The following is a 57,671-nucleotide window of genomic DNA, read 5'->3' on the forward strand; positions in this document are numbered from 1 at the left end:
TCACATCGGCACACCGGCTGAGCGCTCCGTGCTCGATGACAGCCGTGTGATGCCTCTTGCAGGCCAGGCAGATCCTGTCTTTCCGCTTCGACCTGTCGATCACCTGCCAGAGATCGAACCGCCCATTTTCTGAATGACGCCGCCGACCTCGGCCGCTTGCGCGGTCGAGGCGTTGAATGACGTCTTCAGGAGATTCATAATATGTATCGTATCATCGCAGCCGTTGCGGCTGCGGCGTGCTGCGCTGTCGGCGCACATGCGAGCGATGGCCCGCCGCCGTTCACCCTGGCGCGCGCGCTATCGCTGGCGGGCGCAGGCTCGCCCGTCGCCGAAGCAGGAAGTGCGCAGGTTCGCGTGGCTGCAGCCGCCCGTACCGTCGCCGCCCTGCGTCCCAACCCCTCGCTGAGCCTCCAGACCGAGAACGTTGCCGGAAGCGGCACTTATCGCGGTTTCGATGGTGCGGAGACGACCGCGCAATTCACGCTCCCGCTGGAAATGGGCGGAAAGCGTTCTGCACGCATCGCCGTGGCCGATGCCGGGCAGGAACGGGCACGGGTCGAACGTGCGATTTCCATGGCCGATCTCAGGCTAGCAGTGACGCAAGGCTACATAGCCGCGCTCGCTGCCGAGCACCGTGCGCTGATTGCAGCGCGGCAAGTGGAAATCGCGGGTGAGGCGCTGCATGCTTCGCAAGTCCGCGTCCGTGCCGGGCGCGCGTCGCCGCTTGAGGAACAGCGCAGCCAGCTGATGTTGGCCAATGCCCGTCTAGCCAGCGAGCAGGCGGTGAGGCTGACCCAGGTGGCGCGTGGAAACCTCGCGCGGTTGATCGTGGCGCCCGTGGATGGAGCCCTGGACGCGGCGTGGTTCGATCATCTCGCGATCGCCGGGCCGGTCGAGCGGGCTGTGATCGACGATACGTTGGCCGTTCGCGCGGCCGCGTTGGACGTGGCTAGCGCCGATGCGCAGCTACGTCTGGCCGCTGCCCGGCGGGTGCCCGATCTTCAGCTCTTCGCCGGTCCGCGTCGGCTTGAGGCGACGCGCGACACGGCGATGACCTTCGGCGTCTCGATCCCGCTCCAGTTGTTCGATCGGGGCAGCGCCGCATTGGCGCAGGCGCATGCAGAACGGGACGAAAGGGATGCGCAGAGGCGCGTGGCGCAGATCCGCATCGGGCAGGCTATCGCGAGTGCCGATGCCGAGGTGGCCAATGCCGAGACGGCGGCCCGTGTGGCAGGCGGGCCGGCTTTGGCGGCTGCGCAAGAGGCCGCGCGCATCGCCCGCATAGGATATCGCGAGGGCAAGTTCGGGCAACTCGACCTGCTCGATGCCGAACGTGCTCTCGCGGAGACCAGACTGGCCGCCGTCGATGCGCTGGCCGCCTATCACGACGCTACGGCGCGCAGGGAGCGCCTGACCGCGCCCGCGCCCGCGCCGCTCCCGACCGAGGATTGAACCGATGAAGACGTTGATACACGCGGCGGCGCTGGCGCTTGCACTGATGCTGGGCGCCTGCAGTTCCGCACCACAGGACAGCGAAGTCCATGCTCGCGAGGAAGGGCGTGGAGAGGGGACCGGGCATGAAAGTGGCGGTCATGAGGAAGGCACCGTGTCGCTCAGCGCGGAGCAGTTGAAGACGGCAGGCGTGGAAGTCATGACGGTCGGTGCGGCCGGCGTTGGCGGGGCGGTGTCGCTGTCCGCCACGATTGAGGCCGATCCTCAGGGCATTCAGATCGTGACCGCGGCCATCGGCGGGCGACTGGTGACGCTGGGCCGCAACCTCGGTGATGCCGTGCAGGCCGGAGAGACGCTTGCCGTCGTCGAAAGCCGCGAAGCGGCGCAGATGCAGGGGGAGATCGAGGCCGCCTCGGCACGCCTGTCGCTCGCCAACAGCAATCTTGCCCGCGAGCGGCGCCTGTTCGCGGAGAAGGTTTCGGCTGAGCAGGATCTCGTTGCGGCGCGAACGGCAGCGGCCGAGGCAGCGATCGCGCTGCGCCTTGCCCGCCAGCAACTGGCGGTGACGGGGAGGGCAGCCGGCGGGTTCAACCGGGTGGCGCTGCCTTCGCCCTTGTCCGGCCAAGTGATCGCCCGTAGCGCTACGCTGGGTCAGGTGGTGGCGCCGGATACGGAACTGTACCGGGTCGCCAATCTCGGCAAGGTTACGATCGCGCTGTCGTTGTCCGCCGCCGATGCGGCCCGGATTCGGCCCGGTGCCCGGGTCACCGTCACCGCGCCGGGTCGTAGCGCCGAAGGAGCCATCCGGTTCCTTTCCCCAATCCTCGATCCGCAGACCCGCCTGGTTCCGGCGATCGCCGCGCTCGACAACCGCGCCGGCCAGTGGCGTGTGGGCGAGACGGTGAACGCCGAGGTGGCGCTTCCTCAAATGGGGCGCACGACAGCCGTTTCGGTGCCGCAGGTAGCCATCCAGACCGTCGAAGGGCGGCCCAGCGTCTTCGTATGGACGGCGAAGGGCTTTCGTGCAGTTCCGGTGGAAACCGGGCAGGCGAGTGGCGGCCAAGTCCTGGTCATGCGGGGGCTCAAGGGCGGCGAGCGGATCGCCGCCGCCGGGTCATTTATGCTCAAGGCCGAACTCGGCAAGGGCGAGGCGGAGCACGAGCACTGAGCCATGATTCATTCCATCGTTTCCTTCTCCGTCGCGCGGCGCTGGCTGGTGCTGCTGCTCACGGTTATCGCCTGCCTCATTGGCGGTTGGTCGCTGCAGCGCCTGCCGATCGATGCGGTTCCCGACATCACCAACAACCAGGTCCAGATCAACGTGCGCGCGCCCGCACTCTCGCCCGAACTGGTCGAAAGCCAAGTGGCATTTCCCATCGAGACGGCGCTTTCGGGCATCCAGGGGCTTGAATATACCCGTTCGCTCAGCCGCAACGGCTTTGCGCAGGTCACCGCCGTCTTCACCGATGCCACCGACATCTACTTCGCGCGCCAGCAGGTGAGCGAACGGCTGGCGACGGTTGACGGCAACCTTCCGGACGGCGTCACACCCGAAATGGGGCCGATCGCCACGGGCCTGGGCGAGGTGTACATGTGGACGGTGCGCCTCGATCACCGCGAGGACGACCGCCACGAGCCGGGGGAACCCGGCATTCAGCCAGATGGCAGCTACATCACGCCGCAGGGCGAGCGACTCGTCACGCAGGCGGATCAGGCGACGTACCTGCGCACCGCGCAGGATTGGATCGTGACACCGCTGCTCAAGAACACGCCGGGGCTGGCAGGCGTCGATGCGATCGGCGGCTATGTGAAGCAGTTCCAGGTCGTTCCCGACCTCCAGCGCCTTGCCGCGCTGAGGATCGGCATTGACGAGCTTGCGCGCGCTCTGGAGGAGAACAACAGCGCAGTGGGCGCCGGTGTCGTCGATCGCAACGGCGAAGGGTTGGCGGTCCGATCGGATGCGCGCCTGCGCGGCGTGGCCGATCTGGCCGATACGGTGATCGCCACGCGCGAGGGCGTGCCAATCCTGCTGCGCCAAGTCGCCACGGTGAAGACCGGACAGGCGCTGCGGATGGGTTCCGCATCCGAGAACGGGCGCGAGGTCGTGGTTGGTACTGCCGTCATGCGGGTGGCGGAGAACAGCCGCGCTGTCGCATCAGCGGTGGCAAGGCGGCTTGACGAGATCAACGCCTCGCTTCCGACCGATGTGATCGTCCAGCCGGTGCTGGATCGTACCGCACTGGTAAACTCGACGATCGGCACAGTGGCGAAGAACCTAGGCGAAGGCGCGCTGCTGGTGATCGTGGTACTCTTCGCGCTGCTCGGCAACTTTCGTGCGGCGCTGATCGCGGCGCTGGTCATTCCGGTGACGATGCTCCTGACCGGATTCGGCATGTTGCGGGGCGGCGTCTCTGCCAATCTCATGAGCTTGGGCGCGCTGGACTTTGGCCTGATCGTCGATGGCGCGGTTATCATCGTCGAAAATGCCTTGCGGCGCATGGCCGAAGGACAGCATCGCGAAGGCCGCGTAATGACGCTGGCCGAGCGCCTCGATACCATCGCAGGGGCAGCACGTGAAATGATCCGCCCTTCGGTCTACGGGCAGGCGATCATCATTCTCGTCTATGTCCCGCTGCTGACGCTCACCGGGATCGAGGGCAAGACGTTCGCGCCGATGGCGTTGACGGTGATCCTGGCGCTCCTCTTTGCGTTCGTGCTGTCGCTGACCTTTGTTCCGGCGATGTTGGCGATCCTGCTCTCGCGGCCCGTCGCTGAGAAGGAGGGGCGTATCATGCGCTGGCTCAAGCACCGCTACGAACCGGGCCTCGAAGGGGCAATGCGCCGTCCGCGCCGGACCTTCGGTGTGGCCTTGGCGGCCTTTGCGGCGGCGCTGGGCATGTTCGCGCTGCTGGGTCAGGAATTCCTGCCGCAACTCGACGAAGGCGACGCCACCGTGCAGGTGCTGCGCGTGCCGGGAACGTCGGTCGATCAGAGTCAGGCGATGCAGTTCCAGGTGGAAAAGGCCATCGCTGCGCTGCCGCAGGTGCGCTTTGTCTTTTCGAAGACGGGGACGGCGGAACTTGCGTCCGACCCGATGCCGCCCAACATCTCCGACACCTTCATCGTCATGAAACCGCGCAAGGCCTGGCCCGATCCGTCGCTGCCGAAGGCCGATCTAATTGCCCTGGTCGAGAAAAGGCTGGAGGCGCTGCCAGGGCAGAGCTTCGAGATCAGCCAGCCCATCCAGATGCGCTTCAACGAACTGATCGCCGGCGTGCGCGGCGACGTTTCCATCAAGGTCTTTGGGGACGATCCCGGCACCATGGGGCGTACTGCCGATAGCATCGCGGCGGTCCTGCGCCGTACCGAAGGCGCTACCGACGTGCGAGTGGAGCAGACCGAAGGCCTGCCGATGCTGGACATCCGGCCTCGCCGCGCGGCGCTGGCGCAACTTGGAGTTTCAGCGAAGGCGGTACTGGACGTGGTCGCGGCCGCGGTCGGCGGGCGCGATGCCGGGATGATCTTCGAAGGCGATCGCCGGTTCGCGGTGACAATCCGGATCGACGACGCCGAAAGATCGGACCCGGTCCGGCTGGCGCAGATTCCGGTGCCGACACCCGGCGGCGCCTATGTGCCGCTTTCCAGCGTAGCCGATATCGCCATTGTCAGCGGTCTCAACCAGATCAGCCGCGAGAACGGAAAGCGGCGTATCGTCGTGCAGGCCAATGTGCGGGGGCGCGATATCGCCAGTGTCGTTTCCGATGCTCAAGCCGCCATCGCGCGCAATGTGCGTTTGCCCGCCGGATCTCATCTGGAATGGGGCGGTCAGTTCGAGAACCTCGCGTCCGCCCGCGAGCGGCTGATGCTGGTTCTACCGGCCTGCTTCGCGTTGATCCTTTTGCTGCTTTACGGGGCACTGGGACGCGGGCGGGATGCAGCGATCGTGTTTACCGGAATACCGCTTGCGCTGGTCGGCGGCGTGTTCGCGTTGTTCGTGCGCGGTATGCCGTTCTCGGTGTCCGCAGCGGTAGGCTTCATCGCGCTGTCGGGGATTGCGGTGCTCAACGGTCTGGTCATGTTGACGTCGATCCGGGCGCTGGTGGACCAGGGGATTGCCCCTGCCCAAGCAGCCCGAGAGGGGGCGATGAGCCGCCTGCGTCCGGTGGTTATGACGGCGCTGGTGGCATCGCTGGGGTTTGTCCCGATGGCGGTGGCGACAGGTTCGGGGGCGGAAGTGCAGAAACCTCTGGCTACCGTGGTTATCGGTGGCCTCATGTCAGCAACGCTTTTGACGCTTTTTGTGCTACCTGCTCTATGCGCTCGGTTTTTGCTTCAAAAGAAGTAAGATTGGAAGTCGATCTGCACAAATATTTAAATACGAATATCTTCGTATCGCTCTTTTTGGCGCCGCCATTGCTGCATTGCACTTCGCCAACGAAGCGAAAGCATCAAAGGAAAGCGTAGGATTATGGGGCGGACATGGCAATCTGCCCCATTTTACGGAATCTGCGTGGAGTTGCCGAATTTCAGGTTTGGAACCAAGCCCGGTCGAGCGCCGATCGTCAGCCACCTGCTCTTGCAGCCGGGCGAAGGATATGAAGATGCGGTCGGTGTGAGTCCGCTGGCTTGGCGAGCAGTCCGCCGATCGCCGTCGCTGGCCTGTATAGATGGTCGGTCAGCAGGTGCCTGGAAACGGCGGTCTTTAAAGAGGCCCCATGCTGTTCCGGACTGGTCCGGAACAGCGCAATGGCGGAGACGCTGGCTTTAAAACCTTTCGATCTAAAATCTTGTTAAATAAAAAGAAAATAAATCTATAGGATATTTACAGCACGTCTTTTATCATAAGCGTCACGCATTTTCGCGAAGAAACTGAAATAAATCTACGATAAACATCCGATAATGTCCATAATTGTTCAGTGTAATTCTCATACTGTTGTTGAGGCAGCTTCATCGTAGGCCGGGCAGCGAGGCATATCTCGCTCGGCTCGCTAACATTTCGCGTCAAGGGCGACGATTGCAGGCTCTGCGCCCATCGCCGTCGGTAAGCGACCTCGTTCCGTTGCTCTGAAGCGGTCATTCGTTCAAGTTAGACCGAGCCGTCTGATAGGGAAAAGCTGCCGGTCGGTCACCGCCCCATTGTTGTCATTGCAGCCGCCAACTAAAGTAAGGGAATGAACAGGGTCTGGAAGACATATTGGATCACAGCGCTCTGCATTGCCGCGTGCGTATTCGTTTGGGCATCGCTCAACATATGGTTTGAGATTATCCCGCTATACAGTGATGGGCATGGTCCCGATCCCGGCTCGCGGGAGTATATGGCAGGGGCGGCCGAAACTCGCCGCTACTGGCACTTCTATGCGGCTCTTGCGGCGGCATACTGGCTAGTTTTCTCGGCGACAATTGCGGGCTGTGTCTGGGTGGTTCTGCGCGTGTTTCGCACGATCCGATTTTCCAATGGCGAATGACGGCTTTCCACCCCAATCAGACCTCCCCACCCCGCTCAGCCTGAGCATGTCGAAGGCCCGGAGGCGGGGCGCGAGGTTTGCCATGCTTCGACAAGCTCAGCATGAGCGGGGTGGGTGGGACAACGTCCATTTCCCACCCGTTTCGCCATTCCGGGCGGCGAGCGCTGCGCTCTATGGCCGCCCGTCCAATGCCCGTCGCTCTCGAAGAAATGCGGCCTGACCTGACACGTCCCATCGTCGCCGAACAGCGGCCGAGTTCCGGCACTCGAGCAGCACTCGTGTTGATCAAGGGTGGAGAGTAGCGTCTATGGTAGGCCTCGGAAGTGGTCGCGCATGGAGGGAACCGTGCCGTTACCTGGCGCAAAAGGGCTGACTGCGGGGTCCCAGCCACCGCCCAGCGCCCGGAATGACGTGATCGCGGATTGCGTTGCACCGACTTGCGCGCGCACAAGAGCATCGCGCGTTGCAAGCAGCCGCGCATCGGCATCCAGCACTTCGATGAGGCTGACCACGCCGCCCTTGTAGGCCGCGGTCGATGCCGTGCGAGCCCGCACCAGCGAGTCTTCGCCTCGTGACAGCACGGTCTGTTGCCGCTGCCGCGCTGCCAGCGCGGACAGGGCGTCTTCCACGTCCTGCGCGGCGCGCAGGACGGCGAGGCGATAGGCGGCCAGCTGCTCTGCGTTGGCTCCGCGAGCTTGCGCGACTTCAGCGTCGATCCTGCCGAAGTCAAACAGTCTCCAGCGCAGACCGGCAGCACCCTGGGCCTGGAGAGCATTGCCCGTGAACAGGCCGGACGTGCCCATCGTGGCCGTCCCCAGCAGTCCGGACAGAGTGAGCCTCGGATAATACTCGGCAAGAGCGGCGCCGATCCGTGCGTTGCTGGCCGCCAGCCGGCGCTCGGCCACGATCACGTCGGGACGGCGACGCAGCAGTTCGGCCGGTGTCACGGCATCGCCCAGCATAGGAGCCAGCGGGACGGGCCGTACCGCCTCCAGCAGCGGGCGGTTCGTGCCGGGCACATCGCCCAGCAGCACGTCCAGCGCATTCATCGCCTGTTCGAGATTAGCCTGAAGGTCGGGCAGGGTGGCTTCCACCTGCGCGAGCGCCCCTTCGGCTTGCCGCACCTGTAGTTCCGCCGCGACGCCCTTTGTGTATTGCAGGCGCACGGTATCCAGCAAGCGGCTCTGCGTCTCGACCTGATCGCGTGCGACCGCGAGCCGGGCCTGCAGACCACGAATGGTGACGTAAGTGTCCGCCGTCTGCGTTTCGACGATAAGGCGCGCTGCGTACGTTCCGGCGAGGGCGGCCTGATAATCAGCCAGTGCGGCCTCCCGTCGGCGGCGCAGGCCCCCGAACAGGTCGACCTCCCAGCTGGCGCCGAGATTTGCCTCGTACTGCTCGCCGTCGCGGTCGTATCCGGGCTGCGTGCTGGCGATGCGGCCGACCGGGGTTTCATTGGATTGGCGTGCCGCGGCCGCCTGTGCCGTCGCGGTGCCTGATGGCAGCAGCGCCGCGTTCGCGCTTCCCAATTGCGCGCGCGCCTGGCCGGCCCGCGCGACGGCCTGCGCAAGGTCGAGGTTTTGCGTGAGCGCGCGAGACACGAAGGTGCTGAGAAGCGGATCGTCGAACCCGTCCCACCAGCGGGTGAGATCGGCAATTCCCACATCCGTTCCAATGGGCTGCTTTGCGACGGGCGAGCCGATGAACTTGCCCGGCAGGGCGACCTGCGGACGATGATAATCGGGGCCGACAGCGCAGCCGGCAAGCGCCAGCGGCGCGCAGAAGGTGGGGCAAACGCGCAAGAACATGGGCGGTATCCAGGCTGGATGAGTGTTGTGACTCATATTCTATAATGGTCACTCGTTGTCAATCGGGGACCAATTCGCTATCTTCACGGTCATGACTGAAGAGACATTCGATACGCTCGCCGTCGGGCATCGCGGGCCCGGGGATCACGCCATTCGCGAGCAAATAGTGGAGGCCGCGGAAGCGCACTTTTCCCGGTACGGCTACAACAAGACGACAGTTTCCGACCTCGCCAAGGCGATCGGTTTCTCAAAGGCCTACGTCTACAAGTTCTTCGATTCGAAGCAGGCGATCGGGCAGGCGATCTGCGCCAAGACGCTGGAGCGCCTTCTGGCTCAGGCCCAGGCAGCGGTCGCGGATGCCGGCCCTGCGACCGAGAAAATGCGGCGATTCTTCAAGGCAATCGTGACCGCGAGCGCGGAGTTGTTCTTCGACGACCAGAAGCTCTACGAGATTGCGACTCACTCCGTGGTCGAGCAGTGGCCTTCGTGCCAAGCTTATTGCGCCGCGCTGGAGCAGATGGTCCGCGACATCGTGGCTGAAGGCCGAACCGCCGGTGAGTTCGAGCGCAAGACGCCGCTGGACGAAACCGCGCGTGCCATCATGAAAGCGATGGAATCGTTCCATAATCCCGTCATGCTTCAGTACAAGCTGGACAGCCTGCCCGATGGCCCCACCGAAGTGGTAAACCTGATCCTGCGCAGTCTCGCACCATAAAATGCGGCGTATGTGTTGTGACTAGTTGACAATATGGTCACTTGAATGAGAATTGCGGACCTGACTTCCTCAGGCAGGACTCGCCATGTCGACCGCTATCGCAATCTCCCTTCGTCATCCGGCCACCCGTGTTGCGGCGCTTGTTCTTCCTCTGATGCTCTCCGCGTGCGGTCATGCCGAAGCTGATCCCCGGACTGAGCCGCCACTCGTACGCACAGCTCTTGCAAGTATTGCCCACGGCAACGGGGAGAGTTTCACAGGAGTGGTCTCCTCGCGTGTTCAGAGCGATCTTGGCTTCCGCATTGCCGGAAAGGTCGTGGCGCGCCTGGTCGATACCGGGCAGGTAGTGCGTCGTGGTCAGCCGTTGATGCGGATTGATGCCACGGACTACTTACTGGCCGCGCGCCAGTCTCAGGGATCCGTGACCGCTGCGCGCGCCGCTGCGTTGCAGACGGCCGCCGATGAGCGGCGCTATCGTGATCTCGTCGGCGCAGGCGCGGTTTCGGCATCGGCCTACGACAAGGTCAAGGCCGACGCCGATGCAGCCAGGGCGCAGCTTGCCGCGATAGAAGCGCAGGCTTCGGTGTCACGAAACGAGGCCGGTTATGCCATCCTCGTCGCGGATGCCGATGGTACGGTGGTCGAGACGCTCGCAGAGCCGGGTCAGGTCGTCAGTGCCGGGCAGCCCGTGGTTCGCCTTGCCCATGCCGGTGCGCGCGAGGCCGTGGTCGCCTTGCCGGAGACGCAGCGCCCGTCCATCGGCTCCACCGCGCATGCCAGCCTGTTCGGCGGCGCGACGGCGACCGCACGGTTGCGGCAGTTATCCGACGCCGCCGATCCGCGCACCCGGACATACGAAGCGCGTTTCGTGCTCGATGGCGCTGCGGCTCGCGCCCCGCTCGGCTCTACGATCACGGTAAATCTTGGGCATGGCCGGACATCGTCCGGCGTCGAGGTGCCGATCGGCGCCCTCTACGATCGGGGGCGGGGACCGGGCATATGGACAATCGATAAGTCGAGCCGGGTCCGCTGGCGGGCCGTGCAGGTCGCCGCGATCGGTGGCGAGACGGTGCGCGTGAGCCGAGGCGTCCGGCCGGGCGAGCGCTTCGTCTCGCTGGGCGCGCACCTGCTTCACGATGGCGAGCAGGTCCGCGTCATGGGCGGGATGGCAGCGCGATGAGCGGCTTCAACCTTTCCGCTCTTGCCGTCCGTGAGCGGGCGATCACGCTGTTCCTCATCATCGCGCTGTCGATTGCCGGCTTGGTAGCCTTCCTCAGCCTGGGCCGCGCGGAGGATCCCGCCTTCACGGTCAAGGTCATGACCGTCGTCACCGCATGGCCGGGCGCCACTGCGCAGGAGATGCAGGATCAGGTCGCCGAGCCTCTGGAAAAGCGCCTGCAGGAACTCTCATGGTACGACCGTTCCGAGACCTTCACGCGGCCCGGCCTTGCCTTCACCACCCTGACACTCAAGGACATGACGCCACCGGCCGATGTCCCCGAAGAATTCTATCAGGCGCGCAAAAAGCTGGCCGATGAGGCATCGAAGCTGCCGCGCGGCGTCGTCGGGCCTATGGTCAACGACGAATATTCCGACGTCACTTTCGCGCTCTATGCCCTCAAGGCCAGGGGGGAGCCCTTGCACGTTCTGGCCCGAGAGGCCGAGGCCCTGCGCCAGCGCCTGCTTCATGTCCCCGGCGTGCGAAAGGTCAATATCGTCGGCGAGCGCCCCGAACGCATCTTTGTCGAGTTCTCGCAAGCACGTCTGGCGACATTGGGCGTCAATCCGCGCGACATACTCTCGGCCCTCGCCGCGCAGAATCTGGTGACACCCGCGGGTTCGATCGAGGCGAAGGGGCCGCAGGTCGTGGTGCGGCTCGACGGTGCGTTCGACGGGCTCGACGCGATCCGGGCTATCCCCATCGTCGCGCAGGGCCGGACGCTGCGCCTATCCGATATCGCCGAAGTGAAGCGCGGTTACGAAGATCCTGCCAGCTTCATCGTCCGTCACGAGGGCGAGCCGACACTGCTGCTCGGTATCGTCAAGCGCGATCGCTGGAACGGACTGGATCTCGGGAAGGCGCTCGATGCGGAAGTCTCCAAGATCGGCGCCGAACTGCCGCTGGGCCTTTCGCTGACCAAAGTCACCGACCAGGCTGTCAATATTCAGGAGGCAGTCGGCGAGTTCATGCTCAAGTTCTTCGTCGCGCTCGCCGTGGTCATGGCGGTGTGCCTGATCTCCATGGGTTGGCGTGTAGGCATCGTCGTGGCCGCGGCCGTGCCTCTGACGCTGGCGACGGTGTTCGTCATCATGATGGCGACCGGGCGCGAGTTCGACCGGATCACGCTGGGGGCACTGATCCTCGCGCTCGGCCTGCTCGTCGACGATGCGATCATCGCCATCGAGATGATGGTGGTGAAGATGGAGGAAGGCTTCGATCGCATAAAGGCCGCGACCTATGCCTGGAGCCATACCGCGGCGCCGATGCTGAGCGGTACGCTGGTGACCGTGATCGGCCTGATGCCGGTCGGCTTCGCCAAGTCCAGCGCAGGCGAGTATGCGGGCAACATCTTCTGGATCGTCGGCTTCGCGCTGATCACCTCGTGGATCGTCGCGGTCGCCTTCACGCCCTATCTCGGCGTCAAGCTGCTCCCCGAGATCGGGCAGGTAAAGGGCGGTCACGACGCGATCTACGATACCCCGCGCTACAATCGCCTGCGCCGCATCCTGTCGGGTGTAATCCGGCGCAAGTGGACGGTTGCGGGCGCCGTCGTCGGCGCCTTCGTGATCGCCGTGTTCGGGATGGGCGCGGTGAAGCAGCAGTTCTTCCCGACCTCGGATCGGCCCGAGGTGCTGGTCGAGGTGCAGATGCCCGAGGGCACCAGCATCGAGCGTACCAGCGCCGCCAGCGCCAAGGTCGAGGCATGGCTGCGCAAGCAGCCCGAGGCGCAGATCGTCACGGCTTACGTGGGGCAGGGCGCTCCGCGCTTCTTCCTGGCTATGGCCCCAGAACTGCCGGATCCCTCGTTCGCCAAGATCGTGATCCGTACGCCGGATGAAGCCTCGCGCGAGGCATTGAAGCTCCGCATCCGGCGCGCAGCGGCGGACGGGCTGGCCCCGGAAGCGCGGATTCGTGCGACGCAGCTGGTGTTCGGGCCGTACTCTCCGTTCCCGGTCGCATTCCGCGTGAACGGGCCGGAACTCGGCAAAGTGCGGGAGATTGCCGCCGAAGTCGAGCAGGTGATGCAGGCGAGCGGCGACATGCGGCAGGTCAATACCGACTGGGGCGAGCGGGTGCCGACGGTGCACTTCGTGCTCGATCAGGATCGCCTGCGGGCAATGGGGTTGACGTCGCAGGAGGCTGCAGAGCAACTGCAATTCTTCCTGACCGGCACCACCGTCAGTCAGGTGCGCGAGGATATTCGCACTGTCGATGTCGTGGCGCGCAGCAACGGTGCGGAGCGGCTCGATCCCGCACGAATCGGCGGGTTTACGCTCGTCGGCGCGGAGGGACAGCATGTGCCCGTGTCGCAGATCGGCCGTCTGGAAGTCCGCATGGAAGACCCCATCCTGCGGCGCCGGGACCGGGTGCCGACGATCACCGTGCGCGGCGACATCGCGGAGGGGCTGCAGCCGCCGGAAGTGTCGATGGCGATGGAGAAGGCGCTGGCGCCGGTGAAGGCAAAGCTCCCGTCCGGCTATCGCATCGACACGGCGGGCGCGATCGAGGAAGCGGGCAAGGCGAATGCGGCGCTGGCGGCGGTGTTTCCGATCATGATCGCGTTGATGCTGACCGTCATCATCTTTCAGGTCCGCAGTTTCTCGGCGATGGCGATGGTGGTGGCGACCGCGCCGCTGGGACTGGTGGGCGTGGTGCCGACGCTGCTGCTGTTCGGGCAGCCGTTCGGCTTCAATGCCATCCTCGGGCTGATCGGTCTGGCCGGTATCCTGATGCGCAACACGTTGATTTTGATCGGACAAATCCACAGCAACGAGGCTGACGGACTCGATCCCTACCATGCCGTGGTGGAGGCGACCGTGCAACGCGCGCGGCCGGTGATCCTGACCGCGCTCGCAGCGATCCTTGCGTTCATTCCGTTGACGACTTCGGTGTTCTGGGGCTCGCTTGCCTATACGCTGATTGGCGGAACTCTGGGCGGAACCGTGCTTACGCTGATCTTCCTGCCGGCCCTCTACGCTATCTGGTTCCGCATCCGGACTGACGCGCCGAAGAGCGGTACTGAGCGGCACCGAGAGGGCACGAAGGTACACCTGCCGGTATGAGAAAGGACCCGGCCGCTCATCGAGACGCGGCCGGGCCGGTCCATTCGAGCGACCATGTCGAAAAACAAGTTTCCACCCGTGACACCTTGCGTATGTGCAATTGCACATTACATCACGCTCATGCCCGATAGACCTTCCGCTTGCTACAATCTTGCCGCGCGTCGCCACGCGCGTGCGCTCACGCGGTTGTACGACCGGCACCTTGCGCCGGCGGGTCTGTCGAGTTCACAGTTCTCGATCCTCGCCGTGACCGCGCGGGGGGAGGCGATGACGATCGCGGAACTGGCACACGCGATGGTGATGGAGCGCACGACCTTGATGCGCGCCGTCTCGCGGTTGGAGGCGGAGGGGCTGATCGACCGGCGTCAGCTCGAAGGTACGCGCAGCATCGTACTGACGCTGACGGCAGCCGGGCGTGACAGGCTGACCGTAGCGGCGCCGTTGTGGCGGGCGGCGCAGGAGGCTTACGAAACGCAGGTCGGCGCGCAGGAAGCCGCCTACCTCCGCGACAATCTGCAACGACACGCTTTCGAGGACTGACGATGCGGCCCGCCAGCGAAGCCGCGTGTTGAAATGTGCAATTACACATATCCCTTCCCAAGTTCCGATTTTCAGGAGACTCCCATGCAGTACAGGACATTCGGACGCACCGGCGTGCAGGTGGCGCAGATCGCGCTTGGCACCGGCAATTTCGGCACCCGCTGGGGGCACGGCGCCGAGCCGCGTGAAAGCGAGGCGATCCTCAACGCCTATGCCGATGCGGGCGGCAACTTCATCGACACCGCCGACGTCTACCAGTTCGGTGAGGCGGAGGAGCTTCTCGGCGGTATGCTCAAGGGGAGGCGCGAGGATTTCCTGCTAGCCTCCAAGTTCACGATGGGCGCGGCGCCCGACGCGGGTCGTCTCGTCCTTGGCAACAGCCGCAAGGCGATGGCTGCGTCGGTGGAAGCCAGCTTGCAGCGCCTCGGCACCGACCGCATCGATCTCTACTGGGTCCACCAGCCCGACGGGATAACGCCGATGGAGGAGATCCTGCACGGGCTCGACGACCTCGCGCGGGCAGGCAAGATCCTCTACGCCGGGCTCTCCAACTTCCCCGCCTGGCGCGTTGCGCGGGCGGTGACGCTGGCGGAGGCCGCGCGCAGCCTGCCGCTGGCGGCCGTGCAGTTCGAGCACAGCCTCGTCCATCGCGCGCCGGAGGCGGACCTGTTCCCCGCCGTCGAGGCGCTCGGGCTGGGCGCGGTCACATGGTCGCCGCTTGGCGGAGGGATGCTGACCGGCAAGTACCGCAAGGGCGAGGCAGGCCGGGCCGAAGGGCTTGGCGGCCGGGTGTTCCAGCCGGAAAACAGCGCCAAGCGCTCTGCCGTGCTCGATGCCGTGCTGGCAGTGGCCGAGGAGGCGGGAATCACCGCAGACCGCGTCGCCATCGCGTGGGCAGGAACGCATGGCGCGGTGCCGCTGATCGGCCCGCGCACACTGGAGCAGCTGCGCAGCAATCTTGCCGCGGCCGACCTTGTCCTTTCGCCTGAACAGATCGCGCGCCTTGATGCGGTCAGCGCGCTTGATCCCGCATCGCCCCGGCGCAGCGAAGCTGCCGTCGCCTGACTGCAAGCAAACGGAGTGAATATCATGTCCCGTACCGAAATCGTGCTCGCACAGCCGGTGCGCACCGCTATCGGCGCCTTCAACGGAACGCTGAAGGACACCCCCGCCACCGTGCTTGGCGCGGCCGTCATCGCCGAGGCCGTGCGGCGGTCGGGCCTCGCGCCCGACCACGTGGGCTCGGTCGTCATGGGGAACGTCCTCCAGGCGGGCAACCGCATGAACCCGGCGCGGCAGGCTGCGATCGGCGGAGGGCTGCCCGTCTCGGTTCCGGCGCTGACCGTCAACCGCGTGTGCGGATCGGGCGCGCAGGCGATCCTGTCCGCCGCGCAGGAAATCGCAATGGGCGGCATCGAGGCGGCGGTTGCGGGCGGCATGGAGAACATGGACCGTGCGCCCTACCTGCTCGAAGGCGGTCGCTGGGGGCTGCGCATGGGGCCCGGCGCGGTGCTCGACAGCATGCTGACTGACGGGCTTCATGATGCCTTCTCGGGCGAACATTCGGGCTGGCACACCGAAACGCTGGTCGACATCACCGGGCTCGGGCGCGAGGAGCAGGACCGCTTCGCGCTGCGTTCACAGCAGCGCTTCGCCGCCGCGCGCGATGCCGGACTGTTCGATGCGGAGATTCTTGCGCTCGAAGTCGCGGGCGGCAGGGCGGGCAAGATCGCATTCGGCACCGACGAAGCACCCCGGCCAGACACGACGGCGGAAAAGCTCGCCCGTCTGAAGCCCGCGTTCCGGGCAGGCGGCACGATCACGGCGGGCAATGCGCCGGGCCTCAACAGCGGGGCCGCCGCCGTCGTCGTCGCGCAGCGCACCTTTGCCGAAGCTGCGGGAATCGAGCCTTACGCACGGCTGGCGGGTTACGGCGTTGCAGCGGTCGAGCCGGGTCTGTTCGGGCTGGGGCCTGTCCCCGCCGTGCGGCAGGCGCTGGACCGCGCAGGCTGGGCCCTCGGCGACGTCGAGCGGATCGAGATCAACGAGGCTTTCGCGGTGGTGCCGCTGGCGGTCATCAAGGAACTAGGCATTCCCGAGGACATCGTCAACGTCGAGGGCGGTGCCATCGCTCACGGTCATCCGATCGGCGCGACCGGCGCGGTGCTGACGACGCGGCTGCTGCATTCCATGCGGCGCGACGGCTTGCGCCGCGGCGTGGTGACGCTGTGCATCGGCGGCGGGCAGGGCATCGCCCTCGCATTGGAAGCGCTATGACAGTGCAGGCAGCCCTGCCGAAAGCCGCTATTCCGTCGCCCGTTCGGCAAATGGACGAGCGGACCCGCGCGATGATCGAAGGCCCCGTCGTGCCGATGATCCTTCGCCTCGCCCTGCCCAACGTCCTCATCATGCTGACGCAGGCGTCGACCGGCCTGATCGAGACATGGTGGGTGGCGAAGTTGGGTTCCGACGCGCTGGCGGGCATGGCGCTTGTATTCCCCGCGCTGATGCTGATGACGACCTTCTCGGCCGGAGCCCTTGGCGGCAGCATATCTTCGGCCGTGGCGCGCGCGCTTGGCGGTCGGCGGCAGGTGGAGGCGGACGCGCTTGTCCTCCATGCAGTGGTGGTCAACGTCGTGCTTGGCCTTACGTTTTCGGCGCTCTTCCTCGTGGGCGGGGAGCGCATCTACCGCCTGATGGGCGGGGAAGGCGCCAGCCTGCATGCCGCGCTCGTCTACTCGGACATCGTCTTCGCGGGCAATGTGTTCCTGTGGCTGATGAGCGGCCTTTCCAGCGTGATCCGGGGGACGGGAAACATGCGCTTTCCGGCGCTCGTCACGTGCATCGGCGCGCTGTTCCTGATTCCCGTCTCGCCGCTGCTGATCTTTGGCTTCGGCCCGGTCCCTGCGCTCGGCATCGCCGGGGGCGGCGCCGCGCTACTCGTCTATTACGCCGCTGGCACGCTGGCGATGGCCTGGCATATCCTGAGCGGTCGCAACCCCGTCCGCTTCGTGAGGGCGCCGCTGCGCCGCGACCTGATCGTCGGACTACTGCGCGTGGGCGGTCTTTCGGCGCTCAATTCGGTGCAGACGAACCTCGTCATCGCCGGGACCACGGCGCTCGTCGCCTCGGGCGCGGGGCTCGCCGCCGTGGCCGGGTACGGGACCGGGGTGCGCCTGGAGTACCTGCTGATCCCGCTCGTGTTCGGGATCGGCGCGCCGCTGATTGCGCTCGTCGCCACCAATCTGGGAGCGGGACAGGTCGCCCGCGCACGGCGTATCGCGCTGACGGGGGCGGCCTTGGCATTCATGGCGTCGGAGACGGTCGGTCTCGTCGCGGCAGCTTTTCCGGCGGCGTGGATGGGCCTGTTCACGCATGACCCGCAGATCGTGCGCCTCGGCAGTTCCTACCTGCGCCTGGTCGGGCCGTTCTACGGCTTCTTCGGCGTCGGCCTTGCCCTCTATTTCGCGTCGCAGGCTGCCGGGCGATTGCGCTGGCCGATTGCGGGCGCCACCGCCCGGCTCATCGTGGCGGTGGGGGGAGGGTTCCTCGTCCTGCGTTACACCGGATCGCTCACGGCCCTGTTCGTGTGCATGAGCGTGGCGCTGGCGGCATACGGTCTCCTGGTTCTCATCCCCGTGGGACTGCGTCCCTGGGCAGGGGAGGAAGGCACCGGCGCAGATGGCGAAGCGGTCAGGGCATGAGCCCTGAGGGGGCTCTCGAACACCGGGAACATCCCGCGGATGTCCTGTCTCTCGTCGAGAAGCGATGGCTGCTCCGCATTGTCGATGCGCTTTCGAATGGGCCTCTTCGTTTCAGCGACATCCGGCGACGGCTGCCGCGCATCAGCGCGAAAATGCTGACGCTGCGCTTGACCGAGATGCACGCGCTCGCGCTCATCGAAATGGTGGTGCATTCTCGTTTGGAGGTGCGGGCCTACGAACTGACGATGCGTGGTCAGATGCTGCACAAGGTCTTGAGAGTCGTGCGAGAGCTGGAGCAGGGCGGCCTCGTCGTCGACCGGAGTTGTCGTATTCAAAGGAAGGGTACCTGAATGAAAGGGCCGTCAATGTGTCTCGACGCGCGAATATAGCTCGAGAAGGCTAAGTCTTGGAGGCGAGAGGGCTCCTCCGGTCGAGACGGTTGTCCGCCAGCGAAGTGCTAAGCCGCCAAGGGACAATTTTTGCCAAAGGTCGCCGGGCGAGGATGGCACCAGCCCTTCGGCCACGCGCCCATTTCTGCCGCTCGGCCACTTCGAGGAATGTCCTAAAAGCCGCCGTTCAACTATGCTGCTCGTTCACGCCTCAGCACGCGCTCCGCCCAAGCTCCGAAGGCGATACCGATCGTGGCCCACATCAGAAGCTGTGTGGCGATAGAAGCGATACGGAAGTTCCATAGCAGTGTGGCTGGGAAATCGCCCGGGACCTCGTTGATCGGGGGCAATAGCAATTGGCCCAGAGCGACGATTGCGATGTATAGCCCTGTCGCGAACAGTGTTGCGTCGAACCCGCGGCGGCCGCGAGCAAAGGTTGCCCGAGCCTTGCCGGCCATCACGGCCGCGCCGAGCGACAGGGCGATCATGGCGAAGTATGCGGCGGTGCGCAGCCCGACCGTTTCGTGTTTGCCGACAGCAGGCGGCGTCTGCGGGTATTTGAGCGCGGGCACGATCACGATGAGAAGAAACGCGAGGCCGGCGAGGAGCAGCGACAGGCTGCGTGGTCCGATCATGCCGAACCGCCCGTAGCCATAGGCAAAAACCAGAGAGAAGACACCTCCGACTGCAGCGCCATACAGCGCCAAAGCTGTCAGCAGCCCGGCACTCTTCTGTATGTCGCGGGACACCAGTTCCTCTTCCTCGCTGTCTCCCGCAGGCTCGCTCATATGGTGCGCCGCGTGAGCGGCGTGCGATTCCTCGTAGCCAATCGCGAGATCGATTTGCGGTTCGGCGAAAGCGCGCGCGAACAGCGTGGAGAGGAGCGCCGCGAGAATGCCGGCCAGCATTCCGCGCCACAACAGGTCCTTGGTCATGTGCCTGCGATCAGTGGCAGGGGAAGCCGAGAAGGTGACGCCCATCGTGGACGAACTCGTGTACATACATGCCCTTGAAGAGCGCGTAGGCGCCCTGCTCGGTGCTCACGAAATAGAGGAAGATGAGCGCCAGAAGCATGCCGAGTACGGCCCAGGGAGCGATGTCTGCGAGCGGAATGGCGCTGCGGCCCTGCACCGGGATGAAAGCGTCGTCGAAAAGCGCGGCGTTCGATGCCATGTCATGCTCCTTCAAGGGTCTCGCGCCCTGAAAACGGATTATCCCGGTTGAAGGTCTGGCTCTCGACGCCCTGCGAAGGCTTCGATTACAGTGGCGCGACCGCGCCGGAATTGCACCGGCTTCTTCAACCAGAAGGTTCGCGCCACTTAAGACCCGGCGAACCGTTCCGTCAACGCTTCCGGAGGTCACCCTGGCAACTTCGCTAATGCTGCTTTGCGCGAGCGCCACGGCATTCAGTCGCAGCGGCGGATTTGCAGGACCGCAAGACGGGCTGGACGAGGCTGGGCGACGCGATGCCGGCCGAATCGTGCTTCCGAGGAGATTTGGAGAAATCGCCTATTGCAGTCCCGCCGTGTCGGCGCAGCAAACGGCACAGGCGATGGGCTGCACGACGCAGATTGAGCCGCTGCTTGCCGACCTCGACAACGGTGAGTGGTCGGGATTGTCATTCGCTGCAATCGAGGAAGCAGAACCCGGGGCGCTCATGGCATGGCTGCAAGCCCCCGAAGGCGGCGCGAAAGGCGGCGAATCGCTTGATGCTGCCTGCGCGCGCATCGCGCCCTGGCTCGACCGTCTCGCCGAACAGAATACGCCAGTCCTTGCCGTTACGCATCCGATGCTCGTGCGCGCCATTCTTGCACAGACGCTTGGCCTTCCGGTAGCGACAACGCTGTCGATCGATCTGGCGCCGCTTTGCCGTGTCATGCTGTCTTTCAATGGCGAATGGCGGCTGCAATCGCTGGGCGCAGGATCTGCTATTGCGAATTGAGATCAATGCGGATAACGCCCGCCGTGTTCGGTTGCTTCGGCAGCCGGTCTGATCGCATCGGTGCCTTGAGAAAGGCTTAAAAGGGAACGCGGTGAGGATGGGCCGATACCCTCGGCTCGCCCGAATCCGAGGCTGTCCCTGCAACTGTGAGCGGCGAGCGCGATGTACATGTGCGGACGGGCAAGGCTCGTGCCGCCAGCCACTGGGCCGGACGCTAACTCCTGCGAGGCCTGGGAAGGCCGTGCATCAAGCTGTGACCCGCAAGCCAGGAGACCTGCCGAAGCACCGGTCGCTCTTGCCTGATCCAGGGGATGGTCTCGGCACGGTTAGTTTTCTCCGTCTGAGCGACGAGAATGCGGCGGGGGGCCGCATCGGTGTCGTGCGTCGGCCGCCTTTTTGGGGTGTCCGGCTGCCGTGCGCGCCGACCGTTCGCGCGGAAGCCTCCTGCCCGGTGTTGCCTGGCGCCCCGGGGGGAATGACTTGAAACCGACGACCAAGGCCGGACTGCTTGCCGGCGCATTCGCGCTGATGCCGGTCCCGATGCTGGCTCATGCCGCCGAAACCGATAACGCCGACGATCCGATCGTCGTCACCGGCAAGGGCGGCGCCTACAACGCCACCCGCTCGAACAGCGCGACACGCACCGACACGCCGCTCCTCGAAGTGCCGCAGTCGGTGACGGTACTGACCCGGCAGGTCGTGGAGGACCTTCAGGCCAACCGCGTCGAGGACGTACTGGCCTATGCGGGCGGCATCACGCGCGGCAACAACTTCGGCGGCACCGGCCTGACCGACTACAACCTGCGTGGCTTCACCCCATCTGAGTATTTCCGCAACGGTTTCCCGATGAACCGCGGCTATCCGCCTGCGCCCGATTCGATCGCGGTGGAGCGCGTGGACGTGCTGCGCGGCCCGGCCGCCCTGCTTTACGGCCGCGGCGATCCGGGTGGCACCTTCAACATCGTCTCGCGCGTGCCTTCGGATCGGACGGCGCAGACTGTCAGCGGCCGGATCGACAGCTTCGGCGGATGGCGCGGCACCGTGGATGCCACCGGCCCTGTCGATAGCGGTCGGACCGTACGCTATCGCCTTGGCGCGGCGGTGGAAGGCGGTGACACCTTCCGCGACCATGTCCAGTCCGACCGCATCGTGGTTGCCCCTGTGGTCGCCTGGGATGCCTCCTCTGACCTGACCTTCACGCTTGGCGGCGAATTGGTGCAGGTTAAGACACCGCTCGATCGCGGCAATCCCGCCTTCCGCAACCAGCTTGCGATCGCCATCCCTTCCTCCCGGTTCTTCGGAGAGCCATCGGTTGGCCGCTGGCGCGTGCGTAACGGGCTCGGCAACATCGTCGCCGACTACAAGCTGGGCCGGGACTGGAAGCTGCGTGCGGGGATGCAATATTACAACGGCGAACTGGGCGGCCCCGGCATCCAGGCCTCCAGCGTGCGCGCCGATGGCCGCACCCTGGTGCGGACCTACAGCGAACGGACGCTGAGATGGCGTGATCTCGATGCGCAGGTCAACCTGACCGGCAAATTCGCCTCCGGCACGATCGAGCACGAAGTGCTGCTGGGCGCCGAATTCGAGGCGTTTCACTACACCGAGGTCATCCGCAATTCGAGCCCGACGCTCTCGCCCTTCACGATCGACATCTTCGCCCCGGTCTACGGATCGGCCATACCGCCGCTTAATGGCAGCTTCACCAGCATCCGCACGCAGACGCGGACCTTCGCCGGCTACGCTCAGGATCAGCTATCGTTGCTGCCCTGGCTGAAGGTGCTGGTCGGCGGACGGCTCGAAAGATTCGAGAGCGACAACCTCAACCTGCGTAATGGCGTGACTTCCGCCTTCAGACAGACGGTGTTCACCCCGCGCCTCGGCACTGTCTTTGTGCTCAGCCCGCAAGTCTCGCTCTACGGCAGCTATGCGCGCTCCAACAAGCCGAACACGGCCGCTGATGTGAACGGCAATGTGCTAGATCCCGAGCGGGGCACCAGCTACGAGGCGGGCGTGAAGCTCGAACTGCTGGACGGCACCCTGAGCGCGACGGCGGCGCTGTTCCACACGACCAAGCAGAACGTTGCAACCACCGACCCGGACAACCTCGATTACAGCATTGCCGCAGGTGAAGTGCGCAGCCGGGGCATCGACATCTCCATCACCGGCAACATCACGCGCGCCTGGCGCGTGGTGGGTGGTTATGCCTTCGCCGATTCCGAGGTGACGAAGGACAACCGTCTTCCGTTAGGGCAGCGTCTTCCCAACACGCCGCGCCATTCGGCCAGCCTGCTCAATGTCTACGAGTTTCAGGACGGTGCCCTCGCGGGCTTGGGTGCAGGCGCGGGCGTCACGTATCTGGGCGGACGCATAGCAGGCACGGCGGCCACCGCGCCCTATATCCGGCCTTACGCCACGGTGAACCTGCTCGCCTATTATCCGCTCGCAGAGAACGTGAAGCTGCAGGTCAACGTCAACAACCTGCTCGACAAGAAGTACGCCGAGCGCGGCTTCGGCAGCAATCTTTATCCGGGCGCCCCCTTGAGCGCCGTCGCCAGCATCACGGTTGGCCTGTGATGCTTGAGCCTGTGATGCGGGGCGCAACCCCTGTCTCCGGCCGAGACCTCCACCATGCCCTCGATCGAACCAAAGCAAGGATGTGCACGATGAAAACCGCGTTGAATGCCACGATCCTCACCTCGCTCCTCACGCTCTGCACCGTACCTGCCCAAGCCCATGGTATCTACCTGACCGAACGCTCGAAGCAGATCGTGCTCGTCTATGGCGAAGGCGCCGACGACATGGACATGGTAAAGCGCGAGCCGCTGATCGACACGGTCGCCGCCTTTGATGCCGAGGGCACGTCGATCAAGGTGTTGCACCGGGTCTCGGGCCTCGCCATGCTCGTCGAAACCGAAGTCAAACCCGCCTTCGTCACCGCCGTTCTGCAGAACGGCGTGTGGTCGCGCATGAAGGGCGGCGAGTACGAAAAGAAGGGCCTCGACGAGATGCCCGGCGCCGAAATCTCGACCAACAACATCAAGTATGCAGTGCGGATCCAGGGCAAACTGATGGGCAGCATACCGGCGTTGCCCGGCCAGACGCTTCAGATCGTGCCGGTAGGCCCGATCCCGAAGCTGCTGGGGCAGAAGCTGAAGTACAAGGTTCTCTTCCAGGGGCAGCCGGTGGCCGGGGCCCATCTCATCGCTGACTTCGTGAATGACCCGGACGCGAAGGAGGTCGTGACCGGCACCGACGGCACCGTAACGCTCGTCGTGCGTAACCAAGGCCTCAATGTCATTCATGCCGTCTATAACGGACCTAGCGACAACCCGACCAAGTACCGCAATGTCGAACTCACGGCGACGCTCAGCTTCACGCTGGAACACAAGCCGGAATGATACTTGCGTCCGGCCGCTCGACCGTCATGGTCGGGCGGTTGGATCTCGTTTGCGTGCTTACCGGCGACAACCAGTGAGCATGGAGAATGTGGCATTGCGAGACGCTGGCGTCAGTGGCCATCCTTGCCCAGACGCGCATCTTCTTCGCGCCAGTCGCAAATGACCTGAGGAGCGCCCAGCAGGCGCTCAACCTGCGATACCGAATAGGTCGGCACCGATACGATCTGCCCCTTACGGATACTCACGGATCCACTGGGGGTAAGACGACCGTCCTTGGTCCAGCGCACGCGTTCCTTGTTGGTGAGCGGCAGCACCGCAAGAAGTTCCTTAGGCGTAAGCGGTCGTTTGGCCAGTTCGACCAGACGGCCCATCAGATCAGCCAGATCGACTGAATCGGGTCCGCAGTCAGGCGCCAAGATGACGAACGCCTCGTTCAGCGCACGCCACTCGATCCGCGCACGCGGCCAGAACGCGGCACGTACGAAACGCTTCGCCTGCCCCCTTCGCAAACCCAAGGCAACATGATCCTCAAAACATCGCCCGAAGGACAGTCGCCATCCATCGCCGTCCACGCGCCAGCGCAGTTCTGCAGATATGCGGGCGAGACGAGAGTGTGCAGGCGCGTACCCACAGTAACCGCCATGGGGGGACAGTTGCATTGCGGCAGACATGGCAGTCGAACGAACCCTTGACGGAGAAGACCCGCACGTCGTTGAGCGGCGGCCTGATGCCCGGTCACCTGCACGGCGTCCCCGGTCACGTCTGCTCCATGGACTTGAGGATCACCGCTGTGACGGCGAACCTGCTTGAGCATTTCCAGATCTTGCCAATCAGCAATGCCGCAGCGGCGACCGCGATGTTCAGATCAAGAAACCATCATAGTTTTGCAGGTTCTCGAGGAGCTTTCCAGCCTTTCCTCACGTGTACCGCTCCTCGGCCAAGTACGAGCGCGGACTGCGTCGCTGACGGAATAGCCTCACATCGAAACCATCATATAAAGATATCTTTATATGATGGTTGACAGTTGGCTGGCGATGGTGTTGAGAGAGCGTGTCGAGGTTCCCCGCTTCAGGCATGACGGCGGGGCTAAGACGGGAAGCCGGTGGTGCCCTTCGGGGCAGAGTCCGGCGCTGCCCCCGCAACTGTAAGTGGCGAGTGGCGGTTCCATTTCGTGTCACTGAGCCTTGCACAAGGCTCGGGAAGGCCGGAACCGCCGCAATGACCCGCAAGCCAGGAGACCTGCCTTCGGCGCCATAACGTTCCTCGGACGGGGGTTCCTCCGGTGGATCGCGCTTGAAGCGTGGCCCGCAGTCTATCCGCCGTGTGGGCCGCTCCTACTTTGCGCGTTCTTCCTTCGATCCTTCCGCCCGGCCAAAGCAGGTGATCGGTCGATGTTTGCAATCCTGTCCCGCCCCTTCGCAAATCGACGAATGCGCCCGCGCGCCGTGTCATCGGGCTGAGCCCCGCCTGACGCGGCGCGCCGCAAATCCAGACCCATTCCCGAACCACAACGACGGACGGCGTTCGCGCCGGACCGCAGGACACCGTGCATGCCCGCAACACACGCCAACCCGACATTCCCACGCCCTCGCCTCACCCGTATCGCTTCCGGCGCGCCGCTGGCGCCCACGATCAGGCGATCTTCAGGACAACCGGCCATGACAGACGACGATCTCACATTCTCCATCAGCAGCATTCGCTTCGACGAGAATTATCGCCCCTCCGACAACACGCGGATCACGACGAACTTCGCCAATCTGGCCAGAGGCGAGCACCGCCAGGAAAACCTGCAGGCTGCCCTCAGGATGATCGACAACCGCTGCAACGATCTGGCGGATTGGGACAATCCCGAGGGTGACCGCTACCGGGTCGAGCTCGATATCGTCTCGGTCGAGATGCATGTTGCTGCGGGCGATGGCGGCGATGCCTTCCCGATGATCGAGATCCTGAAGCCGAGCATCATCGACCGAAAGACCGATACGTGCATCGCCGGGATCGCCGGGAACAATTTCTCGTCCTACGTGCGCGATTACGACTTCAGCGTGCTGCTGGCCGAGCATAACAAGGGACGGTCTACGTTCGCGACGCCGGAGGGCTTCGGCGATCTGCACGGCAACCTGTTCCGGCACTTCCTGGCCTCGCCTACATACCGGGACAATTTCGCGAAGCCTCCGGTCATCTGCCTGAGTGTCTCGAGCAGCCAGACCTACCATCGCACGGAAAACCGCCACCCGATCCTGGGGATCGAGTACCGGCAGAGCGCGTTCTCCTCCACCGACGAATACTTCGCGAAGATGGGCCTGCAGGCGCGCTACTTCATGCCTCGGGGCAGTGTCGCGCCGATGGCGTTCTATTTCACCGGCGATCTGGCAAGCGATTACACCAGCCTCGAACTGATCGGCACGATCAGCACGATGGAATCGTTCCAGAGGATCTACCGGCCCGAAATCTACAACGCCAATTCGGCTGCGGGGAAATGCTTCCGGCCCAGCCTGAACCATCAGGACTTCTCGTCCACCCGGATCGTCTACGACCGCGAAGAGCGCAGCCGCCTCGCCATCGAGCAGGGCCGGTTTGCGCAAGAGCACTTCATCCGGCCGTACCAGGCCGATCTGGACCGCTGGTCCGCCGGCTACGCCGCCAGCCACATCCTTTGACAAGACAGCACACAAGGTCATCCAACATGAAAACACTGTTGCCCACTTTGACCGCTGGCAGTCTGCCCAAGCCCTCTTGGCTGGCCGAGCCCGAGAAACTCTGGTCGCCCTGGAAGCTGGAAGGCGAGGAACTGGTCGCCGGCAAGCACGATGCGCTGCGCCTGGCCGTGGACGATCAGCGGCAGGCCGGGATCGACATCGTCGGCGATGGCGAACAGACCCGCCAGCACTTCGTTACGACATTCATCGAGCACCTGAGCGGCGTCGATTTCGAGAAGCGTGAGACGGTCAGGATCCGCAATCGCTACGATGCGAGCGTGCCTACGGTCGTCGGCGCGGTCGCCCGCCCGCAGCCGGTCTTCGTCGATGATGCCCGGTATCTGCGCACGCAGACCGATCAGCCCATCAAATGGACGCTGCCCGGCCCGATGACGATGATCGATACGCTCTACGATGCCCATTACCGCAGCCGGGAAAAGCTGGCCTGGGAATTCGCCACGATCCTCAACCAGGAGGCCAGGGAACTGGAGGCGGCAGGCATCGACATTATCCAGTTCGACGAGCCCGCGTTCAACGTCTTCTTCGAAGAGGCCAACGACTGGGGGATCGCCACGCTGGAGAGGGCTGCCGAAGGGCTGAAATGCGAAACGGCGGTCCACATCTGCTACGGGTACGGCATCAAGGCGAACACCGACTGGAAGAAGACCCTGGGGGCGGAATGGCGGCAGTACGAACAGACCTTCCCGAATCTCCAAAAGTCGAAGATCGATATCGTATCGCTAGAATGCCATCACTCGCGGGTTCCGTTGGACCTCATCGAACTGATCCGCGGGAAGAAGGTCATGGTCGGGGCCATCGATGTGGCCAGCGACACCATCGAAACGCCCGAAGAGGTGGCCGATACCCTGCGCAGGGCCCTGCAGTTCGTGGAAGCTGACAAGCTCTACCCGTCCACCAACTGCGGCATGGCCCCGCTGCCCCGCGCCGTGGCTCGAGGCAAACTGAACGCGCTTGGCGCTGGCGCGCGGATCGTCAGAGAGGAACTCGCCGGCTGAACGAGCCGCAGGGCTCGTCCGGGAACCGGACGGGCTCTGACAAGGCTCCTTGGCGTTGGACCCACTACGAATTCGCAACATTCGCGGGTTTGCACGGAAGGCCTTCGCAACCTTCCCGCTTTCAGGGGTTTGTCCCGCGCCCGGCGCGTGGTTGGCTGTCTTCGCAAAGGAGATACCACCATGCCCACTGCCCATGCCCTGCCCGCGGACACCCCATCGACCCGGCTGTGCGAAATGGTCTTTCCCGAACAGGCCAACCACTATGGCACGCTGTTCGGTGGCACTGCGCTCAGCCTGCTGGGCAAGGCTGCCTTCATCGCCGCAAGCCGCCATGCCCGCGCGGCGGTGGTGATGCGAACCTCGGAAAAGATCGAGTTCCGCCACCCGGTCCGAGTCGGACAACTCGTCGAACTGCACGCCTACGTCGTGCGCGAAGGGTGCTCGTCGCTGACGGTCGAAGTGGAGATGACCGCCGAGGGGCTCATCAGCGGCGAACGCTCGCTCGCGGTAAAAGGCCGTTTCGAGATGGTCTGCGTCGACGAGCACGGCAAGTCACGCCCCATCCGTCAGAACGCGGCCGCAGCCTGAATTCGCAAAGTTTGCAGATTTGCAGAAATCCGTCCGCAAGTCTTCGCCTTTTCAGCCATTTTCACAGGCGGCGGCGCTGCCGATAAGAGGCCCATGAACCACGCCTATCGCAAGCCCTTCCCTGGAACGTCAGCTGGAACCGCCGTCGATTATTTCGACACGCGCGCCGCCGTCGAGGGCATCCGCCCCGGCGCTTATAGCGGCCTTCCCTACGTTTCCCGGGTGCTCGCCGAGCAGTTGGTGCGCCGCTGTGATCCGGCGCTGCTGAGCGATGCGCTGACCCAGATTGTCGAGCGCAAGCGCTATCTCGACTTCCCCTGGTATCCCGCGCGCGTCGTATGCCACGACATCCTCGGCCAGACCGCGCTGGTCGATCTTGCCGGCCTGCGCGACGCCATCGCCGACCAGGGCGGCGATCCGGCCAAGGTCAATCCGGTGGTGCCCACGCAGCTGATCGTCGACCACTCGCTCGCTGTCGAATATGGCGGCTTCGATGCAGCCGCCTTCGACAAGAACCGGGCGGTAGAAGATCGCCGCAACGAAGATCGCTTCCACTTCATCGAATGGACCAAGAGCGCCTTCGAGAACGTCGATGTGATCCCGGCGGGCAACGGCATCATGCACCAGATCAATCTGGAGAAGATGTCGCCCGTCATTCAGGTGCGCGATGGCGTCGCGTTTCCGGATACCTGCGTGGGCACGGACAGCCATACGCCGCACGTCGATGCGCTGGGCGTCATCGCCATCGGCGTCGGCGGGCTGGAAGCCGAGACGGTGATGCTGGGCCGCGCCTCGATGATGCGCCTCCCCGATATCGTTGGCGTGCGCCTCACCGGGCAACGCCAGCCGGGTATAACCGCCACCGACATCGTCCTCGCCATTACCGAGTTCCTGCGCCAGAGCCGCGTCGTCGGCGCATGGATCGAGTTCTTCGGAGAAGGCGCCGACAGCCTCTCGATCGGCGACCGCGCGACAATCTCCAATATGTGCCCGGAATACGGCGCCACCGCTGCGATGTTCCACATCGACAGCCAGACCATCGACTACCTGCTGCTGACGGGCCGCGATCCCGATCATGTCCGGCTGGTCGAGGACTATGCAAAGCTGACCGGCCTTTGGGCCGACGACCTGCGCAATGCCGAATACGAACGGGTGCTGGAGTTCGACCTTTCAACCGTCGTGCGCAACATGGCTGGCCCCTCAAACCCGCACCGCCGCCTGCCGACCTCGGCGCTGGAGGAGCGCGGCATCGCCGTCGATCTCGACAAGGCGGTGGCGCAGGAGCGCGATGGGCTGCTGCCCGATGGCGCCGTCGTGATCGCCGCGATCACCAGCTGCACCAACACCTCCAACCCGCGCAATGTCGTGGCGGCGGGTCTTGTCGCGAAGAAGGCCAATGCGCTGGGCCTCACGCGCAAGCCGTGGGTCAAGACTTCCTTCGCACCCGGATCGAAGGTCGCACGCCTCTATCTGGAGGAATCCGGCCTGCTGCCGGAGCTGGAAGCGCTGGGCTTCGGCATCGTCGCCTATGCCTGCACCACCTGCAACGGCATGTCGGGCGCGCTCGATCCGGCGATCCAGAACGAGATCATCGAACGCGATCTCTACGCCACCGCCGTCCTTTCGGGGAACCGCAACTTCGACGGGCGCATCCACCCTTATGCTAGGCAAGCATTCCTTGCCTCGCCGCCGCTGGTCGTCGCCTATGCGATAGCGGGGACGATACGCTTCGATATCGAGAACGACGTGCTGGGCGTGGTGGATGGCAAGGACATCCGCCTTGCCGACCTGTGGCCCAGCGACGAGGACATCGACGCGATCGTCGCCGCCTCAGTGAAGCCGCAGCAGTTCCGCGACGTCTACGACCCGATGTTCGCGCCACGCGCGCGTGACGAGGCCAGCCCGCTCTACGACTGGCGGCCGCAATCCACCTATATCCGCCGCCCGCCTTATTGGGATACCGAAGGCGTCGGCGCGCTGGCCGCGTTCCCGCGCACGCTCAAGGCCATGCGCCCGCTGGCGATCCTGCCCGACAACATCACCACTGACCACCTCTCGCCCTCGAATGCGATCCTCGCGAGTTCGGCGGCGGGCGAATACCTCGCGCGGATGGGGCTGCCGGAGGAGGACTTCAACTCCTACGCCACGCACCGCGGCGATCACCTGACCGCCATGCGGGCGACCTTCGCCAACCCGCAGCTGGTCAACGAGATGGCGGTGGTGGACGGCGCGGTGAAAAAGGGCTCTCTCGCCCGCGTCGAGCCCGACGGCAAAGTGACGCGCATGTGGGAAGCGATCGAGACCTATCTGGAGCGCCGCCAACCCCTGATCATCGTGGCAGGGGCCGATTACGGCCAGGGCTCCTCGCGCGACTGGGCGGCCAAGGGCGTGCGGCTGGCGGGCGTAGAAGCCATCGTCGCCGAAGGGTTCGAGCGCATACACCGCACCAACCTGATCGGCATGGGCGTGCTGCCGCTGGAGTTTCAGCCCGGCACCACTCGCCTGACGCTGGGCCTTGATGGCACCGAAACGTATGATGTGGAGGGCGAGCGCCGCCCGCGCGCCACGCTGACGCTGGTGATCCGCCATGCCGACGGTGCGGCGACGCAGGTTCCCGTAACCTGCCGCCTCGATACGGCCGAGGAAGTCTCGATCTACGAAGCGGGCGGCGTGCTGCAGCGCTTTGCCGCCGACTTCCTCGCTTCCGAAGCGGAAACCGTCTGATGGGCCAGATCGCCATTCCGGCCACGTACATGCGCGGCGGCACCAGCAAGGGCGTGTTCTTCCGCCTCGAAGACCTGCCCGAAGCCGCGCGCGTTCCCGGCCAAGCTCGCGACCGCCTGTTCCAGCGCGTGATCGGCAGCCCCGACCCCTACGGCGCCCAGATCGACGGCATGGGCGGCGCGACCTCCAGCACCAGCAAATGCGTGATCCTCTCGCCCAGCACGCGCGAAGGGCACGACGTGGACTACCTCTATGGGCAGGTCTCCATCGACACCGATTTCGTGGACTGGTCTGGCAATTGCGGCAACCTTTCGACCGCCGCCGGGGCTTTCGCGATCCATGCGGGTTATGTCGCAGCCGGACCTGACGGGGTGCGCACCGTGGGCATCTGGCAGGCCAATATCGGCAAGACCATCATCGCGCATGTCCCCGTCAGCGGCGGCGCAGTGCTGGAAACCGGCGACTTCGAGCTGGACGGCGTGACCTTTCCCGCCGCCGAGATCGTGCTGGAATTCGTCGATCCCGCCGATGAGGGTGAGGATGGCGGCGCCATGTTCCCGACTGGCAATCTGGTCGATGAACTCGACGTGCCCGAGGCCCTCGTCGCAGGCGGCAAGCTACGCGCCACGCTCATCAACGCCGGCATCCCGACGATCTTCGTCGATGCCGAAGCCATCGGCTACACCGGCACCGAACTGCGCGAGGCGATCAACACGGACGCCGCCGCGCTGGCGCGGTTCGAGGCGCTGCGCACGATCGGTGCGCTGAAGATGGGTCTCATCAAGACGCCCGAGGAAGCCGCCAGGCGCCAGCACACGCCCAAGATTGCCTTCATCGCCTCGCCGGTGGAATATGTCACGTCCAGCGGCAAGACCGTTGCCGCAGGCGAGATCGACCTGCTCGTCCGGGCCTTGTCGATGGGCAAGCTGCACCATGCGATGATGGGCACCGCATCCGTCGCCATCGCCGCTGCCGCCGCCGTGCCGGGCACGCTGGTCAACCTCGCGGCGGGCGGCGGCAAGCGCCGGTCCGTCACGTTCGGCCACCCCTCGGGCACCCTGCGCGTCGGGGCGGAAGCCCGGCAGGTGGACGGCCAGTGGACCGTCGCACGCGCGATCATGAGCCGCAGCGCCCGCATCCTCATGGAAGGCAGCGTTCGCGTGCCTGCCGACGTTCTCGAAGGAGGTGCGAAATGATCTCCAACCGTCCCGAGAAGGGTCTCGATCTGCTGGGCGCGATGGTCAGCGCCGCCGCCGATCGTGCTTCGGCTCATCTGCCCGGCACGATCCGCTGCGCCCGGTGCGAACAGGTCCAGTTGAACGAGGGCTTCTCCACACCCGACGTCGATCTCGAGACCTGGTCGGTCAGCGCTGACCATCAGGCGATCGTCGTCTCCGTCTTCGCCACCGCGCCGCAGGACGGCGGCGGGCGCACCATGGCCGCCAGCGGCCGCTTCACTTTCACCACGCTCACGCACAAACGGGAATACGCCGCATGAACGCCGAGACTCCCTTCAAGCCCAAGAAGTCCGTCGCCCTCTCGGGCGTCGCTGCAGGCAACACCGCGCTGTGCACCGTCGGCAAGACCGGCAACGACCTGCACTATCGCGGCTACGACATCCTCGAATTCGCGGAAACCGCCGAGTTCGAGGAGATCGCCCATCTGCTGGTCCATGGCGAACTGCCGACCGCGCCGCAGCTTGTCGCCTACAAGGCCAAGCTGAAGGGCCTGCGGGGCCTGCCCCACTCGGTGAAATCGGCGCTGGAAGCGATCCCCGCCGCCGCACATCCAATGGACGTGATGCGCTCGGGCGTCTCGGCGCTGGGCTGCGTGCTGCCCGAGACCCACGACCACAACCTGCCCGACGCGCGCGACATTGCCGACCGGCTGATGGCCTCGCTCGGCTCGATCCTGCTCTACTGGTATCACTTCACACACCACGGTCGCCGGATCGAGGTGGAAACGGGCGACGACAGCATCGGCGGCCATTTCCTCCACCTGCTGCACGGCAGACCCGCACCGGAAAGCTGGGTGCGCGCGATGCACACCTCGCTGATCCTCTATGCCGAGCATGAGTTCAACGCCTCGACCTTCACTGCGCGCGTCATCGCGGGCACCGGCTCTGACATGTATTCCTGCATCGCCGGCGCCATCGGCGCGCTGCGCGGTCCCAAGCACGGCGGCGCCAACGAAGTCGCCTACGAGATCCAGAAGCGCTACGCGACCGCCGACGAGGCCGAGGCCGACATCCGTCGCCGGGTGGAGGCCAAGGAAGTGGTGATCGGCTTCGGCCACCCGGTCTACACGATCTCCGACCCGCGCAACGTCGTCATCAAGCGCGTCGCCAAGGACCTTGCCGACGAAGCCGGTGCCCAGCGCCAGTTTGCGGTGGCCGAGCGGATCGAAAGCGTGATGTGGGACGCCAAGTCGATGTTCCCCAACCTCGACTGGTTCTCTGCGGTATCCTACAACCTGATGGGCGTGCCGACTGCGATGTTCACCCCGCTCTTCGTGATCGCCCGCACCTCGGGCTGGGCCGCGCATGTGATCGAGCAGCGCGTGGACAATAAGATCATCCGCCCCTCGGCCAACTACACTGGCCCCGAGAACCTGACTTTCGTGCCGCTTGCCCAGCGCAGCGAAGCGGCCTGAGGAGAACCCATGCCCTACCTTCTCGCTGACGACCTTCCCACCGAACCCGCCGGCAAGCGCTTCCGCGCCGCGCTGGAGCGGCCTGGCATCTATCGCCTGCCCGGCGCGCACAACGGCCAGGCCGCGATCCAGGCCCGCAATGCCGGGTTCGATGGCTTGTACCTCTCGGGCGCGGCGATGACCGCCTCGATGGGTCTGCCCGACCTTGGCATCATCACCGTGGACGAAGTCGCCTTCTTCATCCGCCAGATCGTGCGCTCCTCCGGCCTGCCGCTGCTGGTCGACGGCGACACCGGCTATGGCGAGGCGCTCAACGTCATGCACATGGTCCGCACCTTCGAGGAAGCCGGCGCGGGCGCGGTCCATCTGGAGGACCAGATCCTGCCCAAGAAGTGCGGGCACCTCAACGGCAAGGCGCTCGTCTCCCCCACCGACATGGCCGCCAAAGTCGCCGCCGCCAAGAAGGCGAGCCGCGACATCGTGATCGTCGCGCGCACCGATGCCGCCGGGGTCGAAGGCTTCGATGCGGCGCTGGAACGCGCGAGGATCTACGTCGAGGCGGGCGCCGACGCGATCTTTCCTGAAGCGCTCAATACCCGCGCAATGTTCGAGAAGTTCGCCGCCGCGATGCCGGGCGTGCCGCTGCTCGCCAACATGACCGAGTTCGGCAAGACGCCGTTCTACACCGCCGACGAATTCGAGGCGATGGGCTACAAGATGGTGATCTGGCCGGTCTCCTCGCTGCGCGTCGCCAACAAGGCGCAGGCGAAACTCTACGCCGCGATTGCCAAGGACGGCGGCACCCACGCGATGGTCGATGCCATGCAGACCCGCGCCGAACTCTACGAGACGATCGGTCTTCACGACTACGAAGAGCTCGACGCATCGATCGTCAAGACGATCGTGCCCGAGGCGATCCCGCAGGTCTAAACTCCTTCAGCCCTGCGACATCGCTGCGCTGGACGGTTCTTCGATCCCGACGGGTCGGAGGGCCGTCTATCGGCGCGCCTGACAAGGACACACAGGATTTTCCATGACCGCCACCGGAAACGATACTCTGGGCACCCGTGACACCCTGACCGCCGGGGGACAGGACTACGCCTACTACAGCCTGCCCCGCGCGGCCGAGCAACTGGGCGACATCAGCCGCCTGCCGTTCAGCCTCAAGGTGCTGCTGGAAAACCTGCTGCGCTTCGAGGACGGCGCCTCGATCACAGTGGACGATATCCGCGCGCTGGTCGAATGGCAGGTCGAACGCCGCTCCAGCCACGAGATCCAGTACCGTCCGGCGCGCGTGCTGATGCAGGACTTCACCGGCGTACCCTGCATGGTCGACCTTGCCGCCATGCGCGACACGATGAACCGCTGGGGCGCGGACGCCACGCGGATCAACCCGCAAGTGCCGATCCACCTCGTCATCGACCATTCGGTCATGGCGGACGAGGCGAGCAACCCGCGCGCCTTCGACCGCAACGTAGAGATCGAGTACGAGCGCAATGCCGAGCGCTACGCCTTCCTCAAGTGGGGCGCGAGCACGCTCGACAACCTCAAGGTCGTCCCGCCCGGCACCGGCATTTGCCACCAGGTCAACCTCGAGCACATCGCCCAGACCGTCTGGACCAGCGAGGACGCGGACGGCTTGCCCGTCGCCTACCCTGACACATGCGTTGGCACCGACAGCCACACCACCATGGTCAGCGGCCTTGGCGTGCTGGGCTGGGGCGTGGGCGGGATCGAGGCCGAGGCGGCGATGCTGGGCCAGCCGGTCTCGATGCTGATCCCCGACGTCGTCGGCTTCCGCCTGATCGGCGCTCTGCCCGAGGGCGTGACCGCGACCGACCTCGTCCTCACCGTCACGCAGATGCTGCGCAGGCACGGCGTGGTCGGCCGCTTCGTCGAGTTCTGCGGCCCCGGCCTCGATGTCCTGCCGCTGGCCGACCGCGCCACGATCGCCAACATGGCGCCCGAATACGGCGCGACCTGCGGCTTCTTCCCGGTGGACGAGGCGACGCTGACATACCTGCGCCTCACCGGCCGCGATCCCGCGCGCGTCACACTGGTCGAGGCTTACGCCAAGGCGCAGGGCCTGTGGCGCGATGCCGCCAGCCCCGAGCCGATGTTCACCGACATGCTGGAACTCGATCTTGCCACCGTGCTACCCTCGGTCGCCGGGCCGCGCCGCCCGCAGGATCGCGTACTGCTCAAGGACGCCGCCGAGGGCCTGCGCGCCGAACTGACCAGTGGCTACGGAAAGGCCGGGGAACTGGCCACCCGCGTGCCCGTAAACGGCAAAGACTTCACCCTCGGGCACGGCGACATCACTATCGCCGCGATCACCAGCTGCACCAACACCTCGAACCCTTCGGTCCTCGTCGCCGCTGGTCTCGTCGCGCGCAAGGCGCGGGCGCTGGGCCTCGTGCCCAAGCCCTGGGTGCGCGCCACGCTCTCGCCGGGCAGCCAGGTCGTCACCGACTATCTGATCCGCTCGGGGCTGCAGGACGATCTCGACGCGCTGGGCTTCGCGCTGACCGGCTACGGCTGCATGATCTGCATCGGCAATTCCGGCTCGCTCGATGCCCCCATCAGCGAGGCGATCAACGCCAAAGGTCTCGTCACCGCCGCCGTGCTCTCGGGCAACCGCAACTTCGAGGGCCGTATCTCGCCCGACGTGCGCGCCAACTACCTAGCCTCGCCGCCGCTGGTGGTCGCTTATGCGCTGCTGGGCAGCGTGGCGCGCGACATCACCACCGAGCCGCTCGGCACCGGCAGCGACGGGCAGCCTGTCTACCTGAAGGACGTGTGGCCCACCAACGCCGAAGTCGCCGGAACCATCGCCGCCTCAATCGACGCCGAGTTGTTCGCCGCCCGCTATGCCGACGTCTACGAAGGCGACGAGCGCTGGAAGGCGCTGGAAGTGAAGACTGGCGAAACCTACGAGTGGCCCACATCCTCTACCTACATCGCCGAACCGCCGTTCTTCAAAGGACTGGAGCGCCGGCCCGCCCCGGTGAGGGACATCATCGCCGCGCGCTGCCTTGCCGTGTTCGGCGATTCGATCACCACCGACCACATCTCGCCCGCAGGTTCGATCAAGCCGAGTTCGCCCGCAGGACGCTGGCTGCAGGAACATCAGGTGCTGCCGCAGGACTTCAACAGCTACGGCTGCCGCCGCGGCAATCATGAGATCATGATGCGCGGCACTTTCGCCAATATCCGCATCCGCAACGAGATGATGGGCGGCATCGAGGGCGGCATGACCCTGCTGCGCAAGGCACCGCTGTCGATCTACGAAGCGGCGATGCGCTACAAGGCCGCGAAAGTGCCGCTCGTGGTGGTCGCGGGCGCCGAGTACGGCACCGGTTCCTCGCGCGACTGGGCGGCCAAGGGCACGGCGCTGCTGGGCGTGCGCGCCGTCATCGCCGAAAGCTTCGAGCGCATCCATCGCTCCAATCTCGTCGGCATGGGTGTGCTGCCGCTGCAGTTCGACGACGGCGTGACCCGCCATACGCTCGGCCTCAATGGCACCGAGAGCTTCACCATCCGGGGGTTGTCCGCACTGCAGCCGCGCCAGACCGTTGCCGTAGATGCCGAACGAAGCGACGGCGCCCGCCTGCGCTTCCTGACCCTGTGCCGCATCGATACCGCAGACGAACTGGCCTATTATCTGAACGGCGGCATCCTGCCCTATGTGCTTCGCAATCTGGCTGCCTGATCATGTCCTTACGGTTTTAACTCGACTTCTTCGCAATATCCGCCTTAAATGAGCATCATAGAGGAACCGAATTTGCGAAGTTCTGCGGACGTAAGTTCGATATTTTGCAAATTCTGCGAATAGAAAGACCATGCGTAAGGCATTTATGGGCGTGCGGCTGCGACGGCTGCGCGAGGAGCGTAATCTCAAGCAGGTCGAACTGGCCGGGGCACTGGGAATTTCCGCCAGCTATCTCAACCAACTCGAACAGAACCAGCGGCCGCTGACGGTGCCGGTACTGCTAAAGATCAATGCCGTGTTCGGTGTCGACGTGCAGTTGTTCTCCGAGGACGAGGAAGCGCGGCTCATCACTGATCTGCGCGATGCGCTATCCGATGGCACCGAAGCCGTCTCGGTCGCCGAAGTGCGCGAACTGGCCCTGAACATGCCCGCCGTGGGGCGCACTCTGGTCGCGCTCCATCGGCGTTATCGCGAAGCTGCCGAACGGTCGGAAGCGATGGCCGCGCAGCTTGGCGACGACTGGATTTCCGGCGGCCCCGCCCGAATGCCTTTCGAGCAGGTCCGTGATTTCTTCTACGCCCGGCACAACCACGTCGAACCGCTCGACGAAGCCGCCGAGCGTCTCTATCGCCGCGCCAGCCTCACCCCCCGCACGATCCAGGACGGCGTCGTCAAATGGCTGCGCGAGAAGCACGGCGTAGAGGTTGTGCGCGGCGACAGCGACACAGCGCAGCGCCGCTACGATCCACTGACCCGCACGCTGCATATCTCGGCTAACCTCAAGCCCGGCCAGCAGACGTTCCAGATGGCGACGCAACTGGCCTTCCTCGAATTGGGTGAGGAGATCGACCGCCTCGCAGATGATCGCGTTCTCGCCGGCGATGAAGCCCGGCGTTTGGCAAGGGTTGGGCTGGCCAACTACTTCGCGGGTGCGCTGATACTGCCCTATTCGGATTTCCTGGCAGCGGCGGAACAAGAAGCCTACGACATCGAGAAATTGGGCCGCCGCTTCGGCGTCGGGTTCGAGACGGTCTGCCATAGGCTGTCCACCCTGCAGCGTGCGGATGCACGCGGGGTGCCGTTCTTCTTCATCCGCGTGGACCGTGCCGGGAACATCTCCAAGCGCCAGTCGGCGACCGACTTCCACTTCTCGCGCGTGGGCGGCAGTTGCCCCTTGTGGAACGTCTACGAGGCTTTCGCGCAGCCCGGGCGTGTGCTCACGCAAGTCGCGCAGATGCCCGATGGCCGCACTTACCTGTGGGTGGCGCGCACGGTCGGCAGCGGCAACGCGGGCTACGGCGTTCCGGGCAAGACTTTCGCGGTAGGGCTGGGCTGCGATATCCGCCATGCCTCACGCCTAGTCTACTCACGCGGGCTCGACCTTGCCAACCCGGACATGGCGACGCCGATCGGCGCCGGTTGCAAGGTCTGCGAACGTCCTAACTGCCTGCAGCGGGCTTTCCCGCCGATCGGCCGCGCTGTAACGGTCGATGAGAACCGCAGCACGACTACGCCTTATCCCGTCGGCTAAAGCCTTTATTCGGCTTCAGGGATGAATTTCCGCTTTCTTGGGTCTATCACCCAAAGCTGCCTGACCAGAATCGGCCAGTCCAGGGCATTCAGAATGAGGAAGCTGCCGGTCCGCACCTGGGAGAGTAAAATTGGGCGTTGAGGGGCCGCAATGGGCAGGGCTTGGGACATTTCTGCCGTTCACCAGCGCCGTGTCGAACGGCAGATTTTGCCATAAAGCCGATATCCGGGGCCTGTCCCAACCCGCGCTGATCAACGATCATATCGATCATTGCCTCGTCTGCGCAGAGAAAGGCGAAGGGCCGCAACACGCGATCGACCAGTTCCGCGCGATCTCCAAATATTGGTGAACGGTCCCGCTTAGCCGCGCGCGATCGCGACGGCGCGGGCATAGCGGCGATCGACCTCTTCCCAGTCGAGATTGGCGAACCAGGCATCCACATATTTCGCGGCCTGGGGGCCGTAATCGATGTGGAAGCTATGCTCGTACATATCGAGCACGAGCAGCGGAATGCCGGCAGCCGGCGCGTGCATATGATCCCAGGACCCAGATGTCTACGCAGAGCATAGGGTACCTTAACGGACTGCGCATGGCTGTCATCAGCCTCAGATGCTTTTCCAGCCGTAGATAAGGTGCAGGTATCCTCCGTGATTGCTGGAGTCTGCGAGAGCGGCACCAGAACTGGCTCTGCCATCGCTCGCCCATGTTTTATGTTTAGCGGGACATCGTCACGGCCCACAGGATTCGCGCGTGCCTGATGACGTAATGGGAGGCGCAAGCGAAGTAGTAGCTTCGCGCAGTTTGCCTTCCATGCTATTCAGCCCCGCGCTCGCCCGAACTTTGTAGGCGCGTCAGGGGTGGGGCGCGGGATATTGCTAGCGGAATGATTGTAAGGCGGTTTGGTCAGCGGACAGGAAACGAGATATACTCGGTCGTCGTTGAGTGAAGGTTGAATTTCCCGAACGCTGCTGCCTTCTTCCGTTTATAAAAAATGGCTTTCTGATCAATTGTGATTTCTGTCGGACACATCTGTGATAGTTCGACGTCGTATGAAAGAACGTATTGCTGATTTCACAGACTTTTTGGCAGGCTAGTTAAACAAATTTGTAGCCTTTCTGGAAAGTGCGGGTCATCCGGTGGCCGCGCAATCGAAGTTTGTGAATCTCGCGCCGACCGACCCGAAGGTGTCCAACATAGCGCTGACCGGACCCTATGGGTCTGGAAAAAGTAGTATCATTCAATCCTTCATTGAAGAGATATCGCAGGCCGACGCTCCATATTTCCCTTGCGGCGTTCGTGCCTGAAGCGGATGCCGTAGGGGAAAAGTCAGCCCCCGAAAATTGAAAGAAGCATTCTCCAGCAGATGCTGTACGGCGCCGATGCCAGCAAGATGCCATTGTCTCGTTTCAAACGAATTCAATCGCCGGGTATTCTTCGATTTTCAAATCGCTGTATATAACACTCAGCCTATTCGCTATGACCTGCCCCCCGAAAGGTGCCTCATTCTGATGTAGAGTCTGTCCACGAGGAATGAGCAAACGCACGAGGAAGAGCCGTTTCACCGAGGCGCAGATTATCGGGATGATCAAGGAGCAGGAGGCTGGACTTCCGACGGTGGAGGTTTGCCGCAAGCATGGGCTGAGCACGGCGACCTTTTACAAGTTGAAGGCGAAGTACGGCGGTATGGAGGCTTCCGATGCCCATCGGTTGCGGCAATTGGAGGACGAGAACGGCAAGTTGAATCGGCTCTGGGCCGACAGCATGCTGGACAACGCGATCCTGAAGGACCTGCTGGGAAAAGGCTGACGAGGCCGGGCCAGCGGCGCGACGTGGCGCTCGGTGTGATGCGGGACTACCAGGTCTCACAGCGCCGGGCTTGCGTGCTGATTGGCGTCGATCCCAAGACGGTCAGGCGCGAACGCCCGCCGGACCACGGAGCCATCCGCGAAGCCATGCGGGAAATCGCAGGGCAGCGCCGTCTGTTCGGCTATCGCCGGATCGGCGTCATGCTGGGGCGCAAGGGCATGAGCATGAACCACAAGAAGCTCTACCGGCTATATCGGGAAGAAGGCTTGTCCGTGCGCCGACGGTGCGGCCGCGAGCGGGGCCGGGGCAGTCGGACGCCGGTGCAGGAGCGTGCCGGAATATTCAACCGTAAGACGCTCGTTATGAGCGAGGGACCGCCGGGGGGGGGCAGGTCACATCGCTTCCGCGATCGATCGGGGTCGCTGTGTTGTAACGCAGTCTCGAATCCATTCAAATGGCTGTGCTCTGGCCTGGGTAGCGAGAAACCCATCACTTGGATTTCATCTGGCTGGAAGACGAACGAAGAGAAAACGGCCTTAATGGCCTCGCGAATAATGATCTGGAATGACTTCGTAAAGGGCCGGAATGGCGGTTTTGCGGGCGATCACAGGTCAAGCAATTGTCGCAGCGATCCGACCGAAACAAGTCGGACCTGCAACCAATAACCAAACGAGGGCTAACCCTCGTTGCTCGGGAGAGAATAAATGAGGCGCGTATCAGTCAAGTTGGCTCTGTTTGCGACCACCACGCTCGCCGGAGCAGTACCGGCGATGGCACAGGATGCGGGGGGCGACATCGTCGTCACCGCTCGCCGTACCGAGGAACGCCTGCAGGACGTTCCCATCTCCATGGCCGTCTTCAGCCAGCAACAGCTGACCAACAAGAACATCGTGTCGGGTGCCGATCTGGCCACCTATACTCCGTCACTCTCGGCTAATTCGCGTTACGGTAGCGAAACGGCGACTTTCGCCATCCGTGGATTTACCCAGGAATCCTTTACGTCACCGTCCGTCGCGATCTACTTCGCGGACGTGGTGGGGCCGCGTGCGCAAGGCGGAACGCCGGGCGGCAACGGCGCTGGCGTCGGTCAGTATTTCGATCTCCAGAACGTCCAGGTTCTGAAGGGGCCGCAGGGAACGCTGTTCGGACGCAATACTACGGGCGGTGCGGTATTGCTGGTGCCGGAGCGTCCCACAGATGTACTGGAAGGCTATCTCGAGGGGTCCTACGGCAACTACGACATGTATCGTATGCAAGGCGTCGTCAACGTACCGCTGAGTGACACTTTCAAGGTTCGTTTGGGTTTCGATCGCCAGAAGCGGGACGGGTACCTCAAAAACCAGAGCACCCGGGGACCGGATGCTTTCGGCGACGTCAATTACTGGGCAGCGCGTCTGGGCATCCTGGCCGAGCTTACGCCGGACCTGGAAAGCTACACGCTCGCCCGCTTCAGCCATTCCGATACCAACGGAGTTGCCGGCAAGATGGTGACGGCGGCAGGTTGCCTGGGCAACACGACCACGCCCACGCCCGGGTCGACAGCCCAGTTCCTGGCGCCGCTCGGCTGCAAGATGATCACCGACGCCGCGGCCCGCGGCGATGGGTACTGGGATGTGGCGATGAGCGCGGCAAACCCGTTCCTGAAGATCGATCAGTGGGCCGTATCCAACACAACGACCTGGGTGGTAAACGATACACTCACCGTCAAGAACATAGCCAGCTATCAGGAATTTCGCCAGAAGCAGTCGTTCAACATCGGCTCTGACGACTATGCATTCCCGGCGACGACGCAATTTGGCGCCCCCAGCCCTTATGCCGGCCTGCCGTTCACATGGGTCGGGCTCAACCCCGATTCCAACTTCCCCAACGTCTCGCAATGGACCGCGACTGAAGAGTTGCAGATCCAAGGCCGCACAAGTGATGGCAAGCTGAACTACGTCCTTGGCGGCTATTACGAGAAAAGCGGACCGCTCAACCCGTTCCAGGGTTCGCTTTCGCCGATCTCGTATACCACCCAGATCCCGATTGCGCCCGGCATTTCGGTCCCGGTGCTGTCGAGCCTGTCGTGCACCGATATCGCGGCCTACCAATGTACGCCGATCAATTCGCTCGGCGTGGCGGGCATTCCCGGCCTGATTCAGAACTCCCTGACGCGTTACCGGTATCGCAACGCGGGCTTCTTCGGCCAGGGCACTTACAAGATCACCGACCAGCTCTCGGTAACGGCGGGACTGCGCTACACGATGGACAAGGTTGCGGGCCAGGGCGGCACGCGCCAGGCGTTCTTCTTCGCACCCAACACGCCGACATTCGTATGCGCGGCTTACCCCGGTCGTCCTGCACCCAGCGGCGAGAATTGCCTCACCAACATCGCACAAAAATCCAACAAGCCGACTTGGCTGATCGACCTGGATTACAAGCCGACGCCCGATATGCTCGTCTATGCCAAATACGCGCGCGGCTATCGCCAGGGTAATGTGAACGCATCGAATACGATCCCCATTTCGTGGGGTCCCGAAAAGGTGGAGGCTTACGAAATCGGCGTGAAGACCTCATTCCGCGGAGCGGTCAGCGGATATTTGAACCTCGCGGCCTTTTACAACGATTTTTCCAACCAGCAGTTGACCGCGAACCTCATTCCCGACGCAAGCATCCCCAACAACACGAGCTCTCCGGCTCAAGCCATCGTCAATGCAGGCAAGTCGCGCATCCAGGGCATTGAGGTTGATGGCTCCATCAACTTCAGCGGTCTCTCGATCGCTCTGGGCTATGCCTATCTCGACACGAAGCTGAAGTCCTACAGCCCGCCGAATTTCCCCGGTTATCTCCCGCCCTCGACCGGCGCCAACGTCGGCGGGCCACTGCCGCAGTCGCCCAAGCACAAGCTGACGGTCACGCCGACCTACACCCTGCCGCTGGATGACAGTCTGGGCCGGATATCGATCAGCGGCACCTATATCTACACCGCCAAGCAGATTGCCCTGGCGGACTCTCCGGTGGGCGTGTTGCCGTCGAGCCAATTGGTCAACTTCAACCTGAACTGGAACGACGTGCTGGGAGGCCCGATCGATGCGTCGGCGTTCGTCACCAACGCGTTCAATGAAAAGTATCCGGTGTTCGTCAGCGGGTCATTCGCATCGATCGGCTCGGAGAGTATCATTCTGGGAATGCCCCGGATGTACGGCATCCGGCTGCGCTATCGTTTTGGAGATTGATCAACCGATATAGGAATGCAGGTAACCTGCGAGCGCTATGCGCATGAGACGACCCCAATGGGGACCTATCAGTATAGCGCTCGTACTTTCTGCCCTTGGGCAATGCCATGGCGGCTGGTTATGCCGAACAACCTTCGGCCACAAAAACGTTGGCGGTGGCGGGGCCGATGCCGCTGGTCGCGCCGGTGATGACGGCAACCTTGCCGTTGAGACGTTGGGACATGACGAGTTCATTTGCTTTAAATTTCGGAGCTCTCAGGGGCTCATGCGTTACGGATTTTCGCGAAGGCCCGGCGCATCTCCTCGGCGAAGAGTTGCGGCTGCTCGAAGGCTGCGAAGTGGCCGCCGCGATCGACCTCGTTCCAGTAGAACATGTTCGGCCAGCGGGCCTGCGCCCAGTCCTTCGGCGCGCGGTAGATTTCCCTGGGGAAGATCGTGGCCGCCATGGGAAGCTCGATGGTGCCCGCGTCGAAGCCGCCGCCGTTACGGGTGTTTTCCCAGTAGATCCGTGCGGACGAAGCGGCGCTGTCCGTGAACCAGTAGAGCGAGATGTCGTCGAGCATCTGGTCGATGCTCAGCGCATCCTCCGGGTTGCCGCGGTTGTCGGTCCAGGCCTGGAACTTTTCATAGATCCACGTCGCCTGTCCGATCGGGGAGTCGGCAAGGGTATAGCCCACCGTCTGCGGCCGGGTGCCCTGCTGCTTGAAGTATCCGAACTGGTCGTTCAGGAATGCACCGATGGCGGCCATGCACGCCTGCTGCTGCGGCGTCAGCGTCGCGGGGGGCTGGGCCGGGATCACCAGCGGCCAGTTCACATGGGCGGCCACAAGGCCGGCCGGGCGCACATGACCGAGGGCGTGCGTGACGCCTGCGCCCCAGTCGCCGCCTTGCGCGACCCACTTGGTGTAGCCGAGCCTCTGCATCAGGACGCCCCATGCCCTAGCTGTGCGCACCACGTCCCATCCCGTCGAGGTGGGCTTGTCGGAAAAGCCGAAACCGGGCTGCGAAGGGATCACCACGTCGAAGGCATCTTCCGCCTTGCCGCCGTGCGCGGTCGGATCGGTCAGGGGGCCGATCACATCGAGGAACTCCACCACCGACCCCGGCCAGCCATGCGTCAGGATGATCGGCAGCGCGCCCTTGTGGCGCGAGCGAATGTGGATGAAGTGAATGCCCAGCCCGTCGATCTCGGTGCGGAACTGGGGGTAGGAATTGAGGCGGCGCTCGAACCGGCGCCAGTCGTACTGGTCGCGCCAATGGGCGAGCAGGGCCTTGGCTTTGTCCAGCGGGACGCCCTGCGACCAGTCGCTGACGGTCTCGCGCTCGGGCAGGCGCGTCATGCGCAGGCGCAGCTTCAAGTCGTCGATCGCGACCTGCGGGACTTCGACGCGGAACGGGGTGATTGCTGAGGAGGCGGGCGGGAGGCGAAGGCCCTGAGCACTCGCGATCTCATTCGCGCTGGCCGGGGCGGCCATGACGCTCGTTGCCACTGCGGCCAGTGCAGCGCCCTTGCCAAGTTCGGCGAATGCCTGGCGGCGTGAAGGCCCGGCGGGCTTCTCGGGTGAGGGAATGGTCATGCGATGTCCTTGTTCGGCTGAAGCGATCCTGCACCGAGCTAAGACATCGCGCTTTCGCGAACGATCAGACGCGCGGGCGAAGGCACAGAGCCGTTCGTGTCATGCGATCATACGCAGGTATGAAAGCGGGCATCGCGCGCATGATTGGGTCTTTGGGGCTGAATTCCCACACACGCTGGAACAGGAACAACCGACAGAAGGAGGCCATCATGGCCGACCACGACAAGACGCTTTCCACCGAAGTGACCGTTAGCGCCTATTACCGGGTCCACCCGGAAGACCGGCAGGCTTTCATCGACGCCGTCGTCCCTGAAATGACGGCGGCGCAGAAGATGCCGGGCTGCGTCTATTATGCATTCGCGCAGGATTTGACCGATCCCAACGCGTTCCACCTGCTGGAAGGCTGGGCGGATCAGACGGCCTATGAGAACCACGAGGAGGCCGAGAGCTTCCTTTCGGCTCTGTCCACGGTCGTGAAGACCGTGCGCATCCTTCACCGCGAAGGTGTGCGCTATGACGTGGCGCGCATGCATGTCGACGACCCCCGCGGCAAGGTTGCGTGACTCGGGAAGGGGGGCACTTGCGGCCCCCCTTTACCTTTCCGAGGGAAAGACAAGCTCCACTTGCGATCCCCACGGGGACAGGAAATAGAACCAGCGAGATCCGTCCGGGAGTGTCACCGGATCGTTCAGAATGGTCAGCCCCATGGCGCGGACTGCCGCGATGGCGCGGGTGGGATCGTTGGCCCTGAGCGCGATGTGCGTCGCTCCGGCGTCGTCCTCGCGAGGTTGCTTGTGTGCCGCGGCGGGCGATGCATATTCGAACAGTTCGATTTTCGACCCGTCGCGCGCCTCGATCATCATGAGGCGTTTGAGGCGGGCGGAAGCATGCCAGCGGAAACGCTTCTTCCATTGCGCATCGACGGGAGCAGGGCTCCAGTCGGATACGATGCGCGTACCCATCAGGTCATGGAAGAACTCGGCCGCCTCGCTCGCATCCGGCACGTTCATGCCGACGTGGTCGAGGCCCGAAGCGTCGATGGCGGGCCTTGCGTGGCCATCGATCCCGGGTGTGCCGGGCGGAGGGGCGTCCACGGCGATTGCGGTGGTGGCATTGGCCACCACCGCAATCAGCATCGTCAGCGCGAAGACCCGAGGTCTCACCATGGGGCGGGGGCTCCCTCATCCCAGTGCACCAGCTTCGAATACATCCTTTCGCCCCGTATCCGGAGCAGGCGGAAGATCTCGCGCGGGAAAGGGAGTTGCATCATGACGGTGTCTCCGTGGTCAGGCGGGCGCTCAGTGTTCGAGCGCTGCCGCGAGGTTTCCGAAGACGCCAAGCTGACCCAGCAGGATCGTCGCGGCGGTGTAGCAGTGGAACGAGGCGACCTTGCCGCCGCGAAGGTGGAAGATGTCGCAGCAGGGCGCATGGATTTCGTTGCCGGTCGCCCGGATTGTGCCGGCGGGCAGGCGAAGGTCTCCGCGATGCGTGCCGTTGAGGCTCAGTTCGACGATGACGACGTCGCCGTCGACGTAGAACTTGTCCAGCGCTCGGTGCATGTCCGGGAAGGCTTCGGCATAGATGTCGACCGTGTCGCCGATCTCCTTGCCATAGTATTTCTGCCCGGCCGCGACGTCCCAGAAATAGCCGTCCTCGGTGAACAGCGAGACGAAACGGGCGGTGTCCCTGCCGTCACCTTCAGCAAAGGCATAAAGCGAGCGGATCACGTCTTCATTGCTGGGCATATTGTCGGTCCTTTCCGAGAGATCACAGTCCTTGCGACCGATTGCCGGCCGCGACGGGAGGATCATAGGAAAGGCTGTGAGAGGGGGCGTTCAGGCGGGGGTATGGCAGGGTGATACTCGTGCGCTAGGCCGTCATACCCGGGTATGATGGGGCGACGGGGCGATCGCTTCGATCACTGCATTGCCTTGATCGCTTCCGCCATCTTGACGAAATCGGCAAGCGTCTTCGCACCCATCTTGCGCATGGCATTGCCGCGGTGGATCTTGATGGTGATCTCGCTGAGTTCGAGATCCCAGGCGATCTGTTTGTTCATCCTGCCTTGCGCCACATGGGACATCACTTCGCGCTCGCGCGGGGAGAGGGATGCATAGCGCTCGCGAAGCGCTTCCGAGCCCTGCCGCTCCACCCGCAGTTCAAGATCGCGGGCGAGGGCAGCCGCAACGGCATCCAGCATGTCCTGTTCGCGAAACGGCTTGGGCAGGAAGTCGATCGCTCCGGCCTTCATGCCGCGCACGCTCATGGGGATGTCTCCGTGGCCGGTCATGAGGATGACCGGCATCGACACGTTGGCCTCCGCGAGTTGGACCTGGAAATCCAGGCCGCTCACGCCGGGCAGTCGGACGTCCAGGATCACGCATCCGGCGGAGGTTGCGCAGCCCGAGTTCATGAACTCGGACGCGCTCGCAAATGTCTTCACGGCATGGCCGATGGATCGAAACAGACTATCGAGGGCAATCCTGATCGAAGGGTCGTCGTCGACGATGTGGATCGTCTGCAGGTCTTGTGTGCCGGTCATGCTTAGCGATGTCATGTCACGCTTCAGCCGTCGGCGTCCAGTGCGTCGACGCGGGACGAGTTCGTGTGGGGTTCGTCATCATTCTCCCCCTGATCGCCGTCCCCATCGAGGAAGACGAGCAGGGTCTTGATCCGTCCATCCTGCGCGATCAGCACGTCCCAGCCAGTGTAGCGTGGAGGTTCGCCAGCGGGGCCTGATCCCCAGGCGAGGCGGCCGGCATCGTGCAGCACCTGGGGGACACCGATGGGTGTGTAAGCAAAATCGGCATGCATGGCGCGGAGATTGCCGGCGAATTCATCGATCGCCGTGCGTCCCCGGATGATGCCGGGCGGGGCGTACAACTCGCAATCCTCGACCCACAACTCCGCAAGAGCGGCTCGGCGTCGCGCCGGATCGCCTTCGCCGAAGACTTCCTGCAGGTTGCGCTCCAGGAGTTCCAGCATGCGCGCGGCAGACGTCGCCGTGAGTGTCCCGCTCGAGGTCGATCCTGTATGATGGGTTGCTGACTGATCCACGCTGCTCATCCTCGTACGTCTGGCTGGGTCGCAGTAGCCACGGGCCGCCGCTCGGTGGGCGGGAATGTGGCTCATCGCGGCATTCGGGGAACCCCATACTCGCGTATGAGCGATTAGTCCGGCGCCCTCGAAACCGTGAATCTGCGACCCCCTCCCCCGATCGGGGGAGTGTCCTGCCCCCTCGGTGCAGTGATTGTTGTGCGCACAAGTGGACAATATCATGCGGTCCGACGGTTCTGCCTGCGGCCGCGTCAGTGACGAGGGAGGCTGGGACTATCGAAGGACGAGGCGAGAATTGCCGGGATGCTGGACTTGAGACTGGAAGCCGCAAACGGCGATTACGGGGTTTCCACGGCCGACGCAGTTCCGGCCCTGATCTCCTTTTTCGATGCCGGCCATGTCTGCCGTTTCGCCAACGATCATCATATCCAATGGTACGGGCGCACCCCCACTCAGCTTGTCGGGAAACACATGCGCGAGTTTCTGGGAGAAAACTTCTACGCCCAGCGCCGCCCGTTCCTGGAGCGTGTCGCGGCAGGCGAAACCGTGTCGTTCGAGGCGAATGTCCCCCACTGCCAGAGCGGCGTACGCGAGGCCGCCATCCGTTACGTGCCGAAATACGTCGATGGCCGCTTCGAGGGCTTTCACACGCTCGTCTTCGATCTCTCGCGCGAGCAGAACCGGTTCCACAGCGTCTTCGACGGAACCATCGTCGGGTTCGTGGAGATCGACTTGCGCAATGTGCGGCGCACCATGGCCGAACTCGAATGCGAAGTGGGGGACATTGCGGCACACATTGCGGCCGATATCGGGATCGTGCGCCGGGTGCTGGATTGCACGCCGGTCGTCGGGCTTAACGAGAAGGCCTGCCAGATGCTCGGGGTTGGCCCTTCCGAGGCGATCGGAAAGCCGCTGGGTTCGTGGTGTCCCGATGAGACCATGGGTGTGTGGAACCAGGTGTTCCTGGATTACATCGCGGGCAAGGCAAGCCATGAATCGGAAACGCTGGTCCGCCGCTCGGACGGCACCATGCTCGACGTCATTCTCAGCGCCGCTTATCCCAAGCTGCCCGACGAACAGGTCTTCGTCGTCGTGGGGCTGGTCGACATCAGTGAGCGGATAGCGCGCGAAAAGGCGCTGGCGCGCGCACAGCTGAACCTTGCCCATGCGGCGAGAGTCTCGATGCTGGGGCAACTGGCGGCCTCGATCACCCATGAGATCAACCAGCCTCTCAGCGCGATCGTCGCCAATGGCAATGCGACCCTACGCTGGCTGAACCGGCCGAAGCCCGATCTGGAGGAGGCGCGGGACGCCATCGGCAGGATGATCTTCGAGGGCGAACGTGCATCGCAGATCATCCAGCGGACCCGCGCCATGGCGATGAAGGGTAGCGGGGAACGGGCCGTGTTCGAACTGCAATCCACCCTGCATGAGGCGATCGAGATCACGCATCGGCAGCTCGGCGTGCTCGGTGCCTCCTGCGTGGCGCAAGTGTGCAGCACGCCCGTCCGGATCCTGGGGGACCGGGTGCAACTGCAGCAGGTCATCATCAATCTCATCGTCAATGCCGCGCAGGCCATGTCCAGTGCCGGGTCCGGCGCCGAGCCTGATGCCCGGCAGGTCTCGGTCCATGTCGATGCCGATGGCGGTCATGCGGTGATCCGTGTGGTCGATAGCGGCCCCGGCCTGCAGGACGCCGATGCGGACAGGCTGTTCGATGCGTTCTTCACGACCAAGTCCGATGGCATGGGCATGGGTCTGTCGGTTTCGAAGGATATCGTCGAGGCGCACGGAGGAACGATCCTGGCTTGCAACAACACGGGGCTGGGCTGCACGTTCACGATCGGCCTGCCGGTTGCTCCATCCTCGCAGCGAGCCGATGATCAGGCGCGGTCGGTGTTCCGGTTTGATTGAGGTCACAATCGTCGATCCCTCGTGGATCGGAAAAGCGCCCGCTGGCGGAGACAACGCTTCCTTGTCGGAATACCATGGTCCTGTCGGACCTAGGCGTAGTCGTTGCCTTCAGGCTCGCCGATAACATCAGAGCGCGCTTCCATCGCCTCCGTCTTTTCCCAAGCGCAAGGAGACGGTTCGGCCGGTGTGTGTCCGATCGTCATGCTGCGAAGAACGCCATCCCGGCGGATCAGGCCATGCATGAGCGCCGCGCTGAGATGGGCCAAGATCAGGGCGAAGAACAGGACCGCGATGATCGTATGGGCTTGGCGCAGCAGCGCGTAGAGCCAGAGGTCGTGCGGTGCGATCGGGGGGAGGATAACGCCGGGAGCCAGTTCGACCGGATAGCTGCCCGCAGAAAGCATCGCCCAGCCGACCAGCGGCATGGCAGCCATGCTCGCGTAGAGAATGACGTGAGAGGCCTTGGCTACGATGACCTGCCGGGGAGGCAAATCGGCAGGAAGCGGCGGCGAACCGGTGGCGAGACGCAGCGGGAGTCGTGCCAGAACAAGGACCAGGATGGCGATGCCGATCGGCCTGTGCAGGGCCAGAAGACTCACGTAGGCCGGACCGGTCGTGGACACCATCCCTACGCCGATGAAGAGCATGGTGAGGACCATGGCCGCCATAAGCCAGTGAAGGCCGCGCAGGAGGGGGTGAAAATCATGGGCAGGGCGAGTCATCGTGCGGTATCCTTCGAGCCTGTGAGGTCGCTGCCGATCGCGCTCGGATACGGGCCTTCCCCCGCGCGGCGGGTGAAGGAAGAGGAATAGGTCTTGGACCGGGCCGAGAGCAGCGGGTCGTCGGAAAGTCCGATGCCGCTCGGCAGGATCGTCGGGTCGAAGTTGAGATCTCGGCACGGGCCCGTCTCCTCCGACAGCACCTTGTCGATGGTCAGGATGCCGGCATCGAGTGCGGTATGCGGGCCGGTCCAAGCCACGGTGGCGTTGTCGGTCCGGTCCCCGGCATTGGCCGGCGTCAGGATCAGGTGCCAGCGGGACGGACCTTTGGCGGTGCGCGCGATCATTTCCTTGAACAATGCGTCACGCGGCAACTGGTTGAGGTGCGCCTTGTCGAGCCCGGTCAGAGGAGTGTCGGGCGCGAAATGCCAGCGCACGAAACGCGTGTGCCCGGAGCGGTTGGTCATCGTGAAAGCGTTGATGGAATAGTAAGTCGCGTTGGCGAAGCTGCTGGGGAGCACCGCAGCCTTGAGATAATCCTGAAAGGCCTTAACCGAGGGATACCGGCCGATCAGCGCTTTCATCGCGGCGGGATCCGGCTTGCCGGTCGCGGGGTCGGGGCGCGTGGTGCGCTGCAGAGCTATGAAGCCCGCCGCATCCGCCACCGGAAAGATCGGGGTGTGATCCATCGCCATGCGCCATTCCTGGCCATCGGGTGTCTTGAGAGCCAGTGCCATCGAGTGGAAGACATTGCGTCCGTCGGTCGCCAGCGGGTTACCGCCCGCGACCGAGAACCGCCCGATCACGGGATACGCACCCTTGGCAAGGGCGCTTGCGGTCGAAACGGTGCTACCGGCGCCATTGGCATTGAAGCTGCCGGAAAAGCACATGCCCTTGGCATGGGCGCGGCGATAGCCGGGCTGCGCTTTTCCGGTGTTGTATTCCAGTGCTGCGGTGACGTCGCCGCCGCTGATGCGACGCGGTCCGATCCAGCCGGCCGCCCACAGGAAGGCCAGCACGAGGGAAGCGGCAATGCCGCCGATCAGGGCTACCGGCCCCGGGGGAATGCGTTTGGGCGCGGACATGAAGCCTCCGTGTCGTCGTTGACGTTGGGCGCGGAACGGGATGTACTTTGGCGTACATGGCGATGCGCCTGTGATTTTGCTGTACCCTGCATCCTGCTATGGGTTCCGGTGCGGCGCCCGCGGCAGGGTCAGTTCGATATGGAACATCTCCCCCGCGATCGAACTGGTCGCGAGGATCGTGCCGCCATGGAATCGCGCAAGCGATCGGCACAAGCCGAGGCCGCCCTCGGACAGATGCGGCTCGACATGGGCGCTCTCCGATTGCTCCGCGGCATCGTTCGTCCTGCCGCAGGCTATGGCCAGCCGGACAAGGGTTTGGTCCGCGCTGGTCACGATCCGGATGCCGGTTCGGCTTTCCTGCAGGCGTGCATTGCTCAGCGCAGTGCAGACGAGGCTCGAGACGAGCTGTTCGAGAAGGTGGGCCTCGCCCGAAACCGCAGCAGTTGCGCCGCCCAGGCTGAGTTCGAACGAAAGCCCGGGCTGGCGGGTTTGAATGGCATCGACCACGCCCCCGACGAGATGGTCAAAAGCGATGATGGAACGCTCCAGCCTTCCCTTCGCCACGAGTTCGCGCACGCCGTCGATCACGCGCGCCGCGTCGTCGCCGGCATGCTCCGCCTGCGCGATCGCCTGGCTTGCCTCGGACACGTCAGCAGGCGTCCTGGCAAGCCATCGCCGGGCGGTCGCCAGATAGGCATTAATCGACGACAGGGGCTGGCTCACATCGTGGGCGATCGCGATCGACAGGCTGCCGATGATGGCCCTGTGCAGGGCTTCGTCGCGTTCGAGACGGGCCACTTCCAGATGCTTTTCCATGCGCTTGCGCTCGGTAAGGTCCAGAGCGCTTGCGCAGATGCGGTCGTAGCCCGTGCCATCGACAGGCAATCGCATCGCGACGAAGACTGCAACCAGGGTGCTGTTGGCAGTGCGGACCTGGCATTCGGTTTCGAACGCGGGGCTGCGGCGGTCGATCGAGAGCAGGGCCTCCACGAAACTGGAGTCATCGTCGGGGAGAAAGTCCGAAAGGTTTTCGAAGAACGGTGCCTCGTCGGAAACTTCGAGAAGGCGCCGTGCCGCGGCGTTCGCGTGCGTGATCTTCACCAGCCTCCGCAGGTACGCGACGTCACCGGGGTGTGCCCTCAGATGGGCTTCGAGATCGGTGACGGCTTCCTTGATCTTCGCCAGTTCCTTTACGACCAGCGTGAAATCATGCTCCCATATCGCCAATGCCAGCGAATTGAAGATCGTTTCGTAGCGGGCATCGCTGATCCTCACCTGTTCGTGGAGCCGGCCGTTTCGGGAGGTCAGCAGGGCGGCCACGGTGATGGCCGCAAGGCTGGCGAGCAGCCGCAGCATTTCATCGGTATTGGCTTTGCCGCCATGATTGATCAGGAAGCTGACCAAGGCGAGCACGCCGCATGGATAGGCCCAGGCCGAGGTGCGGGTTCGTGCGGTGCCGTCGTCAGCCACGATCAGAACCAGCGCATAGAGCACGGCAACTGCGCTTTGCAGGCGCGTAAAGGTGTCGATCACGAAGACGCCGGCCATGGCCAGGGCTGCGAGTGAAATCCTCGTCCTGTTCGTGAAGGGCGTGGCCATGATGCGCGATCCCGTTGAGGTGGTGCGACGGTGTGCTGCCTGATCCTGCATGTCCTGCGGGATTTTCAGAACCGGTTCGTGGAATCGCGCGCAAGCAGGTCTTCGATCATGTCGATGACGGCATCGGCATCGAGCGGCTTGACCAGAAATCGATAGGCACCGTTTCGTTCTGCCCGCTCGCGCCATTCGGCATCCGGGAAGGCTGTCATGAGCGCGACAGGGACTGTCGGCGCGATGGCATGGATGCGCTCGAGCAGATCGATCCCCGACAGCCCAGGCATCTGGATGTCGCTGAATACGAGGGCAAAGCGATGAGGATCGTGCTGCAGAAAGCTGGCGCCGCAGTCGAACAGTTCCGATTGCACGTCGATCGACCGCAGGAGACTGCCGAGCGCAGTGCGTACGCATTCCTCGTCGTCGATGATCGCAATAGCAGCAGTTGCCGGTGTAGGCGGAATGGAGTTCATGAAAGAGCCTTTTGACCAGTCCTCGACCTAGGCGGGCAGTGGCCTGCGGACAATTATACGCGGGTGTGAACGGGAACCGGCTGGCGGCACGCCATCTCCCTGTTTCATATGTCAGCATGAGTGCGCATGAGCGGCAGCGATGCTACCGCACCTGCGGTGATGCTGCGTCCCAGGTGTGGGCGTCTTTGATGAGGGTATCCTTGGAAGAGGCACGGAGAACTGCCGGATGGTGAAAGCGGCATGGCGAAAGGCATGGCCGATCGCAGTCACGCGGATGATCCCGCGCCTTGTGCTGTTCGGTGTGACGGCATTTCTGTCCGTGGTCAGTGGCCAGGCCAGCGCGGGCGATCCACCGACTTCTTCGCTCGAATTGCAAGGCTGGCAGCGCAGTTTCGCCGGGCCGCGCGACGGTGCGCCGGCCGGAGTGCGCGCCCTTGCGCAGACACCTGATGGTATTCTGTGGCTGGGCGCCATAGATGGTCTCTATCGTCACGACGGCAGGAGCTTCGAGCGGCTCCCCCCTTCGACGAAAAGGCCGACCCAGGCCGATACGATTTCGGCCTTGCTGGCAACGTCTGCCGGCGACTTGTGGGTAGGGCACGATTACGGCGGACTTTCGCTCGTCCGGGACGGGCGGCACGTTCCGGTGTCCGACGTTCCCCTGGGGACGGTATGGGCCTTGCCGACCAACTCATCCGGCCAGGCATGGGCGGTCGGCAGCAACAGCCGAAACGTCTATCTGGCGCGTCTCGTCGGTCGCAGATGGGTCTCGTGGGTCCAGGTGAAGGCCGAACTCTTCTACGGGAGTGCCGTTGGAAGGGATGGCACCTTGTGGCTCATCCTCGGCGACAGGCTGATCGCGGTTTCGCCGAGTGCCCGCCGGTGGCGCGTGGTGGCCGGCGGCATGACATCGTCAAGCCTTGTCAGCGGGCCTTCCGGCGATGTCTGGCTCGTCACGCCGACCTCGCTTCGTGAATTGGTGGGAGACGGGGCGGGCTCTCTCTCAGGGCGCACCATTACCGGCCTCGCCCGCGAGGGGGATGCGCCTATCCTGTTCGATGACGCCAATCACTTCTGGATCGTTCAGAGCGACGATACGCTCGAGCGCTATGCCATAGACGATCACGCGCACGCGACCCGGATTGCACAGTGGCATGGCGGCTACACTTTGACCGCGCCAGTATTGCCGCTCAACTCGTTGCCCCTGATCACCGATCGCGAACACGCACTGTGGATGGGGACGAGCCAGGGGCTGGAGCGGTTCAGCCGCACCTCCTTCGTGCCGGTCCTCGCCGGAGCGAGCAACTCGGTCATCAACCGTTCGCCGGCCTTTGCCATCGCGGATGGACGCGGTGCCATCTGGGCATGGCGGAATGGCCAGCTCTTTCGTGCCGGAGCGCATACCGCGCCAAGCATGAGTGTGGCGAACATTGGCGGTGTCATGTCGCCATGTGCCAGCATGTCGGGGGGCGTTTGGACTTTCTCCGGGGGCGATCGTCTCGCACGCGTCGGCGGACAAGGCGGAACGGTGCCGCTCGGAACCGCTGGCGAGGACATGGCAAAAGGTTTAGCCCTCACCGGGTGTCTGGAGGATGACCGGGGGCGTCTGTGGGGCGGTGGCGACCACGGCCTGTTCCTGCTTGATGCCGGTCGCGGCGGAGCCGTGCCTCTGGGTGAGGATGCCGGATTTTCGATCGGGACCTACGCACCCTGGCGTGGTGGGCAGGTGCTGGCCTATGTCGGCAATGGCAACCTGTGGCTGACCGATGGAACCCATTCCAGGATCGTGTGGCGTCACGCCGACAATACGCTTGGGTTCATTCAGGCGCAGTACCGTACCGAAGATTCGATCCTGCTGGGTGGAGATCGGGGGCTCGGCCGGTTCGATGGACAATCCGTCAAGGTCATATCCAGCGCGCGCTTTCCCTGGCTCAGCTTTGTCGCAGGCGTGGTCCAGACACCGGCCGGTGATACATGGCTGCAGACCAGCGACGGCGTCGTGCGCCTGCGTACCGCCGAGCTTGATCGCGCTTTTGAAGATCGCAACTTTCGGCCGGACGTTCGCATCTTTCGGAATGCGGACGGTGTGCCCGGCCCGCCGACATATTCGAACATGTCCGGCCTGTCCGCTGATCGCAACGGCAGGATCTGGGTTTCGACCGCTAATGGGATCGCCGTGTTCGATCCTTCCAGTGCTCCACCGGACGGGCCGGCACCGCCGATTCTCGTCACGGGGATCGAGGCCGATGAACGCAGCTATGCGGTGGCGCACCAGGTACACCTGCCTGCAGGCATTGCACGGCTCAGAATACAACTGGCGGTCATCGACTTCGACAACCCCATGGCAACACGCCTCAGCTACCGGCTGCAGGGCATGGATGATGCGTGGGTGGATGCCAGCGGCCAGCGCATGGCGATGTTCACCAATCTCGCGCCGGGACACTATCGCTTCGAGGTCATCGGCGCGAATTCGCATGGCGTGTGGAACCGCGTGGGGCAGTCGATCGAGATCGATGTCGCTGCACATTTCTGGCAGACTTGGTGGTTCGCCCTGGCAGCAGGCCTGTCGCTGCTTGTTGCGATCTGGCTGGCTGCCCGATGGCGGATAGCGCAGTTGACCCGGCGACTGCGCAGCCAGGCCGCAGAGCGCGCAAACGAGCGTGAGCGAATCGCCCGCGAAATCCATGATACCCTCCTGCAGGGAATGCAGGGACTGGTCATGCGCATCCAGTCGATCGTGGGTCGCATGCAGTCCTCCGATCCCAACCGGCAAACTCTCGAGCAAAGTCTGGACAGAGCAGATGCGCTCATCGCCGAGGGCAAGATGCGGGTGAACACCATGCATTATGATGATGCCCCAGCAGATCTGGTTGCTTTGCTCCGGCAGGCAATGGCGGAAATGCCTTTTGCATCCAGTGTGATACGTACTGTGAACTCCAGTGGGGGGGCGGCGCCGGTCGAACCGGTGGTGGCGCGCGAGGTTCGCGAGATTGTCGCCGAGGCATTGTTCAATGCGGCACGGCATGCGAATGCGGCGAATGTGGTGGTCGATGTCGTGTATGGCCAGCGGGCTCTCGAAATCAGCGTGATCGATGACGGCGTAGGTATCGCCGGGCATATTCCTGGAAGTTCCGGCTATGGCCTGACCGGAATGCGCAAGCGCGCCGAAGGCATCGGAGCGAGTCTGTCGATCATGGGCGGCGCAACTTCGGGAACCAGCGTCATGCTGCGGATTCCTGCGCGCAAGGCTTATGTTCCACGTGCCGGCTTCCTTGCGAGCAAGTTTGGACGGCGCCGAGCCCACGGCGCGGATCTCTAGGACGTAAACTCATAAACAGCACCATCGAGGTTTGAGGCAAAATGGCTCAGCGCAAGGAGACAGGACGAAGGAATATGTCGATATTTCAAGGCCTGTCGACGTGGCGATGGGCCATTTTGGTCAAATCCCTGCAGGACGCCGGAATGGCTTCCATCTCGAACCGAAGCGGCCTTGGAAGGGCAACCAGCCCTTCCGGTGGCCGCTTCGGCCCGAGTTGTTTGCCATTCCGGCGCCTCAATGGTGCTGTTTATGAGTTTACGTCCTAGATCGAAAGCATGCCGCGGCGCACGGCCT

The 57,671-nt window shown here is 64.1% G+C and carries 47 protein-coding genes, 1 pseudogene and 3 riboswitches (1 of these 51 only partly in view); of the genes and pseudogenes, 32 read left to right on the forward strand and 16 right to left on the reverse strand.

Features of this window, described 5'->3' with window-relative positions:
- Positions 1-201: 201 nt before the first annotated feature.
- Genes HWN72_RS20940 through HWN72_RS20950 form a run of 3 tightly spaced genes read left to right on the forward strand, consistent with a single transcriptional unit; the run spans position 202 to position 5,797 of the window.
- Complete coding sequence (locus HWN72_RS20940; RefSeq protein WP_211151269.1) at positions 202-1,452, forward strand: TolC family protein; 1,251 nt, start codon at positions 202-204, stop codon at positions 1,450-1,452.
- 4 nt (positions 1,453-1,456) lie between these two features.
- A complete protein-coding gene (locus HWN72_RS20945; protein WP_211151270.1) occupies positions 1,457-2,620 on the forward strand; it encodes an efflux RND transporter periplasmic adaptor subunit in 1,164 nt (387 codons plus the stop codon).
- A gap of 3 nt (positions 2,621-2,623) precedes the next feature.
- Entirely contained in the window at positions 2,624-5,797 is a 3,174-nt protein-coding gene (locus HWN72_RS20950; RefSeq protein ID WP_211151271.1) for an efflux RND transporter permease subunit, read from the forward strand.
- A gap of 1,425 nt (positions 5,798-7,222) precedes the next feature.
- Here HWN72_RS20950 and HWN72_RS20955 read toward each other — a convergent pair.
- Entirely contained in the window at positions 7,223-8,725 is a 1,503-nt protein-coding gene (locus HWN72_RS20955; protein ID WP_211151272.1) for an efflux transporter outer membrane subunit, read from the reverse strand.
- Positions 8,726-8,816: 91 nt separating this feature from the next.
- Between HWN72_RS20955 and HWN72_RS20960 the strand changes: the two genes are divergently transcribed.
- From HWN72_RS20960 to HWN72_RS20995, 8 genes are all read left to right on the forward strand, one after another.
- Entirely contained in the window at positions 8,817-9,440 is a 624-nt protein-coding gene (locus tag HWN72_RS20960) for a TetR/AcrR family transcriptional regulator (protein ID WP_211151273.1), read from the forward strand.
- Positions 9,441-9,594: 154 nt separating this feature from the next.
- Positions 9,595-10,620, forward strand: a complete 1,026-nt coding sequence (locus HWN72_RS20965; protein WP_051211587.1) for an efflux RND transporter periplasmic adaptor subunit — start codon at positions 9,595-9,597, stop codon at positions 10,618-10,620.
- A complete protein-coding gene (locus HWN72_RS20970; RefSeq protein ID WP_211151274.1) occupies positions 10,617-13,724 on the forward strand; it encodes an efflux RND transporter permease subunit in 3,108 nt (1,035 codons plus the stop codon). The genes HWN72_RS20965 and HWN72_RS20970 overlap by 4 nt, the downstream gene beginning before the upstream one ends.
- Positions 13,725-13,844: 120 nt before the next feature.
- Entirely contained in the window at positions 13,845-14,264 is a 420-nt protein-coding gene (locus HWN72_RS20975; protein WP_037521443.1) for a MarR family winged helix-turn-helix transcriptional regulator, read from the forward strand.
- A gap of 84 nt (positions 14,265-14,348) precedes the next feature.
- Positions 14,349-15,329, forward strand: a complete 981-nt coding sequence (locus tag HWN72_RS20980) for an aldo/keto reductase (RefSeq protein WP_008832676.1) — start codon at positions 14,349-14,351, stop codon at positions 15,327-15,329.
- Positions 15,330-15,353: 24 nt separating this feature from the next.
- Positions 15,354-16,541, forward strand: coding sequence for an acetyl-CoA C-acyltransferase (locus HWN72_RS20985; RefSeq protein WP_211151275.1), 1,188 nt, complete (start codon positions 15,354-15,356; stop codon positions 16,539-16,541).
- 50 nt (positions 16,542-16,591) lie between these two features.
- Positions 16,592-17,968, forward strand: a complete 1,377-nt coding sequence (locus HWN72_RS20990) for an MATE family efflux transporter (protein ID WP_248006197.1) — start codon at positions 16,592-16,594, stop codon at positions 17,966-17,968.
- Positions 17,965-18,318 (forward strand): helix-turn-helix domain-containing protein, encoded by a 354-nt coding sequence (locus HWN72_RS20995; RefSeq protein ID WP_008832679.1) that lies wholly within the window; start codon positions 17,965-17,967, stop codon positions 18,316-18,318. The genes HWN72_RS20990 and HWN72_RS20995 overlap by 4 nt, the downstream gene beginning before the upstream one ends.
- Positions 18,319-18,548: 230 nt before the next feature.
- Here the strand turns inward: HWN72_RS20995 and HWN72_RS21000 are convergent, their stop codons facing one another.
- Positions 18,549-19,292, reverse strand: coding sequence for a CbtA family protein (locus HWN72_RS21000; protein ID WP_211151276.1), 744 nt, complete (start codon positions 19,290-19,292; stop codon positions 18,549-18,551).
- A gap of 10 nt (positions 19,293-19,302) precedes the next feature.
- On the reverse strand, positions 19,303-19,530 hold the full coding sequence (locus HWN72_RS21005) for a CbtB-domain containing protein (RefSeq protein ID WP_211151277.1): 228 nt from the start codon (positions 19,528-19,530) through the stop codon (positions 19,303-19,305).
- A 33-nt stretch (positions 19,531-19,563) separates the two neighbouring features.
- Positions 19,564-19,695, reverse strand: a riboswitch (cobalamin riboswitch).
- Between the two features lie 40 nt (positions 19,696-19,735).
- Here HWN72_RS21005 and HWN72_RS21010 point away from each other — a divergent pair.
- The 3 genes from HWN72_RS21010 to HWN72_RS21020 all read left to right on the forward strand — a co-directional run bounded on the left by HWN72_RS21010 (position 19,736) and on the right by HWN72_RS21020 (position 23,700).
- The gene (locus tag HWN72_RS21010; protein ID WP_211151278.1) at positions 19,736-20,299 is read left to right on the forward strand and encodes a histidine phosphatase family protein; all 564 of its coding nucleotides are present in this window, start codon (positions 19,736-19,738) and stop codon (positions 20,297-20,299) included.
- Between the two features lie 41 nt (positions 20,300-20,340).
- Positions 20,341-20,596, forward strand: a riboswitch (cobalamin riboswitch).
- 183 nt (positions 20,597-20,779) lie between these two features.
- The gene (locus HWN72_RS21015; protein WP_211151279.1) at positions 20,780-22,876 is read left to right on the forward strand and encodes a TonB-dependent siderophore receptor; all 2,097 of its coding nucleotides are present in this window, start codon (positions 20,780-20,782) and stop codon (positions 22,874-22,876) included.
- An 89-nt stretch (positions 22,877-22,965) separates the two neighbouring features.
- Positions 22,966-23,700 (forward strand): DUF4198 domain-containing protein, encoded by a 735-nt coding sequence (locus HWN72_RS21020; RefSeq protein WP_211151280.1) that lies wholly within the window; start codon positions 22,966-22,968, stop codon positions 23,698-23,700.
- 110 nt (positions 23,701-23,810) lie between these two features.
- Here HWN72_RS21020 and HWN72_RS21025 read toward each other — a convergent pair whose 3' ends face one another.
- Positions 23,811-24,272 (reverse strand): hypothetical protein, encoded by a 462-nt coding sequence (locus tag HWN72_RS21025; RefSeq protein WP_172704937.1) that lies wholly within the window; start codon positions 24,270-24,272, stop codon positions 23,811-23,813.
- Positions 24,273-24,739: 467 nt separating this feature from the next.
- Positions 24,740-24,962, forward strand: a riboswitch (cobalamin riboswitch).
- Between the two features lie 396 nt (positions 24,963-25,358).
- On the opposite strand from HWN72_RS21025, the gene HWN72_RS21030 reads away from it, so the two are divergent.
- From HWN72_RS21030 to HWN72_RS31235, 11 genes are all read left to right on the forward strand, one after another.
- A complete protein-coding gene (locus HWN72_RS21030) occupies positions 25,359-26,357 on the forward strand; it encodes a DUF1852 domain-containing protein (protein WP_008828371.1) in 999 nt (332 codons plus the stop codon).
- 26 nt (positions 26,358-26,383) lie between these two features.
- Positions 26,384-27,412 carry a methionine synthase gene (locus tag HWN72_RS21035; protein ID WP_008828370.1) on the forward strand — a complete coding sequence of 343 codons (1,029 nt, stop codon included), beginning with the start codon at positions 26,384-26,386 and terminating at the stop codon, positions 27,410-27,412.
- Positions 27,413-27,592: 180 nt separating this feature from the next.
- The gene (locus tag HWN72_RS21040; RefSeq protein ID WP_008828369.1) at positions 27,593-28,000 is read left to right on the forward strand and encodes an acyl-CoA thioesterase; all 408 of its coding nucleotides are present in this window, start codon (positions 27,593-27,595) and stop codon (positions 27,998-28,000) included.
- A 93-nt stretch (positions 28,001-28,093) separates the two neighbouring features.
- Positions 28,094-30,724 carry a Fe/S-dependent 2-methylisocitrate dehydratase AcnD gene (gene acnD, locus HWN72_RS21045; protein WP_211151281.1) on the forward strand — a complete coding sequence of 877 codons (2,631 nt, stop codon included), beginning with the start codon at positions 28,094-28,096 and terminating at the stop codon, positions 30,722-30,724.
- A complete protein-coding gene (gene prpF, locus HWN72_RS21050; RefSeq protein WP_008828367.1) occupies positions 30,724-31,920 on the forward strand; it encodes a 2-methylaconitate cis-trans isomerase PrpF in 1,197 nt (398 codons plus the stop codon). Before acnD ends, prpF begins: the two co-directional genes overlap by 1 nt.
- Complete coding sequence (locus tag HWN72_RS21055; RefSeq protein WP_008828366.1) at positions 31,917-32,222, forward strand: hypothetical protein; 306 nt, start codon at positions 31,917-31,919, stop codon at positions 32,220-32,222. Before prpF ends, HWN72_RS21055 begins: the two co-directional genes overlap by 4 nt.
- On the forward strand, positions 32,219-33,376 hold the full coding sequence (prpC, locus tag HWN72_RS21060; protein WP_211151282.1) for a 2-methylcitrate synthase: 1,158 nt from the start codon (positions 32,219-32,221) through the stop codon (positions 33,374-33,376). The genes HWN72_RS21055 and prpC overlap by 4 nt, the downstream gene beginning before the upstream one ends.
- 9 nt (positions 33,377-33,385) lie before the next feature.
- On the forward strand, positions 33,386-34,306 hold the full coding sequence (gene prpB / locus HWN72_RS21065) for a methylisocitrate lyase (protein WP_008828364.1): 921 nt from the start codon (positions 33,386-33,388) through the stop codon (positions 34,304-34,306).
- A gap of 103 nt (positions 34,307-34,409) precedes the next feature.
- Positions 34,410-37,088 (forward strand): aconitate hydratase AcnA, encoded by a 2,679-nt coding sequence (gene acnA / locus HWN72_RS21070; RefSeq protein WP_211151283.1) that lies wholly within the window; start codon positions 34,410-34,412, stop codon positions 37,086-37,088.
- 130 nt (positions 37,089-37,218) lie between these two features.
- Complete coding sequence (locus tag HWN72_RS21075) at positions 37,219-38,619, forward strand: short-chain fatty acyl-CoA regulator family protein (protein ID WP_211151284.1); 1,401 nt, start codon at positions 37,219-37,221, stop codon at positions 38,617-38,619.
- A 130-nt stretch (positions 38,620-38,749) separates the two neighbouring features.
- Positions 38,750-38,968 carry a hypothetical protein gene (locus tag HWN72_RS31235; protein WP_248006198.1) on the forward strand — a complete coding sequence of 73 codons (219 nt, stop codon included), beginning with the start codon at positions 38,750-38,752 and terminating at the stop codon, positions 38,966-38,968.
- 10 nt (positions 38,969-38,978) lie between these two features.
- Here the strand turns inward: HWN72_RS31235 and HWN72_RS21085 are convergent, their stop codons facing one another.
- Positions 38,979-39,152, reverse strand: a complete 174-nt coding sequence (locus HWN72_RS21085; protein ID WP_211151285.1) for a Fe-Mn family superoxide dismutase — start codon at positions 39,150-39,152, stop codon at positions 38,979-38,981.
- A gap of 624 nt (positions 39,153-39,776) precedes the next feature.
- Here HWN72_RS21085 and HWN72_RS32045 point away from each other — a divergent pair.
- From HWN72_RS32045 to HWN72_RS21095, 4 genes and pseudogenes are all read left to right on the forward strand, one after another.
- Positions 39,777-39,923 (forward strand): hypothetical protein, encoded by a 147-nt coding sequence (locus HWN72_RS32045; protein ID WP_375154535.1) that lies wholly within the window; start codon positions 39,777-39,779, stop codon positions 39,921-39,923.
- A gap of 35 nt (positions 39,924-39,958) precedes the next feature.
- Positions 39,959-40,078 carry a hypothetical protein gene (locus HWN72_RS32050; RefSeq protein ID WP_375154536.1) on the forward strand — a complete coding sequence of 40 codons (120 nt, stop codon included), beginning with the start codon at positions 39,959-39,961 and terminating at the stop codon, positions 40,076-40,078.
- A 71-nt stretch (positions 40,079-40,149) separates the two neighbouring features.
- Positions 40,150-40,748: pseudogene (locus tag HWN72_RS21090) on the forward strand (transposase); the annotation flags it as partial.
- Positions 40,749-41,129: 381 nt separating this feature from the next.
- Positions 41,130-43,640 carry a TonB-dependent receptor gene (locus HWN72_RS21095; RefSeq protein ID WP_037517708.1) on the forward strand — a complete coding sequence of 837 codons (2,511 nt, stop codon included), beginning with the start codon at positions 41,130-41,132 and terminating at the stop codon, positions 43,638-43,640.
- 118 nt (positions 43,641-43,758) lie between these two features.
- Here the strand turns inward: HWN72_RS21095 and HWN72_RS21100 are convergent, their stop codons facing one another.
- Complete coding sequence (locus HWN72_RS21100) at positions 43,759-43,863, reverse strand: short-chain dehydrogenase (RefSeq protein WP_008828357.1); 105 nt, start codon at positions 43,861-43,863, stop codon at positions 43,759-43,761.
- 40 nt (positions 43,864-43,903) lie between these two features.
- Positions 43,904-45,217 carry an epoxide hydrolase family protein gene (locus HWN72_RS21105; protein WP_211151286.1) on the reverse strand — a complete coding sequence of 438 codons (1,314 nt, stop codon included), beginning with the start codon at positions 45,215-45,217 and terminating at the stop codon, positions 43,904-43,906.
- 209 nt (positions 45,218-45,426) lie between these two features.
- Between HWN72_RS21105 and HWN72_RS21110 the strand changes: the two genes are divergently transcribed.
- Entirely contained in the window at positions 45,427-45,780 is a 354-nt protein-coding gene (locus HWN72_RS21110; protein ID WP_008828355.1) for a putative quinol monooxygenase, read from the forward strand.
- Positions 45,781-45,810: 30 nt separating this feature from the next.
- On the opposite strand, the gene HWN72_RS21115 is transcribed toward HWN72_RS21110, so the two are convergent.
- From HWN72_RS21115 to HWN72_RS21130, 4 genes are all read right to left on the reverse strand, one after another.
- Positions 45,811-46,383 carry a VOC family protein gene (locus HWN72_RS21115; RefSeq protein WP_008828354.1) on the reverse strand — a complete coding sequence of 191 codons (573 nt, stop codon included), beginning with the start codon at positions 46,381-46,383 and terminating at the stop codon, positions 45,811-45,813.
- 132 nt (positions 46,384-46,515) lie between these two features.
- Positions 46,516-46,962, reverse strand: a complete 447-nt coding sequence (locus tag HWN72_RS21120; RefSeq protein ID WP_008828353.1) for a nuclear transport factor 2 family protein — start codon at positions 46,960-46,962, stop codon at positions 46,516-46,518.
- A gap of 173 nt (positions 46,963-47,135) precedes the next feature.
- The gene (locus HWN72_RS21125) at positions 47,136-47,759 is read right to left on the reverse strand and encodes a response regulator transcription factor (protein WP_008828352.1); all 624 of its coding nucleotides are present in this window, start codon (positions 47,757-47,759) and stop codon (positions 47,136-47,138) included.
- A 23-nt stretch (positions 47,760-47,782) separates the two neighbouring features.
- The gene (locus tag HWN72_RS21130; RefSeq protein WP_008828351.1) at positions 47,783-48,202 is read right to left on the reverse strand and encodes a nuclear transport factor 2 family protein; all 420 of its coding nucleotides are present in this window, start codon (positions 48,200-48,202) and stop codon (positions 47,783-47,785) included.
- A 384-nt stretch (positions 48,203-48,586) separates the two neighbouring features.
- Between HWN72_RS21130 and HWN72_RS21135 the strand changes: the two genes are divergently transcribed.
- Complete coding sequence (locus HWN72_RS21135) at positions 48,587-50,188, forward strand: ATP-binding protein (protein WP_211151287.1); 1,602 nt, start codon at positions 48,587-48,589, stop codon at positions 50,186-50,188.
- Positions 50,189-50,277: 89 nt separating this feature from the next.
- Here the strand turns inward: HWN72_RS21135 and HWN72_RS21140 are convergent, their stop codons facing one another.
- The 4 genes from HWN72_RS21140 to HWN72_RS21155 form a co-directional block, all read right to left on the reverse strand.
- Positions 50,278-50,910 (reverse strand): cytochrome b, encoded by a 633-nt coding sequence (locus tag HWN72_RS21140; protein ID WP_211151288.1) that lies wholly within the window; start codon positions 50,908-50,910, stop codon positions 50,278-50,280.
- The gene (locus HWN72_RS21145) at positions 50,907-51,992 is read right to left on the reverse strand and encodes a catalase family peroxidase (protein ID WP_008828348.1); all 1,086 of its coding nucleotides are present in this window, start codon (positions 51,990-51,992) and stop codon (positions 50,907-50,909) included. Before HWN72_RS21145 ends, HWN72_RS21140 begins: the two co-directional genes overlap by 4 nt.
- A 96-nt stretch (positions 51,993-52,088) precedes the next feature.
- The gene (locus tag HWN72_RS21150) at positions 52,089-53,540 is read right to left on the reverse strand and encodes a sensor histidine kinase (RefSeq protein WP_008828347.1); all 1,452 of its coding nucleotides are present in this window, start codon (positions 53,538-53,540) and stop codon (positions 52,089-52,091) included.
- 116 nt (positions 53,541-53,656) lie between these two features.
- On the reverse strand, positions 53,657-54,058 hold the full coding sequence (locus HWN72_RS21155) for a response regulator (protein ID WP_008828346.1): 402 nt from the start codon (positions 54,056-54,058) through the stop codon (positions 53,657-53,659).
- A gap of 226 nt (positions 54,059-54,284) precedes the next feature.
- On the opposite strand from HWN72_RS21155, the gene HWN72_RS21160 reads away from it, so the two are divergent.
- Positions 54,285-57,377: a sensor histidine kinase gene (locus HWN72_RS21160; protein WP_211151289.1), complete on the forward strand. Its 3,093-nt coding sequence runs from the start codon at positions 54,285-54,287 to the stop codon at positions 57,375-57,377.
- Positions 57,378-57,639: 262 nt separating this feature from the next.
- On the opposite strand, the gene HWN72_RS21165 is transcribed toward HWN72_RS21160, so the two are convergent.
- A protein-coding gene (locus HWN72_RS21165; RefSeq protein ID WP_008828054.1) for a response regulator transcription factor crosses the window boundary here: on the reverse strand, positions 57,640-57,671 show its 3' portion. It continues 583 nt past the right edge of the window; only the last 32 of its 615 coding nucleotides appear in the window; its start codon lies off the right edge, out of view — the gene reads right to left on this strand; the stop codon is at positions 57,640-57,642.

The organism is Novosphingobium sp. HR1a (genome assembly GCF_015594425.1).
Lineage (GTDB): Bacteria > Pseudomonadota > Alphaproteobacteria > Sphingomonadales > Sphingomonadaceae > Novosphingobium > Novosphingobium resinovorum_A.

Bases quoted from the DNA above. Each gene is read 5' to 3' on its own strand.
- HWN72_RS21130 (WP_008828351.1), bottom strand. From the start codon at position 48,202: ATGCTGGAACTCCTGGAGCGCAACCTGCAGGAAGTCTTCGGCGAAGGC.
- HWN72_RS21005 (WP_211151277.1), bottom strand. From the start codon at position 19,530: ATGGCATCGAACGCCGCGCTTTTCGACGACGCTTTCATCCCGGTGCAG.
- HWN72_RS20965 (WP_051211587.1), top strand. From the start codon at position 9,595: ATGCTCTCCGCGTGCGGTCATGCCGAAGCTGATCCCCGGACTGAGCCG.
- HWN72_RS20995 (WP_008832679.1), top strand. From the start codon at position 17,965: ATGAGCCCTGAGGGGGCTCTCGAACACCGGGAACATCCCGCGGATGTC.
- HWN72_RS21160 (WP_211151289.1), top strand. From the start codon at position 54,285: ATGGTGAAAGCGGCATGGCGAAAGGCATGGCCGATCGCAGTCACGCGG.
- HWN72_RS21010 (WP_211151278.1), top strand. From the start codon at position 19,736: ATGCTGCTTTGCGCGAGCGCCACGGCATTCAGTCGCAGCGGCGGATTT.
- HWN72_RS21035 (WP_008828370.1), top strand. From the start codon at position 26,384: ATGAAAACACTGTTGCCCACTTTGACCGCTGGCAGTCTGCCCAAGCCC.
- HWN72_RS21140 (WP_211151288.1), bottom strand. From the start codon at position 50,910: ATGACTCGCCCTGCCCATGATTTTCACCCCCTCCTGCGCGGCCTTCAC.
- HWN72_RS21120 (WP_008828353.1), bottom strand. From the start codon at position 46,962: ATGCCCAGCAATGAAGACGTGATCCGCTCGCTTTATGCCTTTGCTGAA.
- HWN72_RS21085 (WP_211151285.1), bottom strand. From the start codon at position 39,152: ATGCACGCGCCGGCTGCCGGCATTCCGCTGCTCGTGCTCGATATGTAC.
- HWN72_RS21105 (WP_211151286.1), bottom strand. From the start codon at position 45,217: ATGACCATTCCCTCACCCGAGAAGCCCGCCGGGCCTTCACGCCGCCAG.
- HWN72_RS21095 (WP_037517708.1), top strand. From the start codon at position 41,130: ATGAGGCGCGTATCAGTCAAGTTGGCTCTGTTTGCGACCACCACGCTC.
- HWN72_RS21055 (WP_008828366.1), top strand. From the start codon at position 31,917: ATGATCTCCAACCGTCCCGAGAAGGGTCTCGATCTGCTGGGCGCGATG.
- acnA (WP_211151283.1), top strand. From the start codon at position 34,410: ATGACCGCCACCGGAAACGATACTCTGGGCACCCGTGACACCCTGACC.
- HWN72_RS21115 (WP_008828354.1), bottom strand. From the start codon at position 46,383: ATGGTGAGACCTCGGGTCTTCGCGCTGACGATGCTGATTGCGGTGGTG.
- HWN72_RS20955 (WP_211151272.1), bottom strand. From the start codon at position 8,725: ATGTTCTTGCGCGTTTGCCCCACCTTCTGCGCGCCGCTGGCGCTTGCC.
- HWN72_RS21040 (WP_008828369.1), top strand. From the start codon at position 27,593: ATGCCCACTGCCCATGCCCTGCCCGCGGACACCCCATCGACCCGGCTG.
- HWN72_RS21155 (WP_008828346.1), bottom strand. From the start codon at position 54,058: ATGAACTCCATTCCGCCTACACCGGCAACTGCTGCTATTGCGATCATC.
- HWN72_RS20945 (WP_211151270.1), top strand. From the start codon at position 1,457: ATGAAGACGTTGATACACGCGGCGGCGCTGGCGCTTGCACTGATGCTG.
- HWN72_RS21150 (WP_008828347.1), bottom strand. From the start codon at position 53,540: ATGGCCGGCGTCTTCGTGATCGACACCTTTACGCGCCTGCAAAGCGCA.
- prpB (WP_008828364.1), top strand. From the start codon at position 33,386: ATGCCCTACCTTCTCGCTGACGACCTTCCCACCGAACCCGCCGGCAAG.
- HWN72_RS20970 (WP_211151274.1), top strand. From the start codon at position 10,617: ATGAGCGGCTTCAACCTTTCCGCTCTTGCCGTCCGTGAGCGGGCGATC.
- HWN72_RS21020 (WP_211151280.1), top strand. From the start codon at position 22,966: ATGAAAACCGCGTTGAATGCCACGATCCTCACCTCGCTCCTCACGCTC.
- acnD (WP_211151281.1), top strand. From the start codon at position 28,094: ATGAACCACGCCTATCGCAAGCCCTTCCCTGGAACGTCAGCTGGAACC.
- prpC (WP_211151282.1), top strand. From the start codon at position 32,219: ATGAACGCCGAGACTCCCTTCAAGCCCAAGAAGTCCGTCGCCCTCTCG.
- HWN72_RS20940 (WP_211151269.1), top strand. From the start codon at position 202: ATGTATCGTATCATCGCAGCCGTTGCGGCTGCGGCGTGCTGCGCTGTC.
- HWN72_RS21030 (WP_008828371.1), top strand. From the start codon at position 25,359: ATGACAGACGACGATCTCACATTCTCCATCAGCAGCATTCGCTTCGAC.
- HWN72_RS20960 (WP_211151273.1), top strand. From the start codon at position 8,817: ATGACTGAAGAGACATTCGATACGCTCGCCGTCGGGCATCGCGGGCCC.
- HWN72_RS21075 (WP_211151284.1), top strand. From the start codon at position 37,219: ATGCGTAAGGCATTTATGGGCGTGCGGCTGCGACGGCTGCGCGAGGAG.
- HWN72_RS20975 (WP_037521443.1), top strand. From the start codon at position 13,845: ATGCCCGATAGACCTTCCGCTTGCTACAATCTTGCCGCGCGTCGCCAC.
- HWN72_RS21100 (WP_008828357.1), bottom strand. From the start codon at position 43,863: ATGTCCCAACGTCTCAACGGCAAGGTTGCCGTCATCACCGGCGCGACC.
- HWN72_RS20985 (WP_211151275.1), top strand. From the start codon at position 15,354: ATGTCCCGTACCGAAATCGTGCTCGCACAGCCGGTGCGCACCGCTATC.
- HWN72_RS21110 (WP_008828355.1), top strand. From the start codon at position 45,427: ATGGCCGACCACGACAAGACGCTTTCCACCGAAGTGACCGTTAGCGCC.
- HWN72_RS21000 (WP_211151276.1), bottom strand. From the start codon at position 19,292: ATGACCAAGGACCTGTTGTGGCGCGGAATGCTGGCCGGCATTCTCGCG.
- HWN72_RS20980 (WP_008832676.1), top strand. From the start codon at position 14,349: ATGCAGTACAGGACATTCGGACGCACCGGCGTGCAGGTGGCGCAGATC.
- prpF (WP_008828367.1), top strand. From the start codon at position 30,724: ATGGGCCAGATCGCCATTCCGGCCACGTACATGCGCGGCGGCACCAGC.
- HWN72_RS21145 (WP_008828348.1), bottom strand. From the start codon at position 51,992: ATGTCCGCGCCCAAACGCATTCCCCCGGGGCCGGTAGCCCTGATCGGC.
- HWN72_RS20990 (WP_248006197.1), top strand. From the start codon at position 16,592: ATGGACGAGCGGACCCGCGCGATGATCGAAGGCCCCGTCGTGCCGATG.
- HWN72_RS20950 (WP_211151271.1), top strand. From the start codon at position 2,624: ATGATTCATTCCATCGTTTCCTTCTCCGTCGCGCGGCGCTGGCTGGTG.
- HWN72_RS21125 (WP_008828352.1), bottom strand. From the start codon at position 47,759: ATGACCGGCACACAAGACCTGCAGACGATCCACATCGTCGACGACGAC.